Source organism: Microbacterium sp. K2 (assembly GCF_051365005.1).
Classification (GTDB): Bacteria; Actinomycetota; Actinomycetes; order Actinomycetales; family Microbacteriaceae; genus Microbacterium; species Microbacterium foliorum_B.
This window is the reverse complement of record NZ_JBLWII010000001.1, coordinates 1,748,305-1,805,600: the sequence shown is the minus strand read 5'-3', so window position 1 is coordinate 1,805,600 and position 57,296 is coordinate 1,748,305. Positions and strand designations below refer to the sequence as shown.

Sequence of the window (57,296 nt, the reverse complement as noted above, 5' to 3'; positions counted from 1 at the left end):
GGATTCCGCGGTCGCTCAGGCCAACGAGACTCCGGTCGCGGCGGGAGCGACCCGCACCGGCGACGGCGGTGGCGCAACCGAACCCCGTGTCGATGTCGACGCCGGAGCGGATTCCGGCGATACGACCGTCGAGGCCGACTACTGATGAGGCGTGCGCACCGCCTCCTCGCGGTGCTCGGCGCGATAGCGCTGGGCGGGACGATCGCCGTGCCGTCGAGCGCGGCGGCGGAGGACCTCGCCTCGGGCCTGTGGTGGTTCGACCGCGGAAACGTCCAGGAGGCCCACGACGCCGGTTTCGACGGCTCCGGCGTCACGGTCGCGGTGATCGATACGCAGATCAATCCAGACGTCGTCGGGCTTCGCGGTGCTGATCTGCAGGTGCCCGAGAACACCTACTGCCACGACGCCGCCGGTGCTCCCATCCCCGCGGTGTCCACAGACTACGTGGCCGCCGCACACGGCACCAACGTCGTGTCGATGATCCTCGGCACGGGGGAGGCACCCGCCGGCGGTGTGCCGATCGAAGGGGCGGCGCCCGGTGCGACGGTGAAGTATTACTCGGCCGGCCTCGAGGACCCGCAGACCGGCGAGGTGGCGTGTGCGCTCGAGAACGGCGAGCAGTCGACGACCGACGAGAACGGTATAGCCGCTGAGGCGATGTCGTTCGCCATCTCGGATGCGATCGATGACGGTGCGGACATCATCTCTGTCTCCAGCGAGGGCTACGTCTTCCTCCTCGGGGCGACCGCCAAGGCCGTGGCCGCCGGAGTCCCGATCATCGCGGGCCTCCCGAACGAAGGCGGCGTCGGCTCCCAGCCCGCCGGTCTGAACGGTGTGGTCGGCGTGCAGGCGTTCGGCTCGGACGGAGCGATCGCGACCTGGCCGAGCGGAGACCCCAACCTGAGCGACGACGTCGGAACGGCCGCGCCCGGAATCGGAGTCCTCCTCCAGGGCACCGAGGCGTCCTGGGACGAGCAGCGACTGGCGAGGGGAACGTCGTACGCGACGCCGATCGTCTCCGGGTTCCTCGCGGTGGTCAAGCAGAAGTACCCCGAGGCCACAGGAAACCAACTGCTCCAGAGCCTGATCCGCAATTCGGGCACCAAGGGCGAGCACGAGCCCGAGTGGAACAACAGCACCGGATACGGAGCAGCGTCGCTCACCGGGATGCTCGCGGTCGACCCCACGAAATACCCCGACGTGAATCCTTTCTTCGATCCGGACGATCCCAATGCCGTGCCGAACGCGGATGACGTGGCGGCAGCAGCCGCGGATCTCGACATCGGATCCACGCCCGATCCGACCGAGCCGAGCGCCGCACCCGACCAGCCGGGCGCCGAGATGATGCCCTGGTTCATCGGCGGCGGTGTCGTGTTGCTCGTGCTGCTCGCCGGCGGCATCGTCTTCGCGGTCGCACTCACCAGATCTTCGAAACGACGTACCGATCACACACAGGGGGGGACTCATGACCGGCAGATATGAAGCCGAGTTGAATCGCATCCGGGCCATCGAGGACTGGCGGATCCCCAAGGCGGCGGCTCTCAGATCCGCGCTCGATTCCCTGCACGACGCGATCACCGTGGTGACCGCGTCAGAGGCGTGGGACAGCAAGACGCGTGATGCCGCAAACGCCGCCCTGACCGACATCCAGAGCCAGATCCGCACGATCGGCGAGGCCGTCACCGCGATCGACTCCGCCGTCACGCAGGCGAACAATGCCCGGCGAGCGGCCAATGACACCGAGCTGCCGTCGGCGACGGTCGACCCGTTCTGGGCGAACGCGGCGAAGGGAGCGTCCGTCGTGGTGCATCCCGTCCTCGGCCCGATCGCGGCGGACAAGGCGATCGACATGATCGGCGATTTCCTGGGCAACCAGCGCGAAGCCGAGGCCGAGCGGATGGTGAAGAGCATCGAGCAGTCGCTCGCGGGCCCCAACGCCTCGATCCGATCATCGACCGAGACCCTCCGCGCGGTGCAGTACGTCGAACACGAGGATGGTCCCGGGGGCGGCGACAGCGGGGGCGACGGGCCCTCGATCGACAGCCCGTCCATCGAGTACCCCGGCGGTGGCAGTGGTCCGTACGGAGTTCCCGGCGGCGGATATCAGCCTGGCGGTAGCGGTGGTGTCGGCGAGTACCAGCCGCCGGTGCAGACGAATCCGGACGATCCGCAGTATCCGACATTCCCGACCGACCCGACGATCCCGACGTTCCCGACCGACCCGACGTTCCCGACCCATCCGACGCTCCCTGCCGATCCGGCCTTCCCGGACGGCCCCGGTGGAGTGGACATCGATGATCCCACGGTCGACTTCCCGGGCGGCGGAGTGCTGCCCGGCGGCTCCGGTGGCGGAAGCGGTGGCGGCTATCCGCTGAACCCCGGCGGAACCTTCCCCGGAGGGGGGACCCCTGGTGGTCTGCTCCCGGGTGGTGCGGGCGGCGGCGGTATCGGCGGGATCGTCGGCGGTGGTGCCGGCGCGGCGGCGATCGCCGCGGGGTCGAAGATCGCCGGAATCGGCAGCATGGGCGCCCTCGGCAGCTCGGGTCTCGGCGGTGCGTCCGGAGCAGGGCTCAAAGCGGGTGGCGGTCTTCTCGGCAACTCCGCGCTCGGCGGCGGCGCCGGCGGTTCGGGCGGCGCGGCGGGTTCTGCCCGCCCCGGGGGCATCGGCGGTGTCGGAGGCGTCGGAGGCGTCGGAGGTGCCGGTGGTGCCGGTGGCGCCGGAGGTGCGGCCGGTTCGTCGGGCGCAGCCGGCTCGGGCATGCGTCCCGGCATGGGCATGATGGGCGGCGCCGGCGGCGACGAGGAGGAGAAGGCCAAGCGCTCCGGTCTCGGCGGACCGATCGCCCCCAAGCTCGAGGACGAGGACGAACGAGGGCCTCGCGCCAAGGGCGCGCAGGCGGGCTCTCGCGACGACCACGCAGGCTGATCCGCGTGAGCGGAAGAGGGGGTGTGCGGCCGAGGCCGCACGCGGTCGATAGGGTGCAGGTGTGTCAGTCGATATCGTAGAGCGCCGCCGTATCGTGCTCCAGAGCGAGGATCGGCGTATCGATCTCTCGCTCCCGTTCGACGAGACCCTCGACGACGCACTCATCCTCAGTGGACTCTCGACGGCTGATCGTTTCGTGACGATCGGTCCGGGCGGGTTCGAGATCCCCGGTGACACCGAGTGCGAAGACCTCATCGACGGAGGTCTCTACGCGCTCATCGACCGCACGGCGCTGGCGCCGCAGGCTCGTCCCGCGGTCGCGGGCACACGGCCGTCACGTGCAGACCACGGTGCCCGATGGTGGATGCTCGCGGTCAGCGGGCTGCTGCTCGTCGCGGTCTTCGCGCAGGGCGCAGGAGGTCCGCTGCTCAGGCTCCTGATCGGTCTCTTCCTCGTGGTCGGTGCCGTGAGCGGAGCGGTGGCATGGTCGCGCCGGGATTCGGCGGCAGGCGTGCGCGGCATCCTCGGCGTCCTCGCTCCGGTGCTCCTGTCGTTCGCCGCGGGCGCTCTTCTGATCCCGGCTGAACTCGATGCGAGCGCGCACCTCTCCGCCGCCTCCGGTTTCCTCGCCGCCGGCATTACCACAGCGGTCATCGCCGTCTCGGCCCGAGCTCGTCCGATGCGGGCGGCCGCAGGGACCGCGACCGTGCTCCTCGTCGGCCTCGCGGCGGTCTGGGGCCTCGCGCTTCTGCTGCGCTGGGGTCCGGCCGAGGCTGCGGCCATCTCGCTGGGACTCGTCCCCCTCGGACTCCGCGCTCTGCCGAGCAGTCTGGTGAACCTCCCCGAGGGGTACTTCATCGACTACAAGCACTTCATGACCAGTCGCTGGACGGTCCGAGGGGCCATTCCCGAGTCCGTCGGGCTGCTGCGCCCCGAACGCATCATCGCCGTCGTCGACGATTCTTCGGCACGACTCATCGCCGGAACCGCGGTGCTCAGCATCGTCGCCGCGCTGATGACCCCCATCGCGTTCCTCCGTCCATGGCCGGACGATCCTTTCGTGATCTCCGGCGGCATCGCGCTTCTCGTCTGCGTGGGCCTCGCGCTGCTGCTGACGCCCCGACACACGACCTCGCGCATCCTCCGCTGGCTTCCCCGTGCGGCCGCCGCCGTCGTGTTCATGGTGGCCGGTCTGCAGGCATCCGCTGCGCTGGGCGCGGGCTTCCAGGTGCTCGGTGCTCTCGCGCTGTTCGCCGTCGGTCTCACAGCGGTCGCCGTCATCATCCCCGTCTCGCGCGGAGCGAGCTCGCTCATCTGGTCGCGCTTCGGAGACGCCTTCGAATGGCTCGCCGTCGCGCTCGCCCTGCCCGCGGCGCTCCTCTACGCGAATGCGCTGTCTCTCGTTCGTGGAATGATGGCGGGATGAGCGGGAACGGCGAACCACAGCTCCGGCCGGGCGGTGGCAGCATCCCACCCGTGCATCCGGGGCCCAGCCAGCCCGGGGAGATCCCTGCGCTGCCGCCGGCGTTGATCGCGGCTCCGCCCGGTGTCGACGGCGCTCCGCTCCGATCCGGATCCACGCCTCCCGCGCCCACGCCGATCGCCCAGACCCGGGCCAGAGCGAGGCGCCCCTCTGACGGGCTCGGCCCTGCTTTCCTCGGCGTGCCCGCAGGGACGGCAGCGAGGATCGCCGCCTTCACTCTCGATGCCGCTGCAGTGATCCTCGTCGCGGCGATCGTCCTCATCACCACCCGCAGCATGCTCCTCGCAGGGCTCACGGTCGCCGAGCTCGCGATCTTCCTGTGCGTGCTCGAAGCGCGCACCGGTGTCACCATCGGCAACGCCGTGCTGCGCCTGCGAGCCTCTCGCGGCGACCGGCCCTTCTCGCCGGGCATCGGGCGCCAGTTCGTGCGCGCGATCATCACCGGCGCCGGTTTCCTGGTGGCGGTCGGCAGCTGGGTCGTCGTCGCGTCGAGCGCGTGGGATCGCGGCGGACGCCGTCAGTCCTGGGCCGATCGCGTCGCCGGCACCGTCGTGGTCTCGGTCCCGCCCCGCGCCGCCGCCGAAGCACAGCAGAAGGCCTCGGTCAGCGAGGCCGCCACCCCGTTGGCCCCGCCCCAGGTCGTGCCCCTCGGCGCACACCCGTCCATCGTCGACGAGGACTCCGAGCCGACCGACGCCCGCGCGGCCTCGCACCGCACCGAGACTCCCGCACCCGCGGCACAGGGCGACGACAGGCCGCTCTTCACCGTCGCGCCGGCAGCAGCGCAGCAGAACGATGCCGCTACCCCGGCATCCGAGTCCGGAGCGCTGCTCCTGATCTTCGACACCGGGCAGCGGGTGCAGCTCGGTCTGCCGCTCGCAGTGAACCTAGGACGCGCGCCGGTGGCCAGTGCGCACGACGACCGACTCGTGATCGTGACCGACCCCGACTCCTCCGTGTCGAAGACGCACCTGCGTCTCGAGCACTCGCGCGGCCGCACCTGGGTCACCGACTTCGGATCCACCAACGGCTCCGACATCCGATCCGACGACGGGCAGACGACCGAGCTCGTCGCCGGCGAGCGCGTCCTGCTCGACGACGCCGATCGCGTCAGGATCGGCAACCGCAGCTTCACCATCAGCCTCCTGCTGGGCACCGACAGCAGCGCCGGAGAGAGAGCATGACAGGACCCCGTCTCGCGCCGCCCCGCGTTCCCTCCGGAAAGCTCCCTGTTCAGGCGCCGCCCGAGCTGCAGCCCAACGACGGCGGCATGGGAATCCTCGGATCCCTTCTGCCGATGCTGGGCAGCGTGGGTGCGATCGTCATGGTCACGATGTCGAACCAGTCGGTGACGGGTCTGCTCACCGGAGGCATGTTCCTGCTGTCGTCGCTCGGTTTCGTGGCTGTGAACGGCTGGCGTCAGCGATCGCAGCGACAGGCCGCGACCCTCGGCGCGCGCCGCGAGTATCTCGCGTACCTGACCGAGCTGCGTCAGACCGTGCGGGTCGCAGCCCGGCAGCAGCGCCGCGCCGCGAACTGGCACCTTCCTGCGCCTTCGGCTCTGCCCTACATCGCCGAAGAGCGCACCAGGGTCTGGGAGCGCGGCATGAATGACCCCGACTTCCTCTCGGTGCGCGTCGGAACGAGCGACCAGCCGCTGTGCGTCTCGCTCGAGGCCCCCGAGCTCCCTCCGCTCGCCCAGCTCGACCCGGTGGCCGCCTCGGCTGCACATCGCTTCATGCTGACGCACGAGCTGCAGAAGAACCTCTCGCTCGGCATCACGCTGCGCGACTATGCCCGCGTCGAGATCACGGGAGACGAGACCGAGTCCCGCGGTCTCGCGCGCGCCATGCTGCTGCACCTCGCGACCATGCACGACCCCGACACGGTGCAGATCGTCATCGCCGCTGACGCGGCCGTCCTGCCGCAGTGGGAATGGGCCAAGTGGATGCCGCACACGCATTCGCGCACGGTCAGGGACGGCCTCGGTGCCGCCCGCATGATCGGCTCGCAGCTGTCCGAGCTCGAGGACATGCTCCCCGCCGAGGTCCGTGAGCGGCCGCGCTTCGCCCGTGACGGGTCCGGCCCCAAGGTGCCGCACATCGTGATCCTGACGGATGGGGTCACCACCTCGTTCAACGACGTGCTCGTGAGCGGTGGCGGCGTGCAGGGGGTGACCGTGATCGACCTTCCCTCCCGGTGGGGCGATCTCGACGACCCGAACGCCCTGCGCATCGCGTTCGAGCCCGGCGGCAAGGGCAGCCGAGCCGAACTCGTCAGTCTGCAGGTGCCCGCGCGCCCGTTCGAGGCCGACGCGATCAGCATCGTCGAGGCCGAGGCGACCGCTCGCCGGCTCATCGCCCTCTACTCGGGCGGCACGACGATCACGAAGAAGAAGAGCTCGACCGATCAGGCTGAGCTCGTCGAGCTGCTCGGCCTCCCCGACGTCCGTGACCTCGATCTCGACGCGGCCTGGTCGCCTCGACTCGAGCGGGACCGACTGCGGGTGCCCATCGGACAGACGGAAGACGGCAGCCCGCTGATCCTCGACATCAAAGAGTCGGCTCAGCAGGGCATGGGCCCGCACGGCCTCATCATCGGTGCGACCGGTTCGGGAAAGTCGGAGGTGCTCCGCACGCTCGTGCTCGCGCTCGCGATGACGCACTCGCCCGAGCAGCTCAACTTCGTGCTCGTCGACTTCAAGGGTGGAGCCACCTTCGCAGGCATGGCTGACATGCCGCACGTGTCGGCGATCATCACGAACCTCGGCGAGGAGATCTCGCTCGTCGACCGCATGCAGGATGCTCTGCAGGGCGAGATGGTGCGCCGTCAGGAGCTGCTCCGGGCGACCGGACCGTTCGCCAACGTCGCCGACTATGAGAAGGCCCGCCGTGGCGGTCGCACCGACCTCGCTCCGCTTCCCGCTCTCCTCATCGTCGCCGACGAGTTCTCCGAGCTTCTGTCAGCCAAGCCCGAGTTCGTCGACACCTTCGTGAACATCGGCCGACTCGGCCGTTCGCTGCAGGTGCATCTGCTGCTCTCGTCGCAGCGCCTCGAAGAGGGCAAGCTGCGGGGCCTCGACACGCACCTGTCATATCGGATCGGCCTGCGCACCTTCTCGGCCGCCGAATCCCGCACCGTCCTCGGAGTCCCCGACGCCTACCACCTGCCCACGCAGCCCGGCGCCGGAATCCTGAAGTCCGACACCGAGACCATGACGCAGTTCCGTGCCGCCTACGTGTCAGGACCCCCGCCCCGCCGTCGGCGCCGTGCGGCATCCGGTTCTGCGCAGAGCACCGGATCGACAGCCGTCGAGCTCTTCACCGCCGCGCCGGTGTGGCGGGCCGAGACGACGGTCGAGGAGCCCGAGGTCGTCGTCGACGCCGAGCCAGAAGAGAAGCGCAACACGTTCGAGATCGCCGTCGAGATGATGAGCGGGCGAGGGCAGGCGGCCCACCAGGTGTGGCTGCCGCCGCTCGAGACCCCCGCCACCCTCGATCAGCTGTTCGGTGATCTCGTCGAAGACCCCGCCCTCGGACTCATCTCCCCGCGGTGGAGGAGTGCGGGCGCGCTCACCGTGCCGCTCGGAATCGTCGACGTGCCGCTCGAGCAGCGCCGCGAGAATCTCGCCATCTCGCTCGGAGGCGCGGCCGGTCACATGGCGATCGTCGGCGCGCCGCTCAGCGGCAAGAGCACCCTCGCCCGCACCGCGCTGGTCGCCCTCGCCCTCACGCACACACCGCAGGAGGTGCAGTTCTTCGTCATCGACTTCGGCGGTGGCAGTTTCACCGGCCTGCAGCGGTTCACGCACATCAGCGGCGTGGCCACGCGCTCGGAGCCCGACATCGTGCGCCGCACGGTCGCCGAGGTCACGAGCCTGCTCAACGCGCGCGAGGTGTACTTCCGTCAGAACGGCATCGACTCGATCGACACCTACCGGCAGCGCCGCGCGCAGGGGCTCGCGGATGACGGATACGGCGACATCTTCCTCATGGTCGACGGGTGGGGAACCCTGCGCGCGGAGTTCGAGATGCTCGAACCGCAGATCCAGGCCATCGCCGCGCGCGGACTCACCTATGGCGTGCACATCATCATCACGGCGTCGCGCTGGATGGAGGTCCGCGCCAACATCAAGGACCTCATCGGCACCCGCATCGAGCTGCGTCTCGGCGACCCGACGGACTCCGAGGTCAACCGCAAGGCCGCCGAGAACGTCACGGCGATCCCGGGTCGCGGTCTCAACGAGAACGGCCTGCAGATGCTCACGGCGCTGCCGCGCATCGACGGCGTCGACGACGCATCCTCGCTCGCAGGCGGCATCGACGATCTCGTCACCCGCGTGGCATCCGCGTGGCACGGCCCCGCTGGGCCCAAGCTGCGTCTGCTGCCCTCGCGCATCAGCCACGCCGACCTCCGGGCAGTGGCCGCTGCTGCGTCGGCGGACGGCTCGGAGCCGCGTGAGATCCTGCTCGGCATCGACGAGGCGAACCTTGCGCCGTTCTCGATCGACCCGCTCGATGAGCCGCTGCTCTATCTCTACGGCGACGCCGACTCCGGCAAGTCGTCGATGCTCCGTGGTGTCGTGCACGAGATCACGCGCCTCTACGGTCCGACCGAGGCGAAGATCTTCGTCGTCGACTACCGCCGCGCGCTGCTCGGCGAGATCCCGCAGGAGTACCTCGGCGCCTACCTCACCTCGCACGAGATGACCGAGGGCGGGATGAGCGAGCTCGCGCAGTTCTTCCAGAGCCGCATTCCCGGTCCCGATGTCACACCCGACCAGCTGCGCTCTCGGTCGTGGTGGAAGGGTGCAGAGGGCTTCGTGCTGATCGACGACTACGACCTCGTGTCGACGTCGCAGGGCAACCCCGTCGCGGTGCTCGCCCCGCTGCTTGCGCAGGCGGCAGACCTCGGCCTTCACGTGATCCTCACGCGTCGCACCGGTGGAGCGAGCCGTGCCGCCTACGATCCGATCATCCAGCGCATGACCGACCTGGGCGCCACCGGCATCCTGCTCTCGGGAAACCCCGAGGAGGGGCAGCTGATCGGCAAGGTCAAGGCGGCCCCGGCCATCCCCGGCCGCGCTCAGATCGTCAGCCGCGACCGCGGGCTGGTCGCCGCCCAGCTGCTGTGGGTGCCGCCGAGCTATCAGTGATCTGGCGGGGGTCGGTCAGTGGGCGAGTGTGCCGACTGGCCGGCTGAGCTCAGCGGGTCGCGTCGGCGAGGTGACGTGCGTCGTGGCTCAGCACCTTGACGATGATGCCGTGGCGACGTAGCTCCTTGGCTGTGCGTGCACCCTCTTCAGCATCGCGGCCCAGAGCGTTGATGTTCGCCACGACGAGCACGTCTCCGGTCTTCAGCGTGCTGATGAGGCGCGACAGTCGATCGCTCCAGCTCTCGAGGATGTCTGGAGCGGGATGACGGAAACCCTCGATCGGCACCCCGAACCGGGTGAGGTCGTCTCGCTGCTCGACCACCGAGGGCATGCCCTCGCGCGAGACCACGAGTCCGACCAGGCGTGACCCGTCGGGGCGCGCGAGCCAGAAGTCGCGGTTCTGCTGCAGTTCGGTGAAGCACTTGGGGCACTCCGCGGCCGCGTGCGGCAGATGCAGCGGACTCGTCAGAGCCTCGTCGACGGATGCCGTCGCCTTCATGGGATCGATCGTCTCGCTCATCGCGCACCTCCGGCATCCATTCTGCCCTGATCCGAGCCTGCGCGGTGACCTTTCAGAGCATGCCGAGTGCGCGAACCGTTTCTCGTTCCTCGACGAGCTCGGCCACGGAGGCGTCGATGCGCGCACGCGCCCAGTCGCTGATCTCGAGCCCCTCGACGATCTGCCACTCTCCGTCGACCGACCGCACCGGGAACGACGAGATCAGACCGGCCGGAACGCCGTACTCACCGTGCGAGACCACTCCGGCCGAGGTCCAGTCGTCGGTGCCGTGCACCCAGTCGCGCACGTGCTCGATCGTGGCGTTCGCGGCGGACGCCACGGAAGACGAGCCGCGCACCTGGATGATCTCCGCCCCACGCTTCGCGACTCGAGGGATGAAGGTCTCGTCGAGCCAGGCGGGCACATCGCCGACGATGGCCTCGAGGGCATTCGCGACCGGCTTGCCGCCCACGGTCGCATGCGACACATCGGGGAACTGCGTCGCCGAGTGGTTGCCCCAGATGGGCACACGGCGAATCGTGTCGACCGGCACCGCGAGTGTCTGCGCGAGCTGCGCCTTGGCGCGATTCTCGTCGAGTCGGGTGAGCGCGGTGAATCGTTCGGTGGGGAGGCCGTCGGCCGAGGCCGCGGCGATCAGAGCGTTCGTGTTCGCCGGGTTGCCCACCACGGTCACCCGCACCTCCGGCGACGCGTTCGCAGCGATCGCCGCGCCCTGCGGGCCGAAGATACCGGCGTTGGCCGCGAGCAGGTCTCCGCGTTCCATCCCGGGGCCGCGCGGACGAGCGCCGACGAGCAGCGCGAGGTCGCACCCGTCGAAGCCCACGGCGGGGTCGTCGGTCACCTCGACGTGCTCGAGCAGCCCGAACGCGCCGTCCTGCAGCTCGAGGGCCGCTCCCTCCGCGGCGCCCAGCCCCTGCGGGATCTCCAGCAGTCGCAGCCGCACCTTCTCTTCGGGGCCGAGCAGGTCTCCGGCGGCGATGCGGAAGAGCAGTGCGTATCCGATCTGTCCGCCTGCACCCGTGAGCGTGATCGTGGTCGTCATGACTCGAGCCTACGACCGTGAAGAGGCCGTTGTGCAGAGTACCCTCGTGGCATGACCTTCAACCCTGACGCGGATGTCTCCGGCAACACCGCCCGCCGACGCGGCCGCGGCGCCGTCGTCGCCGGAGCGGGCGGTGTGGGCCTGCTCGGCATCATCGCGCTCATCGCGGGTCCCCTGCTCGGCATCGACCTGACCGGCCTGCTGGGCGGCGGTGGCGGCACCGGCGGGGGCACCGAGCCTGCAGGCGGCAGCGTGATCGAGAACTGCCTCACCGGCGAGGACGCCAACGAGAACGTCGACTGCCGAGTGGCGGCCTCGCAGCTGGCGCTCGACGGCTACTGGGAGGACCACGTCGAGGGATACCGCCCGCCGCAGCTCATCATCGTCGACGGAGCCACCTCGACCTCGTGCGGTACCGCGTCGAACGCGGTCGGTCCGTTCTACTGTCCGCCCGATGAGACGGTGTTCATCGATCCCACGTTCTTCGACCTGATGCAGCAGCAGTTCGGCGCATCCGCCGGCGATCTCGCTCAGCTCTACATCGTGGGTCACGAGTGGGGCCACCACATCCAGTACATCACCGGGGTGATGGATCAGTATCCGAACAACGGCACGGGGCCCGACAGCAACGGCGTGCGCATCGAGCTGCAGGCCGACTGCTATGCGGGTGCCTGGATCGGGCAGATGACCCAGGAGAAGGACCCGGACGGTGTCCCTTACCTGTTGGAGCCGACCGAGGCGGAGATCACAGACGCGCTGAACGCCGCGAACACGGTCGGCGACGACAACATCCAGGAGCAGTCGTCCGGTTCGGTCAATCCCGAGAGCTTCACGCACGGTACCAGCGAGCAGCGGCAGGGCTGGTTCGCGAGCGGCTACAAGTACGGACTCGATGTGTGCGCCGACCCCCTCACGGCGGCACCCGGAGAACTGTGACCATGAACCTCGACGCGCTGTATCCGCCCATCGAACCGCATGAGACCGGCGAGCTGCTCGTCGGCGACGGGCACCGCATGTACTGGGAGGTCAGCGGCAACCCCGCGGGCAAGCCCGTGGTGTTCCTGCACGGCGGTCCGGGGAGCGGCACATCCCCCTGGCAGCGCCGGTTCTTCGACCCTGCCGTGTATCGGATCGTGCTGCTCGACCAGCGCGGGTGCGGGCGCAGCACCCCGCACGCGAGCGCCCCTGATGCCGACCTCCGCTTCGTCACCACCGCGCACCTGATCGCCGACATCGAGCTGCTTCGTCGCAACCTCGGCATCGAGCGGTGGCAGGTGTTCGGCGGGTCGTGGGGGAGTGCGCTCGCGCTTGCCTACGCGCAGGCGCATCCGGATGCCGTCAGCGAACTGATCCTGCGGGGCATCTTCACGCTCCGCCGCGCAGAGCTCGAGTGGTTCTACGAGGGCGGCGCCGCCGCGCTGTTCCCCGACCTCTGGGAGGAGTTCATCGCTCCCATCCCGGTGCTCGAGCGTTCGCACATGATCGAGGCCTATCACCGGCGTCTGTTCGATCCCGACCCGGCCGTGCATGAACCGGCGGCAGTCGCCTGGTCGCGGTGGGAGGCCTCGACGGTCACCTTGCGCCCTGATGCCGCGCAGATCGAGGCGATGTCAGACTCGCACACGGCAACCGCCTTCGCCCGCATCGAGAACCACTTCTTCGTGAACCGCGGGTGGTGGACCGAGGGGCAGCTGATCGCCGGTGTCGACGGCATCCGTCACATCCCGACCGTCATCGTGCAGGGGCGCCACGATGTGTGCACGCCGATGATGACCGCGTGGGACCTGCACACCGCCTGGCCGGAGGCCGAGTTCGTCGTCGTCGACGATGCCGGACACTCGGCGACCGAGCCCGGAATCCAGCGAGCACTGCGAGCCGCGACCGACCGCTTCGCCGGCTGATCCCGCCCGGCGGCCGAGCGCGCCTCAGGCGCGCAGCGCAGCGGTCAGCGTCTTCAACAGCCCGATCGTGCCGCCGTTCGCACGGAATCGCGTGAGGCCCTCGCTCACCGCCGCACCCGTCCGCGAGGAGACGAACCACGGCGGCTTGGGCAGGATGCTGAAGCGTCCGCCGCCGTTGACGATCGGAAGCGAACGCGGGAACGGCCGGAAGGGCCCACGGATCACCGAGCGCTCGACGCGATCGAGCAGGAGCGCGTTGTGGACGATGCCGATGCCGCTGCCGACGTCGGCGATCGTGCTGCCGGGGAACCCTCCCCAGGTCATGGTCGGGGTGATGAAGCCGAAGGCGGTCCAGCCGTTGATCGCGATCGAGCCGTAGCGAAGAGCCGCGATCGAGCGGTCGAATCCCGCGCCGAGCTTCTTCTCGGTCGACGGGTCGATCAGCAGGTTCGCGCCGAGTGTGCCCTGCAGCCGTTCGTTCGCGTAGGCCACGGCCGCGTCGAGGAACTCCTGACCGGTGCCGGGCACCGAGACGACGCCCAGCACCGGCGCGAAGTACTCGGTGCTCTGCAGAGCCGTCGCGTCGTCGTTCTCAGAGATCTCGACCAGGAGGCGATCGCCGAGCACGAGGGCGTCGGGGTACGCATCGGTCGCGAGGTGCATCCGCGAGGGGGCGCCGGGGTACCAGATCGGCCGTTCCGGAGCGTTCGCGTAGGCACGGCGCAGAGCGGCTCGGAAGTCGTCGGCCTGCGCCCAGTCCGACGACATGATCACGACCTGCCCGGCGATGCAGTTGTGCCCGCTGTTCTGCAGGCGCATGGTCGCGACGTGCTCGGCCTGATACGTGAGATCGGCCTCGGTCCACTCGCCGGGAACGACGACGATGGGAGACACGCCTCCGAGCTCGGCCGTGATGGGCTTCTTCAGCAGCGGACGGTTCTCGCGGCGTCGACGCGTGGCCGCCGCTCCCGTGCCCCACACGATGGCGTCGAAGGTCGCGTCCGATCCCGTGACGTGCACGTGTGCGAGGTCGGGGTGGCCGGTCAGGTAGGCGCCGACCTCGGGTCCGCCGCGGGTGATGCGCAGCAGCCCAGGGCCGATCAGGGGCGCGAGCGCCCGCTTGTAGATCGGCACGAGCGCATCCTGCGTCGGATTGACCTTGAGCAGTGCCGTGCGGTTGTGGGCGAGCAGCTCGTAGAAGACGTCGAGCACGGGGATCGAGGTGATGTTGCCGGCGCCGAGCACGAGGCCCACGCCCCCCGAGTCCGACGGCGTGCGCTGTGCGAGCCCGGCTGCGGGGCGCGCGCCGTTCGGAGTGACGCCGGGTTCGAGCCAGACCTCGCCCGTGTAGCCCGAGAGCAGGAACCGGTCGATGCCGGTGAGGGGGAAGGCATGCACGCGAGTGCGTCCGCCGGGAGCCCGGTCGATCGTGATGCCGTCGAGCGGGTTGGTGCCGTTCGCGAGGCGCGAGAGCGTCTCGATGTAGGCATCGAGGGCGCCGAGCACGCTGTAGGGCCCGCTGAGCCATTCCTCTCCGCGCAGCGGATGCCGGCCGTCGAGGCCCTTCGACGCGGCTGCGGTGTGCGCCCAGTCCTCGGCGGCGGCGACGCTCGATCGCACGGCTCGCAGGAGGGTGACCCGCTGGGCGAGCGTCAGGGAAGACCAGGTGCTCGCACCGGCCTGAAGATCGTGGATCGCGGTGTCGAGCCGATCGCGTTCGGCCTCGCCGAGCTCCGGGGTCGTCGTCGAAGCGGCGGGCGTTGTCGCAGAAGTCATCGGCGTCTCCTTCGGGCGGGATCCCAGCTTATGCGGCGCACTCCGGTCAGGCGTCGATGTCGGCGCGGCGCAGGCGGTAGCGGTGCAGCGTGAGCAGGCTGGCCGCCATCAGCAGGGCAGGAAGGATGCTGAACGCGAGCACGATGCCCGTGATCGCGGCATCCGGCTGCTGCGTCGTCGTGCCCGCGACGCTCGAGACGTATCCCGTCGCGGCGAGCGTGAGGGAGACCGCGCTCGCTCCGAGCGCGAACCCGACGGTCTCGCCCGCCGTCCACACACCCGTGAAGGTGCCGGCCCTGCCTCTTCCATTGCGGCGCTCGTCGTGCGAGATCACATCGGGCAGCATCGCCATGGGCAGCGACTGCAGCCCGGCGTAGGCGATGCCTGCCACAGCGATCGCGCCGTACATCCACATGCCGGGGGTCCAGACCGCGAGAACGAGCGATGCGGCGGCGATCAGGAAGATGACGCTCGCGAGGGTGAATGCCCGCTCCTTGCCCAGGCGTCGCGCGACGACCGTCCAGCCCGGCGTCGCGAGCAGGGCGGGCCCCACGAGCGCCAGGAACACGAGCGTCACGGCGTCTTCCGAGCGCAGCACCCAGGTGGCGACGTACTGCGCGCCGGCGAGCATCGTCCCGGTCGCGAGCGCCTGCAGCAGGAATGTGCCGAGGAGAGCGCGGAACGGCTGACTGTCCCGAAGAGTGCGCACGCCGGCGGCGTACTGCTCCCGGAGTCCCGTCGGGGCACCCGCCGTCGGGCGTTCGTCCGCGTCCATGTGACGGGCGGCGGCATCCGCGGTCCGCGATGCGATCAGCATGCCGACGCCGATGACCACGCCCGCGACCGCGCCCATTAGCAGGTACCCGGTGACAGGGTCGGCGCTGGCGCCCCTCAGCTCGGGGCCGCCGGCGCCGAAGAGCAGGATGGACGCGGTGAGCACAACGACGCGCCACCCGAGCAGCCGAGTGCGCTCGTCGTAGCCCGAGGTCAGTTCGGCAGGCAGCGCGACATACGGCACCTGGAAGAGGCTGAAGGATGTCGCCGTGGCGAGGAACGCGAGGAGCACGCAGACGGCGCCGGCGGTGGGCCCCCAGGACGGCGGCACCGCGAAGGTGAGCGCGAAGAAGACCGGAAGGGTGAGGGCGCCGACGACCATGAGTCCTCGACGCGACCCCGTCCGCGCATACTGACGGTCCGACGCGGCGCCGATCAGAGGGTCGATGACGACGTCCCAGACCTTCGCGCCGGTGACGATGAGACCGGCGGTGAGCGCGGCGACACCGAGGTTGTCGGTGAGGAAGTACGTCAGCACCAGCCCGGGGAGCGTCGCGTACCCGCCTGTGCCGAGCGAGCCGATCGCGTAGAGGGCGACCGTGCGGGCGGACAGGCGGACGGATGCTCGTTCGGGCCGAGCCGCGGTGCTCATCGCGCCAGTGTATCGGTGCGCGAAGAGCCCGCTTCAGGTCAGATGAGCGTCAGATGAGCGAGAGCTCGCGGAGCTTCGACTCGACGTCCGCGTTCGACGGCTCGACGTGGTGCGAGGAGTCGGGGTAGACCACGACGGGGATGTTCGTGCGGCCCGAGATGTCCTTCGCGATGTCGGCCGCAGACGGGTCGGCGACGAGGTCGACGTAGGTGTACTCCACGCCGAGCGAGTCGAGCTGCTTCTTGGTGCGGATGCAGTCGCGGCACCAGTCGGCGCCGAACATCGTGATCGCGGAGTCTGCAGGAGAAGTCATGTGTCCAGCGTAGAGCCGCGTGGCTGGATGGGCGCCGAGATGAAGATGCCGACAATCGATCATTGCTTACTAAGGGTAGCCTTACCTATAGTTGGAGCATGAACAGCGCGTGCGAGCATCTCGAAGACCCGGACTGGGAGAACATCGAGGGGGTCGTGCTCATCGCCGGTGATTCGACCGATGCCGGAGCCATCGCCGCGATCGCCGCGCGGTTGCCCTGGGACGCAGAGGGGGTCATCCTTCTCGAGGCGGCCGCGCGCATCCAGTTCCGCCACATCGACGTGCCCGAAGGGGTGTCCGTGCGCTGGCTCCTGCGCGGCGACGGCATCCGTCAGCACGCGAAGGGCGAGCGCCTCGCGAATGCCGTGCACTCCTGGTGCGTCGAGTGGACGTGCGCGGAGCCCGCGCTGCAGTGGACGGTCTGGCTCGGCGCTCATACACCGCCGCACGTGGCGAGGATGGCGCGCAGTCTGCTCGGCGTCACCAACTGACCGGCACCCCCATCACGCCCGCACTCGCGTCATTGAGGGCGCGGGCGCGACGGTGTCGGGGGTGTCGCCTCAGCGGCTCGCGAGCGCCGGAGCGCCGACCGCGGTGGCGCCGATATTGGCACCGGCCGTGATCGCATCGAGCGCGCGGCGAAGCGACGAGCTCGACGTGTGCGCCGTGTACGGGAAGTACACGACCTCGACGCCCACCTCCGCGAACTCCCGCTCTAGCCGCAGACCCTTGTCGGTGCCGCGCCAGTCGTCGCCCTTGAAGAAGTGCGTGAACTGCACGTCTCGCCACGAATCCATCTTCGACGGAGTGGTCTCGACGTACACATCGTCGACGAACGAGATGTGACGGACGATCTCCGCCCGCTCTGCGGTCGGGATGACGGGCTCGATGCCCTTCACCTGCCGCAGCATCTCATCGCTGACGACACCGGCGACGAGAACGTCGCAGTGCTGCTTGGCGTGACGAAGAAGGTTGAGATGCCCGACGTGAAACAGGTCGAAAGCACCCACGGCATAGCCGATGCGCGTCCCCATGATCTCCCCAGATCAGTGATTCCCCAGAAGGCGGATCCCCATCCGCCCAGCGACTCCCACAGCCGCATCCCGTCACTCTAGCAGGTCGCCGTTTCTCCCTGCATAGGAACACATGGAACTATGGAGTCCGCAGTGCTGTCGGCACAGGGGAGGGGGCGCACAGTGGGGACATCGGTCACCGTCATCGTGCCGACCTTCAACGAGCGCGAGAACGTCGCTGAGCTCGTGGCCCGCACCGCGGTCGCGCTCGCCGCATACGACGCGGAGATCCTCTTCGTCGACGACAGCACCGACAGCACGGCCGCCGAGATCGAGCGCGTGGCCGCCGACGCTCCGCTGCCGGTCAGGGTCATCCACCGCACCGACAACACCGGTGGACTCGGGGGAGCGGTCGTCGTGGGGCTCGAGGCCGCGGCATCCGATCTCTGCATCGTCATGGACGGCGACCTGCAGCATCCGCCCGAGCTGCTTCCTGCCCTGCTGCGCCGGCACGACGACGGCGATGCCGATGTCGTGGCCGCCTCGCGCTACATCGGCGGAGGCGACACGAGCGGTCTCGGCACTGCCGTTCGGTTCGGGGTATCCCGGTCGGCCACCTGGCTGACCCGCTCGATGTTCCCGATCCGCCTCGCCCGCAGCACCGATCCGATGACCGGATTCTTCCTGGTCGATCGCACGCGCCTGGACCTCTCCTCTCTCAAGCCGCAGGGCTTCAAGATCCTCCTCGAGATCCTCGCCCGCACGGATCTGCGCATCGCCGAGGTGCCGATGGAGTTCGGCGAGCGACGCCACGGAACCTCCAAGGCGAGCCTGCGTCAGGGAGTGACCTTCGTCGCGCACCTCGCCAGACTGCGATTCGGCAAGATGTCGCTGTTCGCGATGATCGGTGTGATCGGAGCGGTCGCCAACCTCGGCATCATGTGGCTGCTGACGCTGGCCGGCGTTCCCTATATCTGGGCGGCGATCATCGGTGCCGAGGTCACCATCATCGGCAACTTCATCCTGCAGGAGCGATTCGTCTTCGCGGATATGCGAACGGATGCGCGCGGGTTGGGCGGTCGCTTCGCGGCGTCGTTCACGTTCAACAACGTCGAGGCCGCGCTGCGGATCCCGGTGATGGCGCTGATGGTCGAGACATGGCATATATCGAGTGTGCTCGCGACGGGGCTGTCGCTCATCGTCGCGTTCTTCGCGCGCTTCCTCTTCCACTCCCTCGTCGTCTACGCGCCGAAACGGCGTGCGAAGGTCGATGCGGCGACGGGGGAGCCGAAACCCGATACCGCGACCGTGCGCATCATCCGGGCGATCGACGCCGAGGCGATGAAGCCCGGCGAGCTCTGAGCCGCGCGTCTCCTAGTCGGTCGAGCCTTGTGCGAGAGCGATGGCGCGGCGGAAGGCGGCGAGGTGCTTGTCTCGGGAGACAGACCATTCGCGTGCGGAGAGGTCGGGTCTCGTCGTGCGCGACGCGGCAGACCGTAGCGCGTTGCTCAGGGTCTCCGCGGTGAGGGCGCCGTCGAACAGCAGCACCCATCCGGGACCGACCTCTGCGGCCAGCGCGCGGTTGACCTCGTTGTCCGGCACGAGCACCGGTCGGTCGACCGAGAGCGCGGCGAGCGCGGTTCCGCTGTTGTGCATGTGGCGGTAGGGCAGGACGATGAGCTCCGCATCGGTCATCGCGTGGACGAGCTCCTCGTCATCGAGGAATCGAGGGTCCATCGTGACCCGGCGATCTCCTCCCGCGGCCTCCTGCAAGGCCTCGACGAGGTCGTCGGTCGAAGGCTTGCCGGCGACATGCAGAGACGCGGTCGGATCCTCGATGCCCCTGAAAGCGCCGACGAGGTCCTCTACACCCTTGTAGCGGCGGATCAGGCCGACGTACCCGATGCGTCCTGGAGTGGCCGCGCCGCCGGCGAACGGGGCGAACCAGTCGCGATAGTGACCGTGTTCGATCGTCGTCCCCGGAATGCCCTCGCGAGGGGGAGTCTGCTCATTCAGGCGGATGTCGAGCGTCGTCAGGCGATCGATCCGCTCGAGGACGCGATGGTCGAAAGCGTTGATGTTCGTCGGTCGCTCGAGGTTGTGCACCGTGCGGACGAGGGGCACACGGGTGAGCCGCCAGCGCAGCAGGAGCAGCGACGTCACGGTGCGTCGCACGGTCCGGCCGCGCCAGTTGTGGCCGCCGACGAGCAGTTCGGGCCAGTGCAGGTGCACGACGTCGTATCGACCGAACAGCGCCGCTCGGGGGCTGTAGGGGGTGACGTCCGCCTGCTCGTTCAGTGAGCGGAACAGCTGCGTGATGTAGGGGTTCGTCGTGCTCTTGGGGAGTCGATACGACGCGAGGATGTGCATCCGACGGCTGCCGAGGGGGGACATCGACGGGGATTCCTGAGACTCGATGGCGCGTCGGTACCACTCCGAGACGAGACCGGGAAGACGGGAGATCGACCAGCGATCGGTCGCGCTGCCGCCCTCGGCGGCCGCCTCGCGGAGTTTCGCGACGAGGTTGCCCACGACATCGCCTTCGAGCGACGCGACATGTCCGTTCGTGCCGGCGAGCGCTGGCGGACCGCCGAGAGGGAGGCACACCACGGGGCAGCCGATCGTGCTGGCCTCCGCGACGACCCACCCCGCCTGATCGCGCATCGACGGGAAGAGGAAGACCTCTGCGTGAGCGATGGCGTCGAGCACCTCGTCGCGTGGCCGATGGCCGAGAAAGCGGACGCGGTCGTCGAGCCCGAGACGGTGCACGCGGGCGCGGAGTCGCTTCTCCTCATAGCCGTCGCCATACAGGTCGAGGGTCCAGTCATCGGTGCGGGCTATCGCATCGATCGCCATCGCCGCCCCCTTGAGCGCGATGAGTCGGCCCGCGAAGACCGCCCGTCGCGGTGTGATGTCGTCGGCCCGCGTGGGCAGCCCGTCGAGGGTCGCATTCGGCTCCACGACGACGGTGGACAGTCGGGAGAAGTGGTCTGCACCCTGCTGGTTCTGGGCGACCACAAGTGCTGCGCGACGCGCGACGCGGTCGCCGACGAATCGGCGCACGACCGCCGTGAACGATCCGCGCACGATCTCTGTCGCGGTCCCGCGCAGTCCCAGCCAGCGGGAGAGCCTCAATGCGGGGGGAGCGCTTGCGCCTCCGACCGGACCCCAGACCAGCGGAACACCGGTGAGCGCGGTCAAGCCGCACGGCATCCAGTCGTTCGCGAAGGACACGTGGTGGGCGACGTCGAAGCGGATCTCCCGGTGCAGTCGCCGAGCCGTGCGCCCCAGAGCGCGCTGCCATGCGGCGTAGTACCAGTAGAGGTCCCACGAGTGCCGCTTGAATCTCATGACCTTCGGCGACAGGTCGAGGTAGGTCACATGCAGTCGCTCGGCGAGCGCAGGGTCGTCCGCGAAGGCGGCCTCGATGGCGTCGCGGAACCGGTGCCGGGTGATCACCCACACGTCGTGGTCGCGGGCCGCTGCGCGCGCGAGTTCCCAGCCGGCGCGGGCCTCAGGCTCGGACACGGGGCCGCAGGCGTAACCGCCGATGAGAACGCGTGGGCGCCGCGGCGCATCCGAACGAACTTCCGAATCCATCCCGCTCCCCCTACGTCAATGCCTCTGGGCTCACCGACTCCCCAGGCGTGCGAACCTGTTGAATACTAAGTCATACAGGATTGTCTGCGAGAGTCTCTCGCTCGCGCGCGGCACCGGATGGGGAGGAATCGGATGGGGAACGGCGCCGGACGCGACGAGAACGAGGTGTCTCTCGCTCTCTGCATCCCGACCTTTCGGAGGCAACGCGATCTCGCCCGACTCCTCGACGCGCTTCCGGCGGTCATCGACGCCGCCAGGGCCGACGGGCTGCTCGGCGAAGTCGCGGTGATCGTCGTGGACAACGACTCGACGGCGAGCGCCGAGCAGACGGCGCGATCGTCGGCGATGGCTGTGCGCTACGTCGTCGAACCCGAGCGTGGAGTGGTCGCTGTGCGCAATCGCGCGCTCGACGAGGCGAACGGACACGACATCGTCGTCTTCATCGACGATGACGAGACCCCGGCCGACGCGCACTGGCTCGCCCACCTCCTCGCTGCGCGCAGGGACTTCGAGGCGACCGTGGTGGCGGGTCCTGTGCGCACCGTCGCGGAGGAATCGCTCGACCCGTGGATCATCGCCGGTGGCTTCTTCGCGAGGGCTCACCGGTCCGGCCTGATCACGGGACACCGCATCACCCGAGCGGCCACGAACAACCTGCTCCTCGATCTCCGGTTCGTCGAGGAGTCCGGCATCCGGTTCGATCCGCGGTTCGGTCGCACCGGCGGAGAGGACTCGCTCTTCACCTCGCAGCTCCACGCCGCCGGTGCGCACATGGTGTGGTGCGCTGAGGCGGTCGTGCTCGATCACCTTCCGGTCGAGCGCCGGACCCGCGTGCACGCGGTCGATCGCGCGCAGGGGATGGCCAACGCGGGAGTGCGGGTGGCGCTCGCGCTGGCCGACTCCCCTGCAGAGAGAGCCGTGGTCCGGGCGAGGGCGCTCGCCGCGGGCTCGGTGCGGTGGATCGGCGGAGTCGCGCGCGGCGCGGCGGGCGCCATCACGAGGTCTGATGCACTCGGTGCCACCGGCGCGAGGGAGCGCGCGCGAGGACGGGGCGGCTTCTCGGGTGCGTGGAATCGCACCCGAGACCTATACGGTGGGGGCGGGATCCGATAAAGCCGGGGGTCGGCACGGATGCGGAGATCGAGAGATCCCGCGGACACAGGGAGTGTGGGGCGGATGCAGGGGCAGACGGTGACTTATCGCGAGGCGTTCGCGACTCTGAAGTCAGCGCAGAAGGGCCACGCGAGGGGTGCGCCCGCGTACTCCGTGTACGTCAATCGCCGCATCGGCCGCGTCTTCGCCGCCTTCGCGTACATCCGCGGGTGGACTCCGAACCAGGTGACCGCGCTCAGCGCGGTGCACACGTTCGTCGGGATCGCGTTGATCATCGCACTGCCGCCGTCCTGGTGGTCCGGTCTCCTGATCGCGGCGCTGCTCCTCTGCGGGTACGCATGGGACTCGGCCGACGGCCAGGTCGCCCGCCTGCGCGGCGGAGGCAGCGCCGCGGGGGAGTGGCTCGACCACTTCGTCGATGCGGCCAAGCTCTCGGTGCTCCACCTCGCTGTGCTCGTCGGGCTGTGGATGCACACCCCGCTGCGCGACACCGCCTGGCTGCTCGTGCCGCTTGCGTTCTCGGCGATCTCCACCGTCACGTTCTTCGGGATGCTGCTGAACGATCTGCTCAAGGCGTCGCGCAGCGCGGCATCCACGCACTCCCGCGGCGGAGGCACGCTTCTGCGCTCGACGATGCTGCTGCCCACGGACTTCGGCGTCGTCTGTCTCGTGTTCGTGCTGTGGGGCTGGACCACCGGATTCATCGTCGTCTATGCGCTCCTCGCCGCGGCCGCCCTGGCGTTCCTCGCCCTGGCGTCCGTTCGCTGGTTCCGAGAGATGAAGACCCTCTGACATGACCGCGCCCCTGGCGATCGTCGTCGTCAACTACGCCTCATCGGCGCTGTTGGCGCAGAACCTCGTACGCACGGTCGACGACGTGAGACCGGCGCACGTCGTCGTCGTCGACAACATGTCGTCCGCAGCCGAACGCGCCACGGTCCGCGCCCTCGCGGACGAAGCGGGGTGGACCTTGGTGGAGACCGAGGCGAACCTCGGCTTCGGCGGCGGGATGAACCGGGGAGCGGCACGCGCGTTGGAGCTGGGTGCCGAGGACCTCCTGCTGCTCAATCCCGACGCCACCGTCACTGCGGATGCCGTCAGCGCTCTGCAGGAGCGCGCGGAAGAGTCGCGGATGGCCGCGCTCGCCCCCCGTGTGGTCGACGGGTCGGGGAGGGTGTGGTTCGACGGAGCGGACGTCTATCTCTCGGACGGGAAGACGATGGGCGTGCGACGTCGCGGCACGCGCCCCGGCGAGCAGCGCTGGGAATGGGTGTCCGGGGCCTGCCTGCTCGTCCCCGACGAGCTCTGGCGCAGGACAGGGGGTTTCGACGAGGACTACTTCCTGTACTGGGAGGACGTCGACTACTCGCGTCGGGTCGTCGCCGCGGGCGGAACGCTGCAGGTCGTCGGTGAGGTTTCCGCCGTGCACGACGAGGGTGGCACACAGGGCCGAGGCCCGATGGAGCGCGCGAAGTCCGAGACCTATTACTACTACAACATCCGGAACCGGTTGATGTTCGCGGTCAAGCACTTGGACGACGAGGGTGTGAAGCGGTGGCGGCGAGGTGCCTGGGCGTCGGCGCGGGAGGTTCTCCTCCGCGGCGGTCGCCGCCAGTTCCTCTCGCCATGGAGACCGCTGCGCGCGGCATATCGCGGAGTGAGAGACGGGCGCCGGCTGTCCGTAACGAATCGGCGCAGCCTGCGTCCGCTCAGCCCGGAACAGGACGGCCGCCGGTACAGTTCGAACAGCGACGTCACCGCGGTGGATGACGGGCAGGGAGAATCGTGACGGACGAAGAGAGTTCCCAGGGCTTGCCCAGGAGCCGTCGTTGGTGGTGGATCGGCGGTGCCGCGGCCCTGGCGATCGTCGTGATCATCGCCGTCGGCATCGCGAACGGATGGGGCACCGGAGCACCCGAGACCGAGGAGGACGGCCCGAGCCCCACGGCGAGCGGATCGGCTTCCCCCGCACCCTCGGGGTCGCCGTCGCCTGCGGAGTCGGCCACGACTCCCCCCGAGGAGGAAGGTGAGGACGCTCCTCCGGCAGCGGAGCCTCGCGTCACCGCGCCTCCCGTCGGCCTCGATCAGCCTGCCCAGCCCGCGGAAGGGGTGCGCGTCTCGCTCGCTTCCATCGTCGCCATCTCAGGACAGGCATCGGTGCCGGGCGAGGTCGAAGGACCCGCGCTCCAGATCACGGTCGACGTCGCGAACCTGTCCGACTCTGAGGCGCTCACCGACACGATGATCGTCAACGTCTACTACGGCCCCGAGCGCACGCCGGCGAACATCCTCGTCCGCCCGCGGGAAGACCTGCCGCTGCAGATCCCGGCGGGCGAGACCGCGAAGGGCGTGTATGCCTTCAGCGTCCCCGAGGCCGCGCGCGGCCAGGTGGTCGTCGAAGTCGATCTCTCCGTCGACCTCCCGGTCGTGCTCTTCGAGGGCGCCGTCTCCTGACCTCCGATCGAGGCCCCGTCGAGATCTCGGCGGGGCCTCGCGCATCCGCCGATATATTTGTCCTTTACAAGAGCGCCCCCTGGCCTTAGTATCAAGGAGCTACACCGTTGGGGAATGGTGTGCTTCTTACTGGGGATTGGCCGCTCAGCGGCCTCATGGCAATTGGGGATATGTCCATGCGCGCGAACACGCCGTTCTGGAAGTCATTGGCAGCTGTGGTCGTCGCGGCCTTCATCGGGACGCTGCTCGCAGTGGTCCCGGTCGCCGCGAACGCCGCCTCATGGGAGGATCAGCTTCCCAGAGAGGACTGGCCTGAGCCCGTGTCGGCCGACGCGTTGCCGACCGTGCAGATCGGCAACGGCGTCATCTGGAGCGTCGAGGTCTCGGGCAACACCGGCTTCGCCGTCGGCGAGTTCACCACGGCGCGGCCCGCAGGCGCAGCGCCCGGTGTCAGCGAGCAGCCGCGCGGCAACTTCCTGGCTTTCAACGTGGCCACAGGCGAACTGCTCCCCTTCGCGCCCACCTTCAACGCGGCCGTCAAGGACGTCGCCGTCACACCCGACGGCTCCAAGCTCGTCGTGGTCGGCAACTTCACGCAGGTGAGCGGGCAGACGCGCAACCGCATCGCGGTCTTCGACCTGGCCACGGGCCAGCTCGCACCGCTGTCGAGGACGCCCGATCTGAACGGGCCGGCCTCGTCGGTCGCCCTCACGAACACCATCGCCTACGTCGGCGGATACTTCAGCGCCGTCAACGGCGAGAGCAGTGCGCGCCTCGGCGCGATCCGACTCACCAACGGCAACATCGTCGCCGGCTTCCGGACCCGCTTCAATGACGCAGACGGCGTCCGCCAGCCGACGATCCCCGACAATCAGGTGCTCGCGCTGGCTGTGAACAACGAAGGCACCAAGCTCATGGCGGCCGGAAACTTCACGCGAGCCGCCTTCGCGAACGGCGCGGGAGGCACGGCGTACACGACCTCGAACGGGCGTGACGGCAACTCGCAGGGCTACGGAATCGCGATGTTCGACACCGCGGACGGCTCGAAGGCGCTCACGCTCAACGCGAACAGCGCGGTGCGCAACGCTGGCGGTAACGCGTGGATCTTCTCTCTCACCTCCGACAGTGAGTACGCGTACGGCACTGGCGGCCACTGGGGCTCTGCCGGCACCATCGAGGGTGCCTTCTCCATCGACTGGGCGAACGGCAACCTCAACTGGATCGAGGACTGCCACGGCGACAGCTACGACATCGCCTCGGTGGGCGAACTCGTATACACCGCGTCTCACAGCCACTACTGCGGTAACTCCGGCGGCTTCTCGCAGGTCGACCAGGGCGGCTGGACGTTCTACCACTCCACTGCGTGGAGCAAGGAGATCGCCGGCACCAACACCGCGGACCCGTACGGCTACCCCGACCACCCCGGCACCGCCCACCCGCAGCTGACGTACTGGTTCCCGTACACGCCCTCCGGCACGTACACCGGGAAGAATCAGGCCGTCTGGTCGGTCGACGGCAACGAGCAGTACGTCGTCTACGGCGGCGAGTTCACCTCCGTGAACGGCGGGTCCCAGCAGGGTCTCGTCCGCTACACGGTGAAGTCGAACGCGCCGAACAAGCAGGGCCCGCGCCCGTCGCAGGAGCAGGAGCGTCAGGCGCACGACAACGGCCAGACGTTCAGCGCATGGTGGGCCCCGAAGGTGAACTCGTCGATCCCCGGTGTCCTCCGGGCTTCGTTCCCGACGATCTTCGACCGCGACGACACGGACCTGACGTACCGTCTCTACCTCGACTCGGAGAACGCGGCAGGGCTCGTCAAGGAGTTCGCACTCGACACCCCGTTCTGGCAGTACCAGAACCTCACCGCGAGCATCACCGGTCTCGCCCCCGGCTCCGCACACCAGCTGCGAGCCGTGGTGAGCGACCCGTACGGCAACACGTTCAAGTCCGACTGGGTCGGCGCGACCGTGGCTGCCGGCACCGCATCGCCGTACCTGCAGCACGTGGCGGGCGACGACATCGCGCACCTGTGGCGCCTCGGCGAGGACAGCGGCGTCTCTGCCGACCTCGTCGGGGGATCCAACCTGAACCTCGTGGGACGGATGACGCGCGGCCAGACCGGCGCGATCTCGGGCGACGCCGACAAGGCGATCGCCTTCAACACGAGCAGCTTCGCGAACCAGAACAACGGCAACGGATACTCCACAGTGGCCGAGCAGGGGTCGAACACGTTCACGGTCGAGGCCTGGTTCCGCACGACGTCGACGAGCGGTGGAAAGATCATCGGCTTCGGCAACGCACAGACCGGCAACTCCGGTTCGTACGACCGACAGGTGTACATGAACAACTCGGGTCAGCTGTACTTCGGCGTCTACCCGGGTGACACTCGCACCGTCAACACGTCGCAGTCCTACCGCGACGGAGAGTGGCACCACGTGGTCGCAAGCCTCGGCGCGGACGGCATGAAGCTCTACGTCGACGGCGACCTGAAGGCCGCGCGCGCGGACACGACTTCCGGGCAGTCGTACCAGGGCTACTGGAGGGTCGGCAACGACAACCTGAGCGGATGGCCGGGCGCTCCGTCGAGCGTGCAGTTCGAGGGCTCTCTCGACGAGGTGGCCGTGTACAACGAGGTGTTGTCGGCACAGCGGGTCTCGTCCCACTACACCGTGGGCACGACCGGCACGCTTCCGAATGTCGCTCCGACGGCCGCGATCGACGCACCCGTGGTGAACGGTCTCGACGTCGCATTCAACGGCGGGGGCACGGACAGCGACGGCACGATCGCGTCGTACAGCTGGGACTTCGGCGACGGCACGTCCGGAACCGGAGCCGCGGTCTCGAAGACCTACGCCGCCGCCGGCACGTACACCGTGAAGCTCACGGTGACGGACGACGACGGAGCCACGGCGCAGGCCACCACCGAGGTGACCGTCGCGCCGATCCCGAATCAGGCGCCGACGGCGCAGTTCGCGGCGCCGGCGATCGACTCGCTGTCCATCGCGGTCGACGGCAGCACATCGACGGATCCCGACGGGACCATCACCGGCTACGCCTGGAACTTCGGCGATGGTGCGACCGCGTCGACCGCGACAGCCACGCATACGTATGCGACCGATGGTACCTACACGGTGACTCTCACTGTGACGGACGACGACGGGGCGACGGCGGAGAAGACGGCTCAGGTCACGGTCGCGAAGGCGGTCGTCGGACTCATCGCCTCCGACACCTTCGACCGGACCGTGGCGAACGCCTGGGGCACGGCGGATCTCGGCGGCGCGTGGACGCTCCGCGGAACCGCCAGCCGGTTCTCTGTCACGGGCGGGCTCGGCAAGATCGCTCTCCCCGCATCCGCAGCGAACACCCTGTATGCCGATCTCAACGGAGTCAGCAGCGCGAACACTCGGATCGACGCCGTGTTCAGCGTCGACTCGCTCGTAGAGGGACAGTACGTCGCGGTCATAGGACGACGCGTCGGCACGACGAACTACATCGCCCGACTGCGGCTGCAGGCGGACGGCGGAGTCAAGCTGTATCTTCTGCAGGACGGCGCGACCGCGATCGCTCCGACTCTCCAGGTGCCGATCACCATCGTGCCGGGCGAGAAGTATGTGCTGAGCATGGAGGTCACGGGTACCAACCCGACGACCGTCAAGGCGAAGGTGTGGAAGCAGTCCGAGAACGAGCCGGCAGCATGGCAGCGCGAGGGCACCAACGCTCTCGCAGCACTGCAGGTCCCCGGCGCGGTGTCGGTGTTCACCTATCTGCCCAGCACGCCCACCGGCGGTGGAGTATCGTTCGACTCGATCACCGTCAAGGACCCGACCGCAGCGCAGTGACGACCGAAAGGCTCGAGAAGCAGGCCATGCGACCCGTCACGCACGTACAACTGTATGACGTGGCTCGCACGGCCCACTTCGAACGTATCGTGCGGTCAGATGCAGCAACCACCGTCCTCTACGCTGAGCGTCGCTACGACTTCGATGCAGCCCTGGCAGCTCGGGTCGGAGCCCGTAGAGCGGGAGTCTTGGGAGCCTTCTGGTTCACCCTGCGTCACGACGTCGGAGTCCTCGAAGTCGCGGAGCCGCTCTGGGTGAGAGCGGCTCCACGATCGCTCGCTGCGATCTGGGGAGCTCGACTCCGTTCCGGTATCCGTCGGACAGAGCTCGCCGTGGTCACGTACGCGATCGAGAACAAGGATCCGCGGGACGGCATCCACGTGCTCCCGCTTCGAGCCCGTCTCAAGATGCGGGCGCAGCATCTGCTCGTGCGGCCGGTATGGGCGTCGCTCGATCGGGTGGCCTTCGGAACCTCTCAGGCACAGGACCTGTATGCCCGCCTTCTCGGCGACGGACGTGCCGTTCAGCGTCTCTTCCCGGCTCTGCCGGTGGTCGAGGAGGGCGCGGACGATGTGCAGGTGCGCGAACCGGTGGTGACCTTCCTCGGAGAGTTCTCCGAGCGCAAGGGCTTCCCGCACCTGCTCAGGGTCTGGCCGTCGGTCAAGACGGCGTGCCCAGAGGCGCGTCTGGTTCTCATCGGCAAAGGAGAGGGCACCGCGGAGGCGAAGGAGCTCGCCGCTCGTGATCCTGCCGTGCGTGTCGAGATCGATCCCCCGCGAACACTGATCTTCGAGTCGCTGCGTGCGACGAAGGTGCTGGCCCTGCTCTCTCAGCCTCGACCCCGGTGGCGCGAGCAGGTCGGCCTGCCGATCGTGGAGGCTCTCGGGAACGGATGTCTCGTGGTCACATCGTCGGAGTCCGGCCTCGCTCCGTGGCTCGACGACCACGGGCACGAGGTCGTCGAGGAACCGGCCGACGTCGAGGCCTTCAGTGTTGCGCTCATCGCATCGCTGAGAAGCCGTCGCACGCCGGCCGATGTGATCGCGGACCTCCCGACGAAGGATGGACGCGCCGAGGCCGAGCGCTGGATCGTCACCGCGGAGGTCGACGCATGAGCATGTGGCGCAACGTCGGATCTGCTGCGGTCGTGAAGGTCGGGGTCATGGGGCTCACCGGGCTCGTCGGCCTCATCACGAGCCGGATGATCATCCAGAACTTCGGAATCGAGGCGTACGCGCAGTACGGTCTGCTGGCGAGCCTCCCGACTCTGCTGCCGTTCGCAGACCTCGGCCTGGCCGCAGTCGTCATCAACGCCGTCGCGGAATCCGAGGACCCTCGCCGTGATCCGAAGATGCGCCGTGCGCTGCTCAGCACCGTCCGACTGCTGCTCATCGCGGCCGCAGTCATCGTCGCCGTCGCCTTCCTGCTCACGCTTCTCGACGCGTGGCCGGTCATCCTCGGAGAGGGGCTCATGCCCGAGGGCAACCTTGTGGCGGGTGCTTGCCTCGCGCTCTTCGGCATCAGCCTCCCGCTGACGCTCGGGCCCCGCATCCTCATCGGGCTGGGGCGCAACACCACCCAGATCGCGACGCAGGTGATCACCGCTCCGCTCATCTTCGTGCTGATCGGCGCCTGCGTCATCTTCGGAGTGCAGGCCGACCAGTACCTCGCGGTCGCGGCCTACCTTGCTTCCACCGTGGTCGCGATGATCGCGCTCGCGATCGCTGCGCGACTGATATCCCCGCAGCTGGGAACCCTGGCCCGCGAGGTGCTGCACGTACGCAAGGCGCCGGGCGTCTCCGTGATCAACATGGCCTGGCCGATGCTCGTGCAGCTTCTCGCCCTGCCGATCGCGATGCAGACAGGGCGCATCATGGTCAGTCACCTCGGCGGCGTCTCCGAACTGGCGGAATACAACCTCGGATATCAGATCTTCGGAATCGCCCTGCAGACCATCTCTGCAGCAGGCGTGGCGCTGTGGCCGATATTCGCCCGGGCGCGCGCGGCGGGTCGCGTCGAGAGCCCCTGGGTTCCCACCTTCTGGTTCCTCGGCGGAGGTCTCGCGATCGCGGGATCGATGGCCGCGATCGCACCCTGGCTCGCCTCGACCATCTCCGACGGTGCGCTCGAGCTGACGTGGCCGCTGATCATCACCTTCGTCGTGTTCGTGACGCTTCAGTCGGCCAAGTACCCGGTCGGAATGTACATGACCGATCTCGCGGGTCTTCGCTTCCAGGTTCTGCCGACGATCATCATGGTCCCGATCGCGCTGGGTGGGTCGTGGCTTCTCATCCCGGTGCTCGGCGCCGCCGGCAATCTCATCGCCGTCTCGTTTGCGGTGGCTGTGTGCCAGGTCATCCCGAATCTGATCTACGTGCGCCTGGACGTGCGCCGGCGACGCCTCGGGGCCCAGGTTCCGGCCGAAGCCGAAGCCGAAGCCGAAGCCGACGCTGCGGTTCGCTGACGCCTCGCTCGATCGGTCGGTCCGGCCGGCGAGTCCGCTCTCAGCTGGCGCCGACTCCGCGGTCAGCGGCAGAGGCGAACCAGCGGGGCTGCTCGTACGCATAGCGCAGCACCCGGTTGCGCGCGAACGCGCGGCTGAGGCCGAGCGAGGCCGCGATGGCGACGGCGGCGAGCACCGGAGGCAGCACGACGCCCAGGACAGCCAAGTCGGGAAGCGGAACGATCTTCGACAGCCCCCACACCACTATGAGGATGATCGTCGTGTGGGTGAGATACACCGGTAGAGTGCGCGTGCCGAGATATCGCGGACCGGGGATGCGGGCAAGGACCCGACTCACCGCGATACCGGCGAACACGCCGACGACGCAGCACAGGAAGTAGTACCCGGGAAACGCCCTGAACCCCAGAGCGGTGCCGGCGACGGCCAGCATGCTCCAGACGACGAAGACTGATGCGAGGATCGCGGGGCGTGCGGAGGTGCTCCACCTGATGATGTGGTCGCGCAGGAGGATGCCGCCGAGGAAGAAGAAGAAGTACTTGGCGCTGCCCACCCATCCGGCATTCCCGACGAAGAGATCAGACAGTGCGATGAAGGAGAGGACACCGCTCACACCGAGCTGGACCGGCGCGGGCAGCCTGTGGATCAGCTTCGCGACGACGAAGAAGAGGGCCAGCGCCCAGATGAACCACAGCTCGAAGCGGGGCAGGAACGGCGCCCAGAGGATGTCCTTGAGTTGGCCGAGGTAGTTGCCCTCGGCACCCTGGAGGTTGAGCCCCAGCATGAACGAGAACGTGGCGATGACACTCCAGATAGCGAAGACCCAGACGAACAGGGAGACCTTCGAGCGCCACAGGTCGCGCCAGCTCGCGCGCATCCACTTCACCGCGAAGAGTCCCGACATCGTGAAGAAGAGAGGCAGGCGGATCGATGCGATCGTCTCGTCGAAGAAGTCCCAGCCGGCGACGCCGAATCCTGCCTCGCCCAGCCAGTTCGTGGAGTGGAAGAGCACGACGAGGGCGATGGCGAGGCCTCTCCCCGAGTCGACCCAGTCGATTCGCGGCTTCACGCTCTGATTCATGGGGCGACGACCTCTCGCCTGGTGACGGTGGCGGTGGCGGTGAACGGGACTATGACGTTCAGGTCCGCACGCGCTCGAGTGAAGGAGTAGCTCGCGTATGCGATCCCGAGCGACAGCGTCAGCGGCCACAGGCGCAGAGCCGAGTCGAACGGGCTGAAGGGCAGATCCCAGAACGCGCGGAGCACGAGGTACACGAGCACCGGCGTGAGCGCGCCCGCCACGTAACCACGCTTGATCGCTGTGCCGAGCAGGATGAGGATCGCGACCACCACAGCCGTGCCGGCGAGGCCGAACCAGATCCAGAAGTCGCCGATCACGGAGTGGACCTCGATGCCTGTCCCGAACATGAACCGCTCGACGTAGCCGTTGTTCGGGTCGTAGCCGATGCCCGCCATCGCGGACTTCGCTGTCTGGACGTCGTCATAGCTCGCTTTGATGCCAGAGCCGAGACCCCACGGGTAGCGGGCGATGAGGGCCATGCTCGCCGCGAGCTCGGGTCGTCCTCCCACCACCACGCTTCCGCCGCGTTCGATCTGCTCGGCGGTGCGCGCTTGAGTCACTTCGCCGAAATACCCCTCGAGGATCGCGGCCTGCAGGAGCATCGCGATGGCTGCGCCCGCCGCCGCCAGGGAGATCACGCCGCCCCAGCCCCGCGCTCGTCGGGAGCCGACGACCGACAGTCGCTGCCAGATGAGCACGACTGCGGTGAGGAGCAGGAACGCGGAGTTCGATCGCGAGTCGTTGAGAAGACCGACCACGGCGAGGGCGCCGATCACGGAGAGAGTGAGCATGAGCCGGTCGGTGAGGGAGCAGAGCGTCAGGACGAGCACGCCGAGCGGGATGGACAGCGTGAACCGCCAGAAGTTCGGATCATCGCTGACGTGCAGCGGTATCGACGCCGCGAGGCCGACCGCGAAGGCGACCGAGGTCTTGGCGAGGGAGGTCACCCGATGGGCCCACACGAGAAACCCGACAACCGCTGCCAGCTGGACGATGGCTACCGTGCGGGACGCCAGGTCGTAACTCAGCTGCGTGTGATCGACGGAGCTGACCATCGTGAGCACGGCGCCGCTCAGGGCGGCGATGATCGTCAGTCCTCCGATCACCCTGATCCACCGGCTCCGCAGAGCTGAGCCGAACCACAGCGGCGAGAGCGCTACTGCGGCGGCACCTCCGGCGGTGAGCGCGAACTGCAGATCGACGCGCATCGCGATGAGGACGGTCACCCCCATCGCCAGTGCCTGGGCCGCGGGCGACTTCATCTCGTTGCGCAGGACGAGCCCGGGGGAAGGAGGTGAGACGGGTGCAGACGACACCGGTACCGACCTCCCACCGCCCCAGCAGTCCCACGCGGTGTGCGTGGCCAATGAAGCCTATCAACCGCGGCCGAGGACCGTGGCTCGCGGTCAGCCGACCGCTACGATCCTTCCGATGGGAAGTCCGACGACGGCCCCGATCGTCGTGGCGATGGTCGACGGGATCGGGGTGGCGATCTTCGTGGCGACGGCGAGCGCCGACGAGGTGAGCTGCAGCGACGACGACAAGGGGCTCGTTCCCTGCATCAGCACGGATTTCGCATCACCGCCCGTGTGGGCACGGAACTCGTCGAGCGTCTTGAAGCTGCGCGTTCCCGCGCTCCCGTTCGCCCAGCAGGCGAAGTTGCTCGGTGCCGTCGCACTCGCACGGTGGTAGATGTTCGAGTCCATCGTGACCTTGAAGTCGTTTCCGAACCAGCGTTCAGTGGTGTCCTGGCTGAGGATCGGACATGACCCTCCGCCATACGAGATCACGTTGTTCTTGACGGTGATGTTCTTCACGACCCACGGAATCCGGCTGACCAGTGAAGAGTCCGTCTGGCGGCGCTCATCCTGCATGAACCAGATGCTGCGTGCGTTCGCCGAGAAGGTGTTGTTCCACACCTGCACGTTTCCCGCGTTGTAGATCATGAGCGCCGTGTGACCGGCATTCGTGAAGGTGTTGTCCGCGATCACGGCCTTGTCGCTGGCCTCGTACAGCAGCCCGTAGCGTCCGTTGCCGGAGATCTTGTTGCCGACGATGGTGGTGTTGTACGCCGACATGTCGAACCACAGCCCGGAGGTCGCATTGTCGGAGATCGAGTTGTCCTCGATGACCACATCCGCGGACGCCGTGATCTTCATGCCACCAGACACGGGCGCGGGCTTGAAGCGCTCCGTGTTGTTCTCGGTGATGAGCGACTTCTTCACGGACAGGCGGTCGGCCTTGTTCGCGCCGATGCCCATCAGGCCGTTGCGGGTGACCGTGAGGTTGCGGAACTGATGGTCCGCAGCCCAGGCGTAGAGGCCGACCGAGGAGTTCTGGGTGATGACGAGGTTCTCGAGCGTGATCTTGGGGACTTCAGCAGTGACGGCGCCCATCTGGTACACCGACGTGGCGTAGTTGCGGACGCCGATGCCGCGCACCGTCGACCCGGTGCCGGCGATGGTCATCGCCTTCTGCAGCGTGCTCGCCCGCACGGTCTTGCCCGTCGGGTCGGACCCGAGGATCAGCCGCTTCTGGGCGGTATCGACGAAGAACGTGCCGGCCGACACCTGTGCGGCGCTGCCGACCTGACGCTGGGCGGCGCCATTGATCCACACCTGATCGGGATACCCCGCATAGGGGTTGGTCGAGTCGGTCCATCGGGACGTCTCGTCCTTGCCCTTGCTGAAGGAGACCCGCTTGTCGAACATGTGGTTCCAGCCGCTGACTGCCCAGGTCGCGCCCGACTTCTGCCACCCGGTCACGCTCGAGCTTCCGTCCAGCCAGACAGCCTCGCCCGGGTACGGCTGGACGGTCAGCTTCTTGTTGAGAGGAATGGTGACCGTCTCGTGATAGTTGCCGGCGCGGAGCACCAGCGTCGATCCGGACGGAGCCTTCGCGATCGCGTGAGCCAGGCTGCCGAAGGGAGCGTTGGCCGTGCCGGTTCCTGTCGTCGATCCGGAGGGTTTCACGTAGAGCGCGTTGCTGGGGACCGTGTACTTCGTCGTTCCCACAGCCGCGGATCCCGCCGACGCCGATGCAGGTGCCGGAGCAGGTGCGGGTGCCGGAGCAGGCGCTGGAGCGGGTGCCGGGGCAGGCGCTGGAGCGGGTGCCGGGGCAGGTGCCGGTGCAGGGGCAGGCGTCGGTGCAGGGGCAGGGGCGGGCGCGGGCGTGGTCGCTCGAACGGCCGTGAAGTCGTCGACTCGGAGGTCGAGTGCGGCCGTGCCCGACGAGAGATATGCACCCACACCGGCGGCACCGGCCCTGGTGATCCTCTGCGTCGTGCGGTCGGTCTGCTTCAGCTGCCAGTCCGGCGTGGTGGTGCCGACTTTCCAGGCACGGGCGGCCAGCGCGACCTCCGCGTCACCCGTCGCAGTGAACTCGATCGTGAAGCGATCGGATGCCGTCGAGTCGCGGATCACGACGGTGTCGGCGACGAGGACCGTCTCTTTGGCGGTGCTGCCGTCATAGCGGCTGATCGTCATGGAGACCCGACCGGAAGGGGCGATGCGCGCCCTCGCTTGGTACGAGTGCCCGTCCGCCGCGCGGAGCACGGCCGAGGTGGTCACACCGTTGCCCGCCTGGGGGAGCGCCGAGGGCCAGAACGAGAATTTCACTGTCGAATCGCGTTCGGACGCAGCGACGAGAGTGTTGACCGCGTACGACGATGGCTTGAGCCTGAAGGCTCCCGTCCCCGAGGAGGCACTGAGCAGTGGACTGTTGTTGCTGGACCAGGTGCCGCCGGTCGGCGCCGAGCCCCAGCCGCCCGTGGTGGCGCGTTCGAATTGATCCTCGGCTAAGGCCCCGGACGCTGCCTGAGCCGGAGTTGCTGAGACGAAGGTGCCGCTGACGCAGACGGCTAGCGCGAGGGCGGTTGCGGTGATGATTCGCGTTACGGGTCGAAAAAGGGGATTCGTATGGGTAGAAGAAAGCATAAAATTCCTGAGCAGTTCCAGATCGGGTCCCCCTGCCGCGACCGAACCTAGCATCCTGCCCGGCGAAGCTTCCTGGGTGTCGGCTCAACATACCCTGGGTGTCGCCTGAACAGAAGAGATATATCAGCGATCGTCGCGTGAGCGTCCTCGAAGGCGGACCTTGCCCCTCGGGCCGTCAGCCTGAGGGGTGGAGCGAGTGCCGTAATTGCCGACGCCGTAGCGGCTCACCCCGCGTCGAGGGACTCGCGTCAGGACTGCACCCAGGAGGTTCAGACCGCCGACGGCTGCCGTGTTGACGACCTTCTCGAGATTGTGGGCGCGGGTCTTGTCGTAGAGGACCGCGAGCAACGCGCCGTCTGTCTGATTGCCGAGCCAGGTGGCGTCGGTCACCGCCAGCAGAGGAGCACAGTCGACGATGATGAAATCGAACTCTCCGCGCGCTTCTTCGAGCAGATCGGTCATGCGCTGGCTTGTCAGCAGCTGGCTCGGGTTCGGTGCGTCGGCACCGCTCGTCAGAACGCGGAGCCCGTCAGCGCCCCAGTCCTGCGCTGCTTCGGCGAGCGTGGTCTCTCCGATCAAGACGTTCGTGAGACCGACACCCCCGTCGAGCTGGGTGTACTCGGCCAGGGAGGGGCTGCGCAGATCGGCGTCGATGAGGAGGACGCTGCGCGAGGACTCGGCGATCATGATGCCGAGGGCGATCACGAGCGAGCTCTTCGCCTCGCCTGAGGCGGCAGAGGTGACGACGAGCGATTTCATGCCGCCGTCGACCTTCAGGAAGTTCAGGTTCGCCGCGACCGCTCGCACGGATTCGGCCTCGATGCCGAGGCGATCGCGGAGCACGACGGCGGGCAATTGCACGCCGCGTCGCGTCTCTACCACCTCGCCGAGCACCGGAATGCTCGTCAAGCGGCCAATGTCGGCTCTGCTGCGGACGGTCTGCCACGCGAAGGCGCGCAAGACGCTGAAAGCGATGCCCAGCGCGAGCCCGATGAGGCCGCCGAGAAGCACGAAATTTCGTGTGCTCGGAGCGAAGGGGAACCGGGGCTCGTCGGCGCCCTGGATCACCGTGAGTCGAACGGTCGGCTGGCCGTCGGCCTGCGGTGCCACGTCTCGCGAGACGACGGTGGCCAGGCTGTCCATGACGGCCTCGGTGATCTTCGCAGCGAGACGTGGCGATCCGCTGGTTGCGCTCACCTCGATCACGACGGAGTTGAGGGGGGAGGAGGCGCTGATCGTGCTGGCCAGAGCCCGAGGCGTCGTATCGAGGTCGAGCTCGTCGATCACTGGCTGGAGCACAAGCTCGGAGCGGGCGAGGAGCACGTAGGTGGCCACGAGGTTCTGTACATAGGCGCTGCCCTGCACGAGCTCGGAGGTGCTCTCACCGCGGTCGCTCGTCACGAGCAGTGACCCGGTCGAACGATAGATGTCCGGAGTCAGCTTCGCGTACCCGAAGCCACCCGCTGCGCCGAGCGCGGCCAGTATCACAACGACCAGCCAGCTGCGGCCGATGGCTCGCAGGTAGTCACCGACCGTCATAACCCCTCCAAAGCGGGCCGACTATGATGGCCCCTTGTCCCCTAGCGAAAAGTCTAGCCGAGTTGGAGTCGCAGCAGTGTCTGCAGGAGTCGATGGCGATCTGCTGATCGTGTGCGCGGCGAACGTCTGCCGGTCGCCGTTCGCGGCGTTCCTGCTGGCGAAGGGCCTGCCCGAGGCGATTGTCAGCAGCGTCGGGGTCTCCGCTCGCACAGGTGATCCACTCTGCGGCTTCACCCGTGAGCAGATCCTCACGTTCCCGGAGGGGGAGGATTTCGTCGAGAGCCACTCGGCGACGCGGCTCGACGCAGCCGCCATCGACGAGGCTGACCTCATTCTCACCGCGTCCGAGGCCGAGCGTTCTGCGGTGGCCGTGCTGGTGCCGTCGGCGCGGACGAAGACGTTCACCCTGGTCGAGGCCGCGCACAGCGCGCGCTCTCTCGCTCAGCCCCTTCACGACACGTCTCTGCTCACTCTGGCCGCGAGCATGCACGCGCAGCGGGGAATGGTGGATCTTCCGCAGGTCCGTCGCCGAGCGCGGTTCGCCCTCCGCAAGCCGAGCTATGGCATTGCGATTCCTGACGCACACATCGGCGACACTCGTCGCCATGATGAGGTGTATCGGACCGTGTCCGAAGCTGTCGGCATGTTCCTTGCGGCCCTGGACCGGTCGAACGCCGTGGTGGGCGGTCACTCCTGAGCACTCGGCGCAGGTGCTCGGCGCGAGCAGGGGCGCACTCGGGGCGGATCGATCATGCCCGAAGCACGGCGGACGCGATCTCCGAGCGGTAGGCGGCGGGAGCGTGACGCCGCAGAGCCTCAGCGCGGCTCTCCTCGGTCTTCCGAATGATGTCCTGCCAGTTGTCGGCCAGCTCTTCGATCGCCGTGACGACAGCATCTGCGTCGTCTGTGGGCACGAGGCGAGACGACGCGTATCCACCAGCGGCCTCCCGCAGCCCGCTGCTGTCGCTCGCCACGACGGGACGTCTGCCGAGCACACCCTCGACCGCGGTGTTGCCGAACGGCTCGTCGACCCGTGATGGAACGATGAGGACGTCGGAGTCCGCAAGAAAAGGCCAGATCTCAGGGTGGAATCCAGCGAAGGTGACCTCGACGCCCGCATCGAGGGCCTGGGTGCGCAGCTGCTCCTCGTACCACTCGTATCCCGAGAACACGGCGCCGAGCAGGGTCACGGTGACCTCGCGCCCACGGTCACGCAGGCGGGCCGCCGCTTCGATGACGAGATCCGGCCCCTTGCGAGGCGAGAGTCGGCCTACGTACAGGATCCGCATCGGCGCATCGAGGGTCTCGCGGGGTGCTGCGGGAGCGTCCGGCGACGCGACGCCGTTGTAGATCACAGTCGAACGCCGTGCGAGAGAGGGGAGGACCGAGCGGATCGTCTCCAAGCTGAATCGGCTGTTGACGAGAGTGCGATGGGATGCCAGGTGAGGGAGGTAGAGCAGGCGGTTGACGATCGGATTGCCCGACGCCTCGGCCTCGTGAACGTGACTGATCGCTGGCACACTCCTCAGCCGCGCGACGATGGGCCACTGCGGAATGATGATGGTCGAGACGTACACGGCGCTAGGACGCACCCGCCCGATGAGCCGCCAGGCCGCGCCGAGCCCGCGGAGCCCGTCGCGGACGAGGATCGGCAGCCCACGAGGAGTGAGCAGCATCTTGCGGAGCACCAGCATGGGGACGATGACGACCTCGGCGCCGGCCTCGCGGAGCGCGGCGTCCAGCAGGCCGCGGTCGGGCAGCGCCACTACCACTCGAGCTCCGGTGGCGATCAGTCCGATCGCACTCTCGAGAAGCATCCGGTCGGATCCGAAGAGTTCGGCGCCGGGATGCACGAAGAGCACCGTGCGGCGCTCGTCGCCCGTCACGTCGCTGTCGATTCTGATGCAGTCAGCGGCTCCCATTCGTGGCGCCGCCGCTTCGCCCTGCGGGCGACCGGGTGCACGCTCACGCCCGAGGCGAGCTTTCTCGCGAGCCCCTCGTAGGCGTCGGCGACGTTGTCCCATCTGAATGCCGAACTCGCGCGGACCCGTGCGCGGTCCCCCAGCGCTCGCGTACGCTCAGGCTCTGATTCCGAGCTCTCGAACGCGCTTGCGACCTCTTCGGGCGTCGTGAAGAACCACCCGTCGCCGTCGAGCACCTCGCGGTTGAACGGCACATCGAAGGCGATCGTCGCTGTTCCGGCACCCATCGCCCGCAGCAGCGACGGGTTCGTGCCGCCGACGGAATGACCGTGGTCGTAGGTGAGGGCGTGGAAGTACAGCGCGTCGAGGAGCTCCTGGTCGTACACGCCGCCGACGAGACGGATGCGTTCGTCGCCCTGGGCAGCCTGCTGGATCTGCTCGGTGTACTTGTTGCTGTACGGGGCGGCGCCCACGACGACGAGGGGCAGCGTCGCGGAGCTCCGACGAAAGCCCTCCACAATCTCGAGCACGTGGTTCTCGGGTTCGAAACGGGCGACGATCAGGTGATACCCGCCGGGACTGAGGTCGAGTTCGTCGAGGCGGGCGTCGGCGACGGCGTCGAGGATCGGAGCGCCGTAGCGGATCATCTCGGTGGGCACGTCGAACTGATGCGTGTAGTAATCGGCGATGCCGGGCGCGTCCGCGATCAGCGCGTCACCCGTGCGCACGCCGAACTGCTCCGCCCACCGGTAGTAGGCCTTGCCGCGAGGCCCCCATTTCGATCTTCGCCACTCGAGCCCGTCCATGTGCAGGGCGGTGGGCACCCGTCGCAGGCGGAACAGCGGCAGGAACGGCGAGTTCGCGGCGTTGAACACGAAGGCCGCGTGCGGACGCCGCCGGAAGATCAGGTGGAGTGCCGAGAATCCGGTATGGCTCAGCGTCTCGATCTGCTTCACGGGGACCGCGGGAAGATGCACCACCCGCATCCCGAGGTACTTCTTCTCGCGGCTCTTCGAACCTCGCGTATAGACGACGACGTCGTGACCTCGATCTGCGAGTCGTCGACCGACCTCTTCGACAGCGGTCTCGAATCCGCCGTAGGCCGCAGGCACCCCCCGTGTCCCCACCATCGCAATGGTGAGGGCATTCCCCTTGATCATGTACTCAGTATGCCCCGCTGGGCCGCACCATGACCTTGGCGGTGCGCCACATGATCTGCAGGTCGTTCATGACCGACCAGTTCTCGACATAGCGCAGGTCGAGGCGAACGCTCTCGTCCCACGAGAGGTCACTGCGTCCGGAGACCTGCCACAGGCCCGTGATGCCGGGCTTGATGTACAGACGACGGAACACGGTGCCGTCGTAGGCGGTGACCTCGGTCGGCAGCGGCGGACGCGGACCCACGACGCTCATGTCGCCGATGAGGACGTTCCAGAACTGCGGCAGCTCGTCGAGCGACAGCTTGCGCAGGATCCGGCCCACGCGGGTGACACGCGGGTCGTCCTTCATCTTGAACAACAGGCCGGCTCCCTGGTTCTGCTCTTTGAGCGTCGCGAGCTGCTGCTCGGCATCGGTCTTCATCGAGCGGAACTTCATGATCTTGAAGGTGCGGCCGTCTCGTCCGACGCGCTCCTGCGAGAAGAACAGGGGGCCCGGAGAATCCAGCTTCACGAGCAGCGCGAGGATCGGCGTGATCAGCGCGATCGGGATGAGCGCCACGGAGGCGACGATGATGTCGAGCGCGCGCTTGAGCGCGTGCTGACCGCCCTCGTACGAGGGGATCTGCACCTGGATCAGCGGAAGGCCCTCGACCGGGGCGAACGAGATGCGCGGGCCGGCGACGTCGGTGAGGCGGCTCGACAGTACGAGTTCGGCGGCGGTGCCCTCGAGCTGCCAGCTGAGGTGCTTCACGAAGTCGGGCTCGCCGTCGGGGCGGCTCGCCACGATGATCGTGTCTGCGCCCAGCTCGGCGGCCACGGTGGAGACGGAGTTGACGTTGCCGAGCACCGGGAACTGCGCGCCGCGGGCTTCGACGTCGCGTGCGTTGCCGTCGAGCAGCGTCGCGCCCACGACCTGGTACCCGGAGGCGCCGATCGGGTGCAGGGTGCGGATGACGTACTCGACGTCGTCGCGGTTGCCGACGACGAGCGTGCGCGAGGCGAAACGCCCCCGCGCACGCTGCGCCGTCAGCCAGTGCCGCCACGCCCAGCGGGTGACGAGCAGCGTGAGGACACCGAGCGGAAGACCGACGAGCAGCACGAGCTGCATCGTCTGCCAGCCGAGCACGACGCTGAGCATGGCGATGATCCCGAACGCCAGCCCGCTTGCGTGTGCCACACCGCGATACTCGGTGGCGCTGGCGCGGAACAGCGCTGCGTCACGGGTGTGCAGCGCGCCGAGCATCAGATACCAGAGCGAGGCCAGCAGAATGCCGTTGCGCAGGGCCTCTTCCCCTGCGACACCGGTCATCACCTGGCCCGCTGCTGTGATTCCGACCGCGAACACGATGACCCCAGCATCCGTGATCCGCAGCCGCATCCGATAGCGCCGCTCCCACTGGCGGCGCCGCTCCAGCGTTGCGGACACGCGAGGTGTGACCACCGTGCGCGTGACCGACTTCGCGGCTCGCGGAGCAGCGACCGGCGTGAAGACCGATCCCGTGCGAGTGATGCTCAAGGCATCCTCGACGGAAGTCATGCCGAAGCCCCTTGAGCCCTGAATGTACGCAGAATTCCCCAGCGCGCCATAGTTTTCCCCAGATGTTCCCCAGACCACGGACCCCACGTCCATGGCATCGTCTGCGTCCCGACCCCTCGGATCCTGCTGCATCCGTGATCCCAAATCACGAGTAGCGGTCACCGTCCCACACGGTGTTGCTGGCAGCAGGCACTGCAGACTTCGTTCACTCTAGCGGAACCGAACGTTCAGCGGAAGATAATTCCCGCGAGTGGATCAACCTTTATTCCAGCACGCGTGCTCGGATCGGGAGTCACGCCGATATTCTGACCGCGTGACCACCACCTCCGCGCCCCGATTCCACCTCAGCCGCATGCTGCCCAGGGATCCGGCGCAGCCCCACCGCAGCGCCAGCACACTCGAGCTGTTCTTCGATCTCGTCTTCGTCGTCGCGGTGAGCATCGCCTCGGCCCAGCTGCACCACGCGCTGAGCCACGGCGACTTCGTCCACGGCATCACTTCTTACCTGCTCGTGTTCTTCGCGGTGTGGTGGGCGTGGATGAACTTCACGTGGTTCGCCACATCGTTCGACACCGACGACTGGCTCTACCGCGTCACGACGATCGTGCAGATGGGGGGCGTGCTCGTGCTGGCGGCAGGGATCCCCGCGGCGTTCGAGCACGGAGACTTCACCCTTCCGGTGGTCGGCTACATCGTGATGCGTCTCGCGATGATCGGGCAATGGCTGCGCGCGTCACGTGGGGCGGGGGAGCTCAAGGCCGCCACGCGTCGCTACGCCTTCGGCATCGCCGGCGTGCAGGTGCTGTGGGTGCTGTTCCTGTTCATCCCCTCAGGGCCGCTGCAGCTCGTGGCCTTCGTGGTCTTCGCCCTCGTCGAGGTCAGCGTGCCGGTGTTCGCCGAGCGCCGTGGGCAGACGCCATGGCATCCGCATCACATCACCGAACGCTACGGTCTCTTCACGCTCATCGTGCTCGGCGAGAGCCTCCTCGCCTCCGCCAACGCGATCATCGAGGCGAAGAACGAGCTCGACTCCTTCGTTCCGCTCATCGCGATCTCGGTGCTGACGCTGGTGGTGACCGCGTCGCTGTGGTGGATCTACTTCTGGCCGCCGCATCACCGGGCGATCACGACGCTCGGCCGCACGCTCCGCTACGGGTACTCGCACTATTTCGTCTTCGCTGCGGCCGCCGCGTTCTCGGCCGGAATCGAGGTCGAGCTCGACGTCCTGACCGGCGAGAGCCATCTCCCCCAGGCCGTCGCTTCGCTCACGGTGGCCATCCCGATCGCGATCTTCCTGCTCGGCATCTGGTGGATCGCGATCCGCGAGCACGCCGACAGGGTGGTGAACACGGTCATCCCGCTCGGTGCGGCCGTGGTGCTGCTCGACTCGATCCTGCCGATCCCGGTGGTGATCACCGCCGCCGTCCTCGTCGTGATCGTCGTCGTGCTCGTCCTGCATCCGCCGGCGCGTCGGGAGTCATAGACATCGCATAGGCGAGGCATAGCTCGCTGATCGCATCCTCCGTGACCATGGGTACATCGACACCCATCCACGCCGAGAGGAGCACGATCATGAGCCGCATCCCCGAACCCGTACAGACCCCTGAGGGCCCGACCTACGAGGGGCGACTGCTCGACCGCGTCGACGAGGAGGTCGTCGATCAGGGCGCCGCGTTCGACATCCGCACCCTGGTGACCCGCCGCGGCGTCCTCGGGCTCGCCGGTCTCGGCATGGGCGCGATGGTCCTCGCCGCGTGCGCGCCGTCGGAGAGCAGCACGTCGAGCTCGGGCGACTCGACATCGACGACCGACACCGGAGGCTCGTCTGGGTCGACGACCACGACCGCGGCGGGGGAGATCCCCGATGAGACCGCAGGGCCCTACCCCGGCGACGGATCGAACGGGCCGGATGTCCTCGAGGATTCGGGCATCGTGCGTCAGGACATCACGACCTCGATCGACGGATCGGCGACCGCCGACGGCATACCGCTCACCTTCGAGCTTCAGGTCATCGACCTCGCGAACGGCAGCGTCCCGTTCGAGGGAGTCGCGGTCTACGCATGGCACTGCACGGCTGAGGGCGAGTACTCGATGTACTCCTCCGGCCTCGAGGACGTCACCTACCTCCGCGGGGTGCAGGTCGCGGATGCCGAAGGCAGGGTCTCGTTCACGTCGATCTTCCCCGGCTGCTATTCGGGCCGCTGGCCGCACATCCACTTCGAGGTCTATCCGGACGTCGACTCGATCACCGACTCGGCCAACGCCATCGCCACGTCCCAGCTGGCGCTGCCGGAGGACGTCTGCACCGTCGTATACGCCGACTCCCGTTACCCCGGGTCCGCGCAGAACCTCTCACAGACGAGCCTCGCCGGAGACAACGTCTTCGGCGACGACTCCGGCGCGCTGCAGTTGGCCACGGTCGCCGGTGACGTCGGCAGCGGATACTCCGCGACGCTCGTGGTCGGCGTCGACACGACCACGACTCCGAGCGCAGGATCCGCCCCGTCGGGCGGCGAGGGCGGCCCCGGGGGCGGCGGCGAGCCGCCGTCCGACTGAACGCGAATCACACACCTGACACAGGAAGAAGGAAGACATGCTGCAGAACCTCACAGGGTGGCACGCCCTGATCATCCTCGCGATCGTGGTCCTGATCTTCGGCGCCGCGAAGCTCCCGGCCCTCGCGAAGAGCGTCGGTCAGTCCATGCGCATCCTCAAGTCGGAAGTCGCAGACGCCCCGGGCGAGGTCCGGGTCGAGCCGGCACCGAGAGACGGGGAGCCTGCGGGCGCTCGCGACTCCGCCGACGTCATCAGGCCTGCTCTGCGGGCCGCGGAGTAGACGGTGTCCGCGCTCGCCGCTGACGCCGTCGGGGCGAGCAGATCGCCCGCCCCGACCGGGATGCCGCTGTCGTCTCACCTGCGGGAGGCGCGCACGCGCTCGTTCCGTGCGGTGGCGGCGCTCCTGGTCGGGGTGGCCGCCGGGTATCTCCTGTCCGACCAGATCCTCGAAGTAGTTCGGGCCCCCATCACGGCGCTCGCCGAATCGCGCGACGCGAGCCTGAACTACGACAGCATCACCGGGGCCTTCGACCTCAAGCTCAAGATCGCGCTCTTCGCGGGTGTCGCTCTGTCGAGTCCGGTGTGGATGTACGAGCTGCTCGCCTTCCTGGCCCCCGGCCTCAACACCAGGGAGAAGAAGTACACGTTCGGGTTCCTCGCGGCATCCGTCCCCCTGTTCGTCGGCGGCTGCCTGGCAGGTCTCCTGCTCTTCCCCCATATGGTCGAGCTGCTCGCGAGCTTCGCCTCGACCGAGGACAGCACCCTGCTGCAGGCGTCGTACTACGTCGACTTCATCCTCAAGATCGTGCTTGCCACGGGCATCGCCTTCGTTCTTCCCGTGTTCCTCGTGATGCTGAATCTGCTGGGCGTGGTCTCGGCCCGGGCGATCGCGAGGAGCTGGCGGATCGTCATCGTCGCCATCGTGCTGTTCAGCGCGATCGTGACTCCGGCGGCCGACGTGCTGTCGATGTTCCTGATAGCCGTTCCCATGACGGTGCTGTTCCTGGTGGCGCTGCTCGTCGCCGGGCTCCATGACAGTAGAGCAGAACGCAAAGCGGCCGAGTCGGTCGCCGGCGCGACGGAGGGATGACGATGTTCGGTCTCACCATCGAGAAGCTGTTCCTGGTCGCGCTGATCGCGGCGGTGATCATCGGTCCTCGACGGCTGCCGGAGTACGCGGGCCGTCTCGGGGGCGTCGTTCGCCGGGCCACGCTGCTCGCGGGCGATGTGGCGCGGCGAGCGGAGCAGGAGGCCGGGGTGGCGAGCATCCGCGAGGAGTGGACCGCATTGGATCCTCGGCAGTACGACCCGCGGCGGATCATCCGCGACGCGTGGGCGGCGGGGGAGATCCCTGAGACGAGCGAGCGGAGATCGATCGATCCGAGGGCAGATGATCCGACGGTCGACACGGCGACGGCAGACGATCCGACGGCGGATGTTGTCGATGAAACGCGGCCCGAGCCCGTGGGTGCCTGGATCGTGGCGGGATCCTCAGGCCACCCCAGACGTGTCTGGGTCCCGGCCGACAGCTGAATCGCGCACTGGCGAGGCCGACCTGCTAGACTGATGGAGCACCGTGTGTTCTGGCCCTATCTAGGCCGTCCACGGAGCCACTGATCAGGGCCATTCCGGACCATGTGCATCGATGCGCGCGGTATCCGCCCTTGATCTCACATCTTGCGGGTCGCGACATCGTGCGCCCGTCACACAGCAATGAGTATGACCATGAGCATGACCACTTTTCCTCCTTCCGATCCGTTGACCTGGAAACAGGCCGACGCAGACGTGCACGTCGCGACGCGATCCGGCGAGTTCGCCGGTTTCGTCGAGTTCGACGGCACGACGCATCTCGCCCGAGATCAGCGCGGGACCGAGGTCGGCGCCTTCGCCTCCCTCGACGACGCGCGCGAGGCCCTCGAGGCCGCCAATACCTCGAAGCGCCGCGCACGCGCCTTCTCTTTCTCGCTCCCGCGCGCGCTCAGGAGCCGACCGCGCCGAGCCCGCGCCTGACCGTTTCATTCACAGCACCTGTGAATCGTCAAGGGGTGTCGATGTATTCCCCACGGCGCATGTGCGGAGGGTTAGGTTGAGTTAAGCGTTGGGCGATCTGCCTTGGGCTTACCACAGCTCAAGGGCTCCAATCGACAGGAGAGCATCATCTCCATTGCACAGGTCGAAACGACCGCAGCCACGCTCGGTCCGGTACGTCAGACGTATTCCGGAAACGCAGACATCCCCCCGATGACGCACGCTTACAAGCAGGTGTCGCAGGTCGTCCGGGAAACCGGCCTCCTGCAGCGCGCCGGATGGTTCTACATCTTCGTCGCCGCCGGCCTCGCCGTCGCCCTCGGAGGGCTCATCACCGGCTTCATCCTGCTCGGTGACAGCTGGTTCCAGCTGCTCATCGCCGCTGGGCTCGGCCTCGTCCTCACGCAGGTGGCGTTCCTCGCCCATGAGGCGGCGCACCGCCAGATCCTCACTTCGGGTCCGGCGAACTTCCGCCTTGCTCGGATCCTGGCGGCCGGCGTCGTCGGCATCAGCTACTCGTGGTGGGACTCCAAGCACACCAAGCACCACGGCAACCCGAACCAGGTCGGCAAGGACCCCGACATCGAGGTCGACACGATCTCGTTCCTCGAGACGGATGCTGCGCAGTCGCGCGGCATCGTCCGCCTGATCACGCGCAAGCAGGGATGGCTGTTCTTCCCGCTGCTGACGCTCGAGGGCCTCAACCTCCACTACCTCGGCGTCAAGCACCTGGTGACGAGCAAGAAGGCCAAGGGCCGCTGGATCGAGCTGGGCCTGATCGCACTCCGCTTCGCGATCGTTCTGGTCCCGGTCTTCCTGATGCTCCCGCTCGGCATGGCGTTCGCCTTCATGGGCGTGCAGCTCGCCGTCTTCGGCGTCTACATGGGAGCGTCTTTCGCCCCGAACCACAAGGGAATGCCGATCATCGACCCGAACGCGCGCCTCGACTTCTTCTCGAAGCAGGTGCGCACCTCGCGCAACATCCGCGGCGGATGGTGGGCCACCTGGCTCATGGGCGGTCTCAACTACCAGGTCGAGCACCACCTGTTCCCGAACATGCCGCGTCCGAACCTCGCCAAGGCCCGTGAGATCGTCCGCGACTACTGCATCTCCAACGACGTGCCGTACACCGAGACGAGCCTCCTGCGCTCATATGCGATCGTCATCGAGTACCTCAACCGTGTCGGCCTCGCCGCCGGTGCTGATCCGTTCGACTGCCCCGCAGCCGCGCAGTTCGTCCGCGCGTAGACTGCCCACGACGTCGATTCGAACGGCCCTCATCCCTCGGGATGGGGGCCGTTCGCGTATTGAGTCGTCGTCTAGATGAGGCCGAGCTCGAGCGCCAGCGTCACGGCGCGAGTGCGGTCGGAGACCTCGAGCTTCTCAAACACGTGGATCAGGTGCGTCTTCACCGTCGCCTCGCCGATGAACAGCTCTCGAGCGATCTCCGGGTTGCTGCGACCGGCCGCGACGAGTCGGAGGACCTCGCGTTCCCGCGGGCTCAGCTGAGGTCTGCCCGGTCGCTCGCCGCGCATCCGCGTGACGAGCGTGGCGGCGATCGTCGGGGCGAGGACTGTATGGCCTTGGGCGACGGCGCGGATTCCTGCGACGATCTCCTCCTGTGGTGCAGCCTTGAGGAGGTAGCCGCTCGCTCCTGCCTCGATCGCACCGAGGATGTCGTCGTCGGTCTCGTACGTCGTCAGCACGAGAACGTGCACCTCGGGCAGCTCTGCAGCGATGCGCGACGTCGCCTCGATGCCGGAGGTGCCGGGCATCCGAAGATCCATCAGCACCACATCGGGGCGCAGACGAGCGGCCAGGTCGACCGCCTCGGCGCCGTTAGCCGCCTGCCCGATGACTTCGAGCCCCGGATCGAGGGCGATGAGTCCCACGATGCCGGACCGCACGATCGGGTGGTCATCGGCGACGATGACTCGGATCATGGCGTCGTCTCCTTCTCAGCGTCGGCGTCGGCGTCGGCGTCGGCGTCGGCGTCGGCGTGCAGCGGGATGCGCACGGTCAGGTCGGTGCCTGCCCGGGCCCCGTCTGCGACGGTCAGGCTGCCGCCGACGAGAGCGACCCTCTCCCGCATCCCCGCAAGGCCGAATCCGCGGTCATCGTCGATCGAGACGCCGCCGAGTCCGCGGCCGTCGTCGCGGATGCGGAGCTCTGCGGCATCGGAGATCGCGAGCGTGACCTGAGTGGATGCGGCGCCGGAGTGCTTGCGCACGTTCGCGAGACCCTCCTGCGCGCAGCGCAGCAGGACGACCTGCACGTCCCGCGCCAGCACGGCATCCGATGCGGACACATCGACGCGCATGCCCGTCTCTCTCGCGAATCGGTCCCCGAGGCGGCGGAGCGCGTCTCCGAGGGACTCGGCGGACGGCGCGGGCGAGGTCACGGCCACGAGAGCCCTTGCTTCGACGAGCGCCTCTCGTGCCGCGCTCTCGATCAGCTCGATCGCCGCGGGTGAGCCGTCGAGGCGGGCGCGCTCTGCGAGCATGACGATGCTCGTCAGGCTCTGGGCGATCGTGTCGTGGACGTCGCGAGCGAGACGAGCGCGCTCCTCGATCGCACCGGCTTCTCGGCTCGCGGTCTCGAGGCCCGCCTGAGCGGCGGTCAGATCCGCCAGCAGATGCTGGCGCTCGACGCCCCACTCGGCGATGCGCGTGATCCACAGGCCGAGAGCGAGGCTGAATGCGGTCGACAGCCCGGACGAGATGAAACCGGTGCTGAGGGCGTCGGCGGTGAAGTCGCCCGAGTAGCCGTAGGCGAGGCCGAGCACGACGCCGTTGCCCACCGTGACCAGCACGGCCTGCAGTGTCGACCGTGAGGTCATCCAGATGAGCGGCAGCACCAGGGTCTGCAGCAGCAGCATGTTCGGCTCGATCGCGACGCCCACAGTGAGAAGCGAGATCATCCCGACCTGCAGCAACGCCGAGACGGCCGGGGCAGGGTCCTCGACGCCCTCGTGGATCCCCACGTAGGCGCGGGCACCGAACGCGTAGATGAGGAAGACCCCGACCGTGATGGCGACGAGCACCCAGCGCGATCCGGCGAAGTTCTGGGGGAGGGTGAGGGAGAGCCCGGCCACGGCGAGCAGGAGCGCGGTCGCGGCGATGTCCCACCCCACGCGCTCTCGACGGATCACGCGACTCATGCGCACCACTCTTCCACTGTTCCGCCCACCCCGATGCGCGGCCCGACGCCTCGAAGGCGTCGAACCGCGCGACGGGGTGACGGCGATTCCGGTGTCATCCGTTGTGTCGAATCCAGCGGAAGGTCGCACGGCTGAGGATGAGGCCCACGATGAGCCAGATCGCGAGCATGATCGCGACGAGACCGAGTGCCCACTCGCCGCCCGGTTCTGCGGCCTTGAACGAGTCGGGGAGGATCGCCGCGCGCATTCCCTGCGCGATCCATTTGAGCGGGAACACGCCGGCGACGTTCTGCAGCCACTCGGGCAGGGCCGAGAAGGCGATGTAGACGCCGGAGATGAACTGCAGCAGCAGGACCACCGGGATCACGACCGCCGAAGCGGTCTTGCCTGAACGGGGGAGGGCCGACAGGGCGATGCCGAGCAGCGTGCACGAGAGAAGACCGAGCACGAACACCCAGGCGAAGAGGCTCCAGGACTCGGCATCCGAGGGCAGCTGCACCTTGTAGAGCACGACCGCGACGGTGAGGAGCAGTGCCATCTGCAGGATCGCTGTCACGAAGACCTCGCCGATCTTGCCGATGAAGTACGTGACGGGCGAGATCGGGGTGCTGCCGAGGCGCTTGAGCGTGCCGTCGCTCTTCTCCACGGCGATCTCGATCGACAGGCCCTGTACTCCCGAGAGGAAGATGCCGCCCGCGATGAGTCCGGGGAGGTAGTAGGTCGCCATACTGACCTTGTCGGCGCCCTCGCCGACGTCGCCGGTGAAGATGGTCGCGAAGATCAGGTACATCACGGTGGGGAACAGGAACGTGAAGAAGACCTGATCGCCCGCGCGGAAGTACTGTCGCAGCTCGAAGCCGATGCGACGAACGCCGAGCCGGATCGTGCGGGGGAGGCCGAAGCGCGTCGGCGCGGTCGTGGTGCTCATGCCGGCTCCTTCAGGTCGGTGCGGCTGTCGACTGTCGTGGGGTCGGCGGCGGAAGCGGCGTCGTGCTCCCGGATCAGGCCGAGGTAGATGTCCTCGAGGGTCGGGCGCACGACCTCCAGGGCGTCCGGTTCACCGACCGTTCTCTGCAGGTCAGCGACGAATGCTCCGGGGGCCGATGTCCGCTGCTCATGACGTGTGCCCGTCGCATCCCGCCAGCGCACCACCGGCGTGCGTGCGTCTGGGCCGCCGATCTCGTCGATCGGTCCGATCGCGGCGATCCGCCCCGCGGTGATGACCGCGGCACGGTCACCGAGCTGAGCCGCCTCATCGAGGTAGTGGGTGGTCAACAGGATGCTGGTTCCCTCGGCTTTGAGCGAGCGGATGAGTTCCCAGAACTGGCGTCGCGCTTCGGGGTCGAACCCCGTGGTCGGTTCGTCGAGGAACAGCATCTCGGGTCGACCGATGATCCCCAGGGCGACGTCGAGGCGGCGCTGCTGGCCGCCTGACAGCTTTCCCGCGCGGGAGCGCTGCTTCTGCTCGAGGCCCACCGCCGCGATCACCTCATCGATGTCGCCGGGGCGCGGGTAGTACCCGGCGAACTCGGTGAGCAGCTCACGCACGGTGAAGTTGCCCGCTTCGCCGGTCGACTGCAGCACGATGCCCAGGCGCGCCTTCCAGTCCAGCCCGCCGCGCTGCGGGTCGACGCCGAGCACACGCACCTCGCCGGACGTGCGGTGTCGGTACCCCTCGAGGATCTCGATGGTCGTCGACTTCCCTGCACCGTTGGGGCCGAGCAGAGCGAACGTCTCGCCCCGGCGGATGTCGAAGGTGATGCCGTCGACGGCGGCGAACCCGCCGTAGTCCTTGCGGAGGTCCTGAACCTCGATCACGCTGTCTGTCATGTTCCCAGCGTGCCCCCGGACGAGCTCGCGCGGTAGCCGTGAAACGACGGACTCGGGCATCCACCAATCGGTGGATGCCCGGTGTGGACAGAAGAGGGGCGTGAGCGGAGAGTCCGCTCACGCCCCTTTTCTTCAGGAGATGGAGATCAGCGCGAGGTCTTCTCGTCGGCCTCGACGACCTCGATGGTGATCTTGCCGTCGATGGTCTCGGCGTCGTCGTCGAGGATCTCGTCGTCGAGGGCTTCGTCGCCGCGGAACTCCTCGACGGGCTCTGGGGTCTCATCCTGGTCGTCTTCGACGATCTCGGCATCGAGCGTGTCGGCGTCGTCGTGAGCGTCAGCCACCGTGGCGACGGCATCGTCCGTCTGCTGGTCGCTGAAGATGCCCTCCGGGCGGATCAGCTCGCGCACCTCGGCCATGAAGCTGGCGAGCTGCTGCTGCTGCCAGCGCAGCTGCCGTGCCTGGTCTTCGGCATCCCGCAGCACCGCGGAGGTGTGTCCCGTCACCGAGTCGACGATCTTCTGCGACTTCACGCGTGCGCGGTCGAGCGTGTCACGGGCACGCACCTGAGCGTCCGCTTCGATGGTCTGCGCCTGCGAGCGCATCAGGCGCTCGTAGTCGTCGGCCTTCGCAGAGATGCGCTGTGCGTGATCCAGCGAGGCGGCGACCTGCTCGTTGGCATCGTTCGTGATGCGCTCTGCGTGGGCGACGGCCTGGTTGTGCAGCACGAGGAACTCCTGCTGGGCGTCGTCCTGGCGTCGGGTGAGCGTCTCCTCGAACTCGAGCACGCGGGCGTTCATCTCGCGCACCTCGCGCTCCGCCTCGGCGCGCAGCTGGGTCGTCTCGCGGGTGACGAGAGAGCGGAGCGCCGCAGCGCCCTTCTCGGCCTCGGTGCGGATCGCGGTGGCCTCCTGCGTGGCCTGGTGCACCCGCTCGGCGGCGTGCGCTGCCTCCCGCTCGAGCGTCGCCTGGTGCGCGGTGTACTCGGTGTCGATCTTGAGGCGCACCTGGTCGGCGTCGTGCTGAGCGTGCGCGATGATGCGGGTGACATCGGCATCCGCCTCGGCACGCTGCGTGGTGACCTCTTCGCGAGCTGCGGCCATCAGGCGGTCTGCCTGCACCGCGGCGTTCTGGATGAGCACGTTGGCCTGCTCTTCTGCGACGCGGAGGATCGCCTCGAACTGCTCGCGCGACGGTGCCTCCTGGCCGTCGGCACGCGGGGTGTCGACGAGTTCGTTGGTCAGGGTGGCGACCTGCTGCTCGGTCTCCGCGGCCTTCGCCTTCGTGGCGAGAAGCTCGGCCTCGAGTTCTTCGCGGGCGATGCGCTCTTCTTCGCGGAGCGCCTCGACGGCGTCTTCGTGGCGGGCCTCGGTCGCGGCGAGCTCGGCCTTCGCCTGCTGCAGCTGGTTGCGCAGCGCGCTCAGAGCCGAGTCGACCTCGGCCTTGTCGTAGCCGCGGAACGAGGCGGTGAAGCCGGACTGCTCACGCGGCGTCTCTTCGATCAGCTTGTCGAAGAAGTCGGGAGTCCGGTCGTCATTGGGGGATTCACTCATTGGTCGGCCTTTCCGGCGCAGGTCACAGAGGGACTGAGGGCTGTGATGAGAAATGGTGCCGTCGCGAGGCCGGCTGTGGTGGGGCCGGGTGCGTCATCAGCAGCTTCAGCCTAGTTGCGGGAGCTGTGAGATGCACCCGATGTTCCGGTACGCGACGCGCTGTCGCCCTAGTCCGACATCCAGGTGCCGGTCGCCTCGTCGCGCCGGTGGTGGAGGGGCCGTCCGGGGGAGACCGCGATGCCCCTGGCGTGGGCGGCCGCAGAGACGCCCGAGCGCAGGTCTGCCCAGAACTCCGAGGTGTTCGGCACGCCCAGGTACTCGCGGATCCTCTCGACCTCCAGCCGGGCTCCGTCCTCATCGTCGACGAGCCGCACGATCGCGTCATCCGGCTCGACGAAACGGATGCCGTAGTCGCCGCCCTCGAGTCGGGTGAACTTGCGCGGCTGCTGCAGCACGACGCCGTCGACGACCTCGCGCGCCGTCGTCTCGGACGTGTGCAGCACCAGCGTCGTGCCCAGTTCGTCGAGGATCCCCGTGAGGCGGGTCGTCGCGTAGCGCCGCCCTGCCTGGCCGCCGGCCCTGTCCGTCGAGCGGCGAACCCAGCGGGGGAGGAAGATCGCCAGCACGAGGATCGCGCCGATCACGGCGATGTAGATGAGCGGGTTGTTCACGGATCCAACCTACGGGGAGGGATGGACACCGACACCCTTGGAGGAATTTAGCTACAGTGCTACATTCGCAACATGAAGATCATTCGTGACGTACGGGCGCAGTTGCGCCGGCGACTGCTGATCAGCTACCGCGTCGACCCCGAGGTCGCCGCCTCGCTGCTGCCCGCGGGTTTCCGCGCACGAATCATCGACGGCTCTGCGGTCGCCGGCGTGTGCGTGCTGGGTCTGGAATCGGTCCGGCCGAGCTGGTCGAACAGTCGACGGGGGCTCCGCTCCGAGAACGCCGCTCATCGGATCGCCGTCGAGTGGGACGGCCCCGACGGCGTCGAACAGGGGGTCTTCATCTTCGAACGCCACAGTTCGGCATGGCATCCGGTGCTGTTCGGCGGACGCCTGTTTCCCGGGGTGCATCGCAGGGCGCGGTTTCGGATCGATGAGTCCGGCGATCGCTACGCGTTCGCCATGGAGGCGACCGGGCGCAGCCTCACCGCGGACGTCGAGGTGGTCGGCGAATGGTCGAGCACACTGTTCGCATCGATCGACGAGGCGTCCGACTTCTACCGCTCCGGTCGCGTCGGGTGGTCACCGGCCAGAGATCGACGCCGCGTCGAACCTGTCGCACTCGCGTCCGACACCTGGAAGGTCGAAGGTGCTCGCCTGCACCACCTTCGGTCGTCGTTCTTCGACGCGCTTCCCGCCGGGGCCGCGGTCTTCGACAGTGTCGTCGTGATGCGCGATCTTCCGCTGACCCTCTCCGACCCCGGCGCCCGGCGGGATGCTGTGGTGCTCAGCCCAGCAGGAACATGATGAGGACCAGCACGGGCAGGCAGCCGAGCGTGGTCAGCAACACGGTGTCACGCGAGATGGTCTCGCCGATGTCGTAGCGCTGCGAGTAGTTGAAGACGTTCTGCGCGGTCGGGAGCGCTGCGAGGATGACGACGATCAGCACCTCGGCCGACGACAGCCCGAAGACGAACTCGGCCACGACCCAGGCGATCAGAGGCATAGCGATGAGCTTGAGCGATGTCGCGAAGATGATGTCTCGGCGGTGTCCGGGGGCTCCGAGCACGCGCTGGCCGTGCAGTGAGATGCCGTAGCTGATCAGCAGTACCGGCACGGCCGCGTCGGCGATCAGCTGCGCGGGCTCCATGACGATGGGCGGAACGGTGATGCCCAGCACCGAGACGAGGGTTCCGAGGAGTGAGGCGATGATGATCGGGTTGGTCGCGGTGCGCATGAAGGTCTTGCGCAGCGAGACCCGGTCGCTCGTGACGGCATCGAGGATCGTCAGCGAGACCGGCGTGAAGACCAGCAGCTGCAGGAGCACCACCGGCGCGGGATAGGCGGCGCTGCCGAGCAGATAGAGCGACAGCGGGATTCCGATGTTGTTCGAGTTGACCTGCCCGGCCGACAGCGCGCCGATGAGCGTCTCTCCGACGGGACGCTTCCACCAGAGCCGCGCCACCAGGGCGTAGATCGCGATGATCGCGACGGCCGCTATCGCTGAGACGGGGAGCAGCGACGAGAAGAGCATCTTCGCATCGGCATGGGCGAGCACGGTGAAGAGCAGGAACGGCGACAGCACGAAGAAGATCAGGCGACCGAGCACATGCCGCGCGTGCGGGCCGAGCAGATCGATCCGGCCGAGCACGTAGCCGAGCGCGATCGCGACCCCCACGACCGCGAATCCGGTGAACGTCTCGAGCATGGTTCGAGCGTATCCAGCCCGGAGTCAGGCGGTCGCCACCGGCCGATCGCGTGCGGGATGTCGGCTTAGCAGTTCGAGCGTCTCCACGTCAACGGTCGAGCCCCGATCAGCGTCAGGACGCGCCTCGCCAATACGCTGGCAACACGACGAGCCGCATTCTGCTGCTCGACCGTCGGTCGAACCAGACGGTGCCCTTGAGTCTCTCGGTCTTGAGCGCCCACATGGGGGTGGGTGCGCATGCGGACCTTCTCATCGGCTGATCCGGTCCCCCCGTTCGGGCGCGGGGGACCGGAACCAACTCCTCGGAGTCGATCCGCTACTTCAGGCGGAGCATCCTCTGCACGGCCTTCACGCCGGCGTTCGCGCTGCGGGCCCGCATGGCCGACTCGAGCTCCTCGAGGGACTCTCTCGTGTTCACTCGCGGCTCACCGAGGTAGAGATCGCGGAACACGAGGTACCAGAAGTCGCTCAGCATCAGTCGATAGAGATCGTTAAGCGCACGGTCGGTCAGGAACTCGAACAGCTCGACATGGGCCTCGATCCATCCCTCGCCGGACTCGACCGACTCGATGGCGTCGCCGATCAGCTCGCACGCGATGGCGAGGTCTGCCTCGGACAGTGCGAGTGCAGCCTCGCGGATGATCTCCCCGCCCTGAGACGCGGCGAACTCGCGGGTGATGCGTGACCGCTCGTCGGTGATGTCGGTGACCATCGAATAGCGATTCGCATGGACTTCCATCAGCCCCGCCCGCGCGAGTCGCTGCACGGCCTCTCGTACCGGAGTGCGGGTGACGCCGAGGTCGTCGGCGATCGCCTTGTCGCTCAGCTTCGCGCCGGGCGCATAGGTGCCGTCAGCGATCGACGTCGCCAGTCGACGGAAGAGCTCTTCGGCTCCCAGGTTGCGCTGGGCCCCAGGCACAACGGGCAGATCAGGTCCCATATCGGTATATTACTTCGCATACGTCGGGTGGGATATCGACGGCGAGAGACGAAGTGCGTGTCCGCCTTGCTGCAGCCGCATTCGCGGGCCGCATCGACGCGATGGTCCCGCTCGTGTCGAGGAGGACTCGCGGCTGACGCCGGTCGTCGATCTTGTATGGACTGCTTCAGAAAAAGCGGAAACCCCCGCCATGTAGAAGCTAGGCGAGGGTTCCTAAGGTGACTGTAATGATCACCCTGTGGCTCCGACGGGCGTCGATCCCGTGACCTCACGATTTTCAGTCGTGCGCTCTACCAACTGAGCTACAGAGCCATGCGACTGGCAAGACCTGCCGCATCTAGACGAAAGGCCCTTCTCGAAGAGAAAGGCCCGTCGCTTAGAGCGACCCTGACGGGACTTGAACCCGCGACCTCCGCCGTGACAGGGCGGCACGCTAACCAACTGCGCTACAGGGCCATACTTGTTTTCAATTGTACCGGAAGGAGTGACCCCAACGGGATTCGAACCCGTGCTACCGCCGTGAAAGGGCGGCGTCCTAGGCCGCTAAACGATGGGGCCGAAGTCTGTCCCGGAGGACTTCCTTGCCGACGCTCAAGCATAAGGGAAGATCTGAGCAAAACGGAAATCGAGGGCGAGCCTGCTGTCCCCCGGGCG

48 protein-coding genes and 3 tRNA genes (1 of these 51 running past the window's edge) are annotated in these 57,296 nt (G+C 67.9%); 26 read left to right on the top strand and 25 right to left on the bottom strand.

What is annotated here, in order from left to right; all coding sequences use genetic code 11:
* From ACLKOY_RS08815 to eccCa, 6 genes are all read left to right on the top strand, one after another.
* Positions 1-145, top strand: the end of a protein-coding gene (locus ACLKOY_RS08815) for a hypothetical protein (RefSeq protein WP_436453289.1). The gene continues 293 nt to the left of window position 1, outside the view; 145 of the gene's 438 nt are visible here — the last part of the coding sequence; the start codon falls outside the window, past its left edge; the stop codon is at positions 143-145.
* Complete coding sequence (locus ACLKOY_RS08810; RefSeq protein ID WP_436453288.1) at positions 145-1,482, top strand: S8 family peptidase; 1,338 nt, start codon at positions 145-147, stop codon at positions 1,480-1,482. The genes ACLKOY_RS08815 and ACLKOY_RS08810 overlap by 1 nt, the downstream gene beginning before the upstream one ends.
* Positions 1,466-2,926, top strand: a complete 1,461-nt coding sequence (locus ACLKOY_RS08805; protein ID WP_436453287.1) for a hypothetical protein — start codon at positions 1,466-1,468, stop codon at positions 2,924-2,926. The genes ACLKOY_RS08810 and ACLKOY_RS08805 overlap by 17 nt, the downstream gene beginning before the upstream one ends.
* Before the next feature lie 61 nt (positions 2,927-2,987).
* Entirely contained in the window at positions 2,988-4,352 is a 1,365-nt protein-coding gene (locus tag ACLKOY_RS08800) for a hypothetical protein (protein WP_436453286.1), read from the top strand.
* On the top strand, positions 4,349-5,593 hold the full coding sequence (locus ACLKOY_RS08795; RefSeq protein WP_436453285.1) for an FHA domain-containing protein: 1,245 nt from the start codon (positions 4,349-4,351) through the stop codon (positions 5,591-5,593). The genes ACLKOY_RS08800 and ACLKOY_RS08795 overlap by 4 nt, the downstream gene beginning before the upstream one ends.
* Complete coding sequence (gene eccCa, locus ACLKOY_RS08790; RefSeq protein WP_436453284.1) at positions 5,590-9,564, top strand: type VII secretion protein EccCa; 3,975 nt, start codon at positions 5,590-5,592, stop codon at positions 9,562-9,564. Before ACLKOY_RS08795 ends, eccCa begins: the two co-directional genes overlap by 4 nt.
* Positions 9,565-9,613: 49 nt before the next feature.
* Here eccCa and ACLKOY_RS08785 read toward each other — a convergent pair whose 3' ends face one another.
* Together ACLKOY_RS08785 and ACLKOY_RS08780 are read right to left on the bottom strand one after the other, a co-directional pair.
* Positions 9,614-10,084, bottom strand: coding sequence for a recombinase family protein (locus ACLKOY_RS08785; protein WP_436453283.1), 471 nt, complete (start codon positions 10,082-10,084; stop codon positions 9,614-9,616).
* Positions 10,085-10,136: 52 nt separating this feature from the next.
* A complete protein-coding gene (locus ACLKOY_RS08780; protein WP_436453282.1) occupies positions 10,137-11,126 on the bottom strand; it encodes a malate dehydrogenase in 990 nt (329 codons plus the stop codon).
* A 51-nt stretch (positions 11,127-11,177) separates the two neighbouring features.
* On the opposite strand from ACLKOY_RS08780, the gene ypfJ reads away from it, so the two are divergent.
* The gene (ypfJ, locus tag ACLKOY_RS08775) at positions 11,178-12,062 is read left to right on the top strand and encodes a KPN_02809 family neutral zinc metallopeptidase (RefSeq protein ID WP_436453281.1); all 885 of its coding nucleotides are present in this window, start codon (positions 11,178-11,180) and stop codon (positions 12,060-12,062) included.
* Between the two features lie 2 nt (positions 12,063-12,064).
* Entirely contained in the window at positions 12,065-13,027 is a 963-nt protein-coding gene (gene pip, locus ACLKOY_RS08770) for a prolyl aminopeptidase (RefSeq protein WP_436453280.1), read from the top strand.
* A gap of 24 nt (positions 13,028-13,051) precedes the next feature.
* Here pip and ACLKOY_RS08765 read toward each other — a convergent pair whose 3' ends face one another.
* The 3 genes from ACLKOY_RS08765 to ACLKOY_RS08755 are packed head-to-tail and all read right to left on the bottom strand — an operon-like array spanning position 13,052 to position 16,542.
* Positions 13,052-14,803, bottom strand: a complete 1,752-nt coding sequence (locus ACLKOY_RS08765) for an aldehyde dehydrogenase family protein (RefSeq protein WP_436453279.1) — start codon at positions 14,801-14,803, stop codon at positions 13,052-13,054.
* 46 nt (positions 14,804-14,849) lie between these two features.
* Positions 14,850-16,229 (bottom strand): MFS transporter, encoded by a 1,380-nt coding sequence (locus ACLKOY_RS08760; protein WP_436453278.1) that lies wholly within the window; start codon positions 16,227-16,229, stop codon positions 14,850-14,852.
* A 49-nt stretch (positions 16,230-16,278) separates the two neighbouring features.
* The gene (locus ACLKOY_RS08755; RefSeq protein WP_363572374.1) at positions 16,279-16,542 is read right to left on the bottom strand and encodes a glutaredoxin domain-containing protein; all 264 of its coding nucleotides are present in this window, start codon (positions 16,540-16,542) and stop codon (positions 16,279-16,281) included.
* A gap of 98 nt (positions 16,543-16,640) precedes the next feature.
* Here ACLKOY_RS08755 and ACLKOY_RS08750 point away from each other — a divergent pair, with 98 nt between their 5' ends.
* Positions 16,641-17,033, top strand: coding sequence for an SIP domain-containing protein (locus ACLKOY_RS08750; RefSeq protein ID WP_140036035.1), 393 nt, complete (start codon positions 16,641-16,643; stop codon positions 17,031-17,033).
* Positions 17,034-17,102: 69 nt separating this feature from the next.
* Here ACLKOY_RS08750 and ACLKOY_RS08745 read toward each other — a convergent pair whose 3' ends face one another.
* Positions 17,103-17,576 (bottom strand): adenylyltransferase/cytidyltransferase family protein, encoded by a 474-nt coding sequence (locus ACLKOY_RS08745; RefSeq protein ID WP_436453277.1) that lies wholly within the window; start codon positions 17,574-17,576, stop codon positions 17,103-17,105.
* A 120-nt stretch (positions 17,577-17,696) separates the two neighbouring features.
* Here ACLKOY_RS08745 and ACLKOY_RS08740 point away from each other — a divergent pair, with 120 nt between their 5' ends.
* On the top strand, positions 17,697-18,917 hold the full coding sequence (locus ACLKOY_RS08740; protein ID WP_436453276.1) for a glycosyltransferase: 1,221 nt from the start codon (positions 17,697-17,699) through the stop codon (positions 18,915-18,917).
* A 12-nt stretch (positions 18,918-18,929) separates the two neighbouring features.
* On the opposite strand, the gene ACLKOY_RS08735 is transcribed toward ACLKOY_RS08740, so the two are convergent.
* Complete coding sequence (locus tag ACLKOY_RS08735) at positions 18,930-21,155, bottom strand: glycosyltransferase family 4 protein (protein ID WP_436453275.1); 2,226 nt, start codon at positions 21,153-21,155, stop codon at positions 18,930-18,932.
* A gap of 132 nt (positions 21,156-21,287) precedes the next feature.
* Between ACLKOY_RS08735 and ACLKOY_RS08730 the strand changes: the two genes are divergently transcribed.
* The 7 genes from ACLKOY_RS08730 to ACLKOY_RS08700 all read left to right on the top strand — a co-directional run bounded on the left by ACLKOY_RS08730 (position 21,288) and on the right by ACLKOY_RS08700 (position 31,025).
* Positions 21,288-22,268 (top strand): glycosyltransferase family 2 protein, encoded by a 981-nt coding sequence (locus tag ACLKOY_RS08730; RefSeq protein ID WP_436453274.1) that lies wholly within the window; start codon positions 21,288-21,290, stop codon positions 22,266-22,268.
* A gap of 63 nt (positions 22,269-22,331) precedes the next feature.
* Positions 22,332-23,060: a CDP-alcohol phosphatidyltransferase family protein gene (locus tag ACLKOY_RS08725; RefSeq protein ID WP_436453273.1), complete on the top strand. Its 729-nt coding sequence runs from the start codon at positions 22,332-22,334 to the stop codon at positions 23,058-23,060.
* A gap of 1 nt (position 23,061) precedes the next feature.
* Positions 23,062-24,057, top strand: a complete 996-nt coding sequence (locus ACLKOY_RS08720; RefSeq protein WP_436453272.1) for a glycosyltransferase family 2 protein — start codon at positions 23,062-23,064, stop codon at positions 24,055-24,057.
* A 23-nt stretch (positions 24,058-24,080) separates the two neighbouring features.
* Positions 24,081-24,722 (top strand): hypothetical protein, encoded by a 642-nt coding sequence (locus ACLKOY_RS08715; protein WP_436453271.1) that lies wholly within the window; start codon positions 24,081-24,083, stop codon positions 24,720-24,722.
* A gap of 176 nt (positions 24,723-24,898) precedes the next feature.
* Positions 24,899-28,561, top strand: a complete 3,663-nt coding sequence (locus tag ACLKOY_RS08710; RefSeq protein WP_436453270.1) for a PKD domain-containing protein — start codon at positions 24,899-24,901, stop codon at positions 28,559-28,561.
* A 59-nt stretch (positions 28,562-28,620) separates the two neighbouring features.
* Positions 28,621-29,676: a glycosyltransferase gene (locus ACLKOY_RS08705; protein ID WP_436453269.1), complete on the top strand. Its 1,056-nt coding sequence runs from the start codon at positions 28,621-28,623 to the stop codon at positions 29,674-29,676.
* Positions 29,673-31,025: a lipopolysaccharide biosynthesis protein gene (locus tag ACLKOY_RS08700; RefSeq protein ID WP_436453268.1), complete on the top strand. Its 1,353-nt coding sequence runs from the start codon at positions 29,673-29,675 to the stop codon at positions 31,023-31,025. Before ACLKOY_RS08705 ends, ACLKOY_RS08700 begins: the two co-directional genes overlap by 4 nt.
* A gap of 40 nt (positions 31,026-31,065) precedes the next feature.
* Here ACLKOY_RS08700 and ACLKOY_RS08695 read toward each other — a convergent pair whose 3' ends face one another.
* The 4 genes from ACLKOY_RS08695 to ACLKOY_RS08680 form a co-directional block, all read right to left on the bottom strand.
* Positions 31,066-32,091 (bottom strand): acyltransferase family protein, encoded by a 1,026-nt coding sequence (locus ACLKOY_RS08695; RefSeq protein WP_436453267.1) that lies wholly within the window; start codon positions 32,089-32,091, stop codon positions 31,066-31,068.
* 8 nt (positions 32,092-32,099) lie between these two features.
* A complete protein-coding gene (locus tag ACLKOY_RS08690) occupies positions 32,100-33,419 on the bottom strand; it encodes a hypothetical protein (RefSeq protein ID WP_436453266.1) in 1,320 nt (439 codons plus the stop codon).
* Positions 33,420-33,509: 90 nt separating this feature from the next.
* The gene (locus ACLKOY_RS08685; RefSeq protein WP_436453265.1) at positions 33,510-35,720 is read right to left on the bottom strand and encodes a right-handed parallel beta-helix repeat-containing protein; all 2,211 of its coding nucleotides are present in this window, start codon (positions 35,718-35,720) and stop codon (positions 33,510-33,512) included.
* 441 nt (positions 35,721-36,161) lie between these two features.
* Complete coding sequence (locus ACLKOY_RS08680; protein ID WP_436453264.1) at positions 36,162-37,577, bottom strand: polysaccharide biosynthesis tyrosine autokinase; 1,416 nt, start codon at positions 37,575-37,577, stop codon at positions 36,162-36,164.
* Between the two features lie 76 nt (positions 37,578-37,653).
* On the opposite strand from ACLKOY_RS08680, the gene ACLKOY_RS08675 reads away from it, so the two are divergent.
* Positions 37,654-38,274, top strand: coding sequence for a hypothetical protein (locus ACLKOY_RS08675; protein ID WP_436453263.1), 621 nt, complete (start codon positions 37,654-37,656; stop codon positions 38,272-38,274).
* Positions 38,275-38,326: 52 nt separating this feature from the next.
* Here the strand turns inward: ACLKOY_RS08675 and ACLKOY_RS08670 are convergent, their stop codons facing one another.
* The 3 genes from ACLKOY_RS08670 to ACLKOY_RS08660 are packed head-to-tail and all read right to left on the bottom strand — an operon-like array spanning position 38,327 to position 42,196.
* Complete coding sequence (locus ACLKOY_RS08670) at positions 38,327-39,463, bottom strand: glycosyltransferase (RefSeq protein ID WP_436453262.1); 1,137 nt, start codon at positions 39,461-39,463, stop codon at positions 38,327-38,329.
* Positions 39,460-40,659, bottom strand: coding sequence for a DUF1972 domain-containing protein (locus ACLKOY_RS08665; RefSeq protein WP_436453261.1), 1,200 nt, complete (start codon positions 40,657-40,659; stop codon positions 39,460-39,462). Before ACLKOY_RS08665 ends, ACLKOY_RS08670 begins: the two co-directional genes overlap by 4 nt.
* Before the next feature lie 4 nt (positions 40,660-40,663).
* Positions 40,664-42,196 carry a sugar transferase gene (locus ACLKOY_RS08660; RefSeq protein ID WP_436453260.1) on the bottom strand — a complete coding sequence of 511 codons (1,533 nt, stop codon included), beginning with the start codon at positions 42,194-42,196 and terminating at the stop codon, positions 40,664-40,666.
* A gap of 352 nt (positions 42,197-42,548) precedes the next feature.
* Between ACLKOY_RS08660 and ACLKOY_RS08655 the strand changes: the two genes are divergently transcribed.
* From ACLKOY_RS08655 to ACLKOY_RS08625, 7 genes are all read left to right on the top strand, one after another.
* The gene (locus tag ACLKOY_RS08655) at positions 42,549-43,679 is read left to right on the top strand and encodes a low temperature requirement protein A (RefSeq protein WP_436454109.1); all 1,131 of its coding nucleotides are present in this window, start codon (positions 42,549-42,551) and stop codon (positions 43,677-43,679) included.
* Between the two features lie 89 nt (positions 43,680-43,768).
* Positions 43,769-44,752, top strand: coding sequence for an intradiol ring-cleavage dioxygenase (locus ACLKOY_RS08650; RefSeq protein ID WP_436453259.1), 984 nt, complete (start codon positions 43,769-43,771; stop codon positions 44,750-44,752).
* Positions 44,753-44,789: 37 nt separating this feature from the next.
* Positions 44,790-45,032 (top strand): twin-arginine translocase TatA/TatE family subunit, encoded by a 243-nt coding sequence (locus ACLKOY_RS08645; protein ID WP_290160930.1) that lies wholly within the window; start codon positions 44,790-44,792, stop codon positions 45,030-45,032.
* A gap of 3 nt (positions 45,033-45,035) precedes the next feature.
* The gene (gene tatC, locus ACLKOY_RS08640; RefSeq protein ID WP_436453258.1) at positions 45,036-45,842 is read left to right on the top strand and encodes a twin-arginine translocase subunit TatC; all 807 of its coding nucleotides are present in this window, start codon (positions 45,036-45,038) and stop codon (positions 45,840-45,842) included.
* A gap of 2 nt (positions 45,843-45,844) precedes the next feature.
* Positions 45,845-46,285, top strand: coding sequence for a Sec-independent protein translocase TatB (locus ACLKOY_RS08635; protein ID WP_436453257.1), 441 nt, complete (start codon positions 45,845-45,847; stop codon positions 46,283-46,285).
* Positions 46,286-46,477: 192 nt separating this feature from the next.
* Complete coding sequence (locus ACLKOY_RS08630) at positions 46,478-46,762, top strand: hypothetical protein (protein WP_436453256.1); 285 nt, start codon at positions 46,478-46,480, stop codon at positions 46,760-46,762.
* Between the two features lie 144 nt (positions 46,763-46,906).
* A complete protein-coding gene (locus tag ACLKOY_RS08625; protein WP_363573912.1) occupies positions 46,907-48,028 on the top strand; it encodes an acyl-CoA desaturase in 1,122 nt (373 codons plus the stop codon).
* 71 nt (positions 48,029-48,099) lie between these two features.
* On the opposite strand, the gene ACLKOY_RS08620 is transcribed toward ACLKOY_RS08625, so the two are convergent.
* The 6 genes from ACLKOY_RS08620 to ACLKOY_RS08595 form a co-directional block, all read right to left on the bottom strand.
* Positions 48,100-48,723 carry a response regulator gene (locus ACLKOY_RS08620; RefSeq protein WP_436453255.1) on the bottom strand — a complete coding sequence of 208 codons (624 nt, stop codon included), beginning with the start codon at positions 48,721-48,723 and terminating at the stop codon, positions 48,100-48,102.
* Positions 48,720-49,940 carry a sensor histidine kinase gene (locus ACLKOY_RS08615; protein WP_436453254.1) on the bottom strand — a complete coding sequence of 407 codons (1,221 nt, stop codon included), beginning with the start codon at positions 49,938-49,940 and terminating at the stop codon, positions 48,720-48,722. The genes ACLKOY_RS08620 and ACLKOY_RS08615 overlap by 4 nt, the downstream gene beginning before the upstream one ends.
* Positions 49,941-50,034: 94 nt before the next feature.
* Entirely contained in the window at positions 50,035-50,868 is an 834-nt protein-coding gene (locus tag ACLKOY_RS08610) for an ABC transporter permease (RefSeq protein ID WP_436453253.1), read from the bottom strand.
* Entirely contained in the window at positions 50,865-51,770 is a 906-nt protein-coding gene (locus ACLKOY_RS08605; protein ID WP_436453252.1) for an ABC transporter ATP-binding protein, read from the bottom strand. The genes ACLKOY_RS08610 and ACLKOY_RS08605 overlap by 4 nt, the downstream gene beginning before the upstream one ends.
* Before the next feature lie 146 nt (positions 51,771-51,916).
* Complete coding sequence (locus ACLKOY_RS08600; RefSeq protein ID WP_436453251.1) at positions 51,917-53,323, bottom strand: cell division initiation protein; 1,407 nt, start codon at positions 53,321-53,323, stop codon at positions 51,917-51,919.
* A gap of 167 nt (positions 53,324-53,490) precedes the next feature.
* Positions 53,491-53,994 (bottom strand): hypothetical protein, encoded by a 504-nt coding sequence (locus tag ACLKOY_RS08595; protein ID WP_436453250.1) that lies wholly within the window; start codon positions 53,992-53,994, stop codon positions 53,491-53,493.
* Between the two features lie 72 nt (positions 53,995-54,066).
* Here ACLKOY_RS08595 and ACLKOY_RS08590 point away from each other — a divergent pair, with 72 nt between their 5' ends.
* Complete coding sequence (locus ACLKOY_RS08590) at positions 54,067-54,801, top strand: DUF2071 domain-containing protein (RefSeq protein ID WP_436453249.1); 735 nt, start codon at positions 54,067-54,069, stop codon at positions 54,799-54,801.
* On the opposite strand, the gene ACLKOY_RS08585 is transcribed toward ACLKOY_RS08590, so the two are convergent.
* The 5 genes from ACLKOY_RS08585 to ACLKOY_RS08565 all read right to left on the bottom strand — a co-directional run bounded on the left by ACLKOY_RS08585 (position 54,782) and on the right by ACLKOY_RS08565 (position 57,200).
* Positions 54,782-55,702 carry an AEC family transporter gene (locus ACLKOY_RS08585; protein ID WP_436453248.1) on the bottom strand — a complete coding sequence of 307 codons (921 nt, stop codon included), beginning with the start codon at positions 55,700-55,702 and terminating at the stop codon, positions 54,782-54,784. The genes ACLKOY_RS08590 and ACLKOY_RS08585 overlap by 20 nt on opposite strands.
* Positions 55,703-56,018: 316 nt before the next feature.
* Positions 56,019-56,642: a GntR family transcriptional regulator gene (locus ACLKOY_RS08580; RefSeq protein WP_436453247.1), complete on the bottom strand. Its 624-nt coding sequence runs from the start codon at positions 56,640-56,642 to the stop codon at positions 56,019-56,021.
* A 239-nt stretch (positions 56,643-56,881) separates the two neighbouring features.
* Positions 56,882-56,954: transfer RNA gene (locus ACLKOY_RS08575), tRNA-Phe, on the bottom strand.
* 70 nt (positions 56,955-57,024) lie between these two features.
* A tRNA-Asp gene (locus ACLKOY_RS08570) sits at positions 57,025-57,098 on the bottom strand.
* A gap of 29 nt (positions 57,099-57,127) precedes the next feature.
* Positions 57,128-57,200: transfer RNA gene (locus ACLKOY_RS08565), tRNA-Glu, on the bottom strand.
* Positions 57,201-57,296 lie beyond the last annotated feature (96 nt).

What these genes read in the sequence shown, in the direction of transcription:
- ACLKOY_RS08810 (WP_436453288.1), top strand. Translation starts at nt 145, where the DNA reads ATGAGGCGTGCGCACCGCCTCCTCGCGGTGCTCGGCGCGATAGCGCTG.
- ACLKOY_RS08805 (WP_436453287.1), top strand. Translation starts at nt 1,466, where the DNA reads ATGACCGGCAGATATGAAGCCGAGTTGAATCGCATCCGGGCCATCGAG.
- ACLKOY_RS08795 (WP_436453285.1), top strand. Translation starts at nt 4,349, where the DNA reads ATGAGCGGGAACGGCGAACCACAGCTCCGGCCGGGCGGTGGCAGCATC.
- eccCa (WP_436453284.1), top strand. Translation starts at nt 5,590, where the DNA reads ATGACAGGACCCCGTCTCGCGCCGCCCCGCGTTCCCTCCGGAAAGCTC.
- ACLKOY_RS08785 (WP_436453283.1), bottom strand. Translation starts at nt 10,084, where the DNA reads ATGAGCGAGACGATCGATCCCATGAAGGCGACGGCATCCGTCGACGAG.
- ACLKOY_RS08780 (WP_436453282.1), bottom strand. Translation starts at nt 11,126, where the DNA reads ATGACGACCACGATCACGCTCACGGGTGCAGGCGGACAGATCGGATAC.
- ypfJ (WP_436453281.1), top strand. Translation starts at nt 11,178, where the DNA reads ATGACCTTCAACCCTGACGCGGATGTCTCCGGCAACACCGCCCGCCGA.
- pip (WP_436453280.1), top strand. Translation starts at nt 12,065, where the DNA reads ATGAACCTCGACGCGCTGTATCCGCCCATCGAACCGCATGAGACCGGC.
- ACLKOY_RS08765 (WP_436453279.1), bottom strand. Translation starts at nt 14,803, where the DNA reads ATGACTTCTGCGACAACGCCCGCCGCTTCGACGACGACCCCGGAGCTC.
- ACLKOY_RS08760 (WP_436453278.1), bottom strand. Translation starts at nt 16,229, where the DNA reads ATGAGCACCGCGGCTCGGCCCGAACGAGCATCCGTCCGCCTGTCCGCC.
- ACLKOY_RS08755 (WP_363572374.1), bottom strand. Translation starts at nt 16,542, where the DNA reads ATGACTTCTCCTGCAGACTCCGCGATCACGATGTTCGGCGCCGACTGG.
- ACLKOY_RS08750 (WP_140036035.1), top strand. Translation starts at nt 16,641, where the DNA reads ATGAACAGCGCGTGCGAGCATCTCGAAGACCCGGACTGGGAGAACATC.
- ACLKOY_RS08745 (WP_436453277.1), bottom strand. Translation starts at nt 17,576, where the DNA reads ATGGGGACGCGCATCGGCTATGCCGTGGGTGCTTTCGACCTGTTTCAC.
- ACLKOY_RS08740 (WP_436453276.1), top strand. Translation starts at nt 17,697, where the DNA reads ATGGAGTCCGCAGTGCTGTCGGCACAGGGGAGGGGGCGCACAGTGGGG.
- ACLKOY_RS08735 (WP_436453275.1), bottom strand. Translation starts at nt 21,155, where the DNA reads ATGGATTCGGAAGTTCGTTCGGATGCGCCGCGGCGCCCACGCGTTCTC.
- ACLKOY_RS08730 (WP_436453274.1), top strand. Translation starts at nt 21,288, where the DNA reads ATGGGGAACGGCGCCGGACGCGACGAGAACGAGGTGTCTCTCGCTCTC.
- ACLKOY_RS08725 (WP_436453273.1), top strand. Translation starts at nt 22,332, where the DNA reads ATGCAGGGGCAGACGGTGACTTATCGCGAGGCGTTCGCGACTCTGAAG.
- ACLKOY_RS08720 (WP_436453272.1), top strand. Translation starts at nt 23,062, where the DNA reads ATGACCGCGCCCCTGGCGATCGTCGTCGTCAACTACGCCTCATCGGCG.
- ACLKOY_RS08710 (WP_436453270.1), top strand. Translation starts at nt 24,899, where the DNA reads ATGCGCGCGAACACGCCGTTCTGGAAGTCATTGGCAGCTGTGGTCGTC.
- ACLKOY_RS08700 (WP_436453268.1), top strand. Translation starts at nt 29,673, where the DNA reads ATGAGCATGTGGCGCAACGTCGGATCTGCTGCGGTCGTGAAGGTCGGG.
- ACLKOY_RS08680 (WP_436453264.1), bottom strand. Translation starts at nt 37,577, where the DNA reads ATGACGGTCGGTGACTACCTGCGAGCCATCGGCCGCAGCTGGCTGGTC.
- ACLKOY_RS08665 (WP_436453261.1), bottom strand. Translation starts at nt 40,659, where the DNA reads ATGATCAAGGGGAATGCCCTCACCATTGCGATGGTGGGGACACGGGGG.
- ACLKOY_RS08660 (WP_436453260.1), bottom strand. Translation starts at nt 42,196, where the DNA reads ATGACTTCCGTCGAGGATGCCTTGAGCATCACTCGCACGGGATCGGTC.
- ACLKOY_RS08655 (WP_436454109.1), top strand. Translation starts at nt 42,549, where the DNA reads ATGCTGCCCAGGGATCCGGCGCAGCCCCACCGCAGCGCCAGCACACTC.
- ACLKOY_RS08650 (WP_436453259.1), top strand. Translation starts at nt 43,769, where the DNA reads ATGAGCCGCATCCCCGAACCCGTACAGACCCCTGAGGGCCCGACCTAC.
- ACLKOY_RS08645 (WP_290160930.1), top strand. Translation starts at nt 44,790, where the DNA reads ATGCTGCAGAACCTCACAGGGTGGCACGCCCTGATCATCCTCGCGATC.
- ACLKOY_RS08635 (WP_436453257.1), top strand. Translation starts at nt 45,845, where the DNA reads ATGTTCGGTCTCACCATCGAGAAGCTGTTCCTGGTCGCGCTGATCGCG.
- ACLKOY_RS08630 (WP_436453256.1), top strand. Translation starts at nt 46,478, where the DNA reads ATGAGCATGACCACTTTTCCTCCTTCCGATCCGTTGACCTGGAAACAG.
- ACLKOY_RS08620 (WP_436453255.1), bottom strand. Translation starts at nt 48,723, where the DNA reads ATGATCCGAGTCATCGTCGCCGATGACCACCCGATCGTGCGGTCCGGC.
- ACLKOY_RS08615 (WP_436453254.1), bottom strand. Translation starts at nt 49,940, where the DNA reads ATGAGTCGCGTGATCCGTCGAGAGCGCGTGGGGTGGGACATCGCCGCG.
- ACLKOY_RS08610 (WP_436453253.1), bottom strand. Translation starts at nt 50,868, where the DNA reads ATGAGCACCACGACCGCGCCGACGCGCTTCGGCCTCCCCCGCACGATC.
- ACLKOY_RS08605 (WP_436453252.1), bottom strand. Translation starts at nt 51,770, where the DNA reads ATGACAGACAGCGTGATCGAGGTTCAGGACCTCCGCAAGGACTACGGC.
- ACLKOY_RS08600 (WP_436453251.1), bottom strand. Translation starts at nt 53,323, where the DNA reads ATGAGTGAATCCCCCAATGACGACCGGACTCCCGACTTCTTCGACAAG.
- ACLKOY_RS08590 (WP_436453249.1), top strand. Translation starts at nt 54,067, where the DNA reads ATGAAGATCATTCGTGACGTACGGGCGCAGTTGCGCCGGCGACTGCTG.
- ACLKOY_RS08585 (WP_436453248.1), bottom strand. Translation starts at nt 55,702, where the DNA reads ATGCTCGAGACGTTCACCGGATTCGCGGTCGTGGGGGTCGCGATCGCG.
- ACLKOY_RS08580 (WP_436453247.1), bottom strand. Translation starts at nt 56,642, where the DNA reads ATGGGACCTGATCTGCCCGTTGTGCCTGGGGCCCAGCGCAACCTGGGA.